Here is a 53,574-nt window from a genome sequence, read left to right as displayed (position 1 = left end):
TGCGCGGACGGTATCGGTTCCGTTGGCTGATGCAAGTCGCGAGACGAATTTTGTGAGCAACCTTCCGGTAACATCGCCGCAATGAATCGCTTCGCCAGCTTCGATGCCCGGGAGCGGCGAGTAGGCGGAAGCGCTCTCGTCACCGGAACTGAGGTTCACACCTCAGCGAGCGGAGCCAGCTGTGTTGTCACGACCGACAGTGAATCCCCACGACTGTTGAGGCAAAACAGTCATGTGCAGTCCATTGAACTGCGCACCTATGTCTTTCTCGATTCTCTCCAACCCCAGCTCGCTGCCTACATGGGCACGGTGAGTCAAGGTTTTTTGCCGATTCCAGGTGACGCTTGTCTATGGATGGAGGTCTCACCTGGGATGGCCGTCCATCGCGTCACCGATATTGCTCTCAAGGCCAGCAATGTTCGTCTTGGACAGATGGTTGTTGAGCGCGCCTTTGGCTCCATGGCTCTTTATCACCGAGACCAGAGCACGGTGATTCATTCCGGTGATGTGGTTTTAGAGGCGATTGGCAGTTCCGTCGATCGACGAACCCCCGCCGATGTCAGTTGGACAGAAGTGATTCGGGCCATCACTCCTGACCATGCCGTTCTCATCAATCGTCTGAACCGCAGAGGATCGATGATCGAGGCGGGGATGAGCATGTTCATTCTCGAGACGGAGCCTGCTGGCTACGTTCTGATCGCTGCCAATGAGGCTGAAAAGTCCTCAAACATCACCTTGGTGGATGTCAAAGCGGTTGGTGCGTTTGGACGCCTCACGCTCGCTGGCAGAGAAGGAGATGTTGAAGAGGCTGCCGCAGCGGCGATGCGCGCGATTGAATCGATCAATCGCAATTGTTCGTCGAGGTGATGTTTTTTGCTGGCTAACTCACTTTTTTGATGAAAGTGGATGCGTCAGCGAATTCCTAACTGCGCACGTAAGCGAGGTGCCATCTCCCTCGCGGCTTTTCCGCGGCTCCCAAGGCGGCTGAGTTGGGCGGCTGTCATCTCTCCATAGCTGCATCGCGTTTCGCGAATCCAGAAGAGCGACTCCAATCCGCCACCTGGATAGGCAACAGATTTGAGGATTTCACCCCAGCAAATACCCTCCGAGCTTTCAATCGACTCTCCATCTGGAGAGCACAGAACCATGGTGCTGCAAAAACGAGCACTGCGGTAGGGCTGGTCCGCCATCGATTGCAGCAGTTTTGCAATCTTCTCGTCGTCTGTAGGAGCGAGACGGGCTGTGTAGAGGCCAGGAGCCCCGTCAAGGGCATCTACCTCAAGCCCTGAGTCGTCAGCAAGAGACCAGGTCCCCGTCAGCTGGGCGGCTGCAGAGGCTTTAAGGAGCGCGTTTTCGAAATAGGACGTACCAGTCTCTTCAACCTCCAGCTCGGGTGGTTGAAGCACCACCTTCAGAGGAAGAGGCCCAAGCATTGCCTCAATTTCAGCAACTTTGCGTGGATTGCCACTGGCAATCGTCAGAGTGAGCACTGAAGGGGATCGAGAGAGTCCCATTGTGTGGGGTAAGGGTAAAAATATCGCTCAGATTCGAAAACGAAGCTCAGTTGCGGTTGAACATTCCACTCCGCTTACGCGGAAAACTTTGCTTCGTGGCGAAAGATATGGGGTTTGGCGGCCCTTGCCTAGCGCTTGTGTTGGTGTGCTCACCCGAACCAGCACAGGGCTTCAGATCAGTTCGGGCAAGGGTGATCAGCAGTGCTTATGAGGTTCAGTATGGACAATGATCTTGCAAAGGCCCCAAACAGCTTGACGAGTTGGCCTCCGGCAGACCAATGTCATCGGCGAACATTCCACCCCCCTTACTCGGTAGGCAATGGCTAACGAAACCATGGGTATCGCTCTCGGCATGATCGAGACACGCGGCCTGGTCCCAGCGATCGAAGCAGCTGATGCAATGACCAAGGCTGCTGAAGTGCGCCTGATTGGACGTGAATTCGTCGGCGGTGGCTACGTCACAGTTTTGGTGCGTGGCGAAACTGGTGCCGTCAACGCAGCTGTGCGTGCAGGTGCAGATGCTTGCGAACGTGTCGGCGACGGCCTCGTAGCGGCTCACATCATTGCTCGCCCTCATCGCGAAGTTGAGCCAGCGCTCGGCAACGGCAACTTCCTCGGACAAAAGGACTGAGATCAGCCGTTAACCCCCTGATGGGGTTGCGCCTCTCATTTCCCTTACCGACTTAACGGAATTAATCCATGAGCAAGAAGTACGACGCTGGGGTCAAGGAGTACAGAGACACTTACTGGACTCCCGATTACGTTCCCCTAGACACCGACCTGCTGGCCTGCTTCAAGTGCACCGGCCAAGAAGGTGTCCCCAAAGAAGAAGTGGCAGCTGCTGTTGCTGCTGAATCTTCAACTGGTACATGGTCCACTGTGTGGTCCGAGCTCCTCACCGACCTCGATTTCTACAAAGGACGTTGCTATCGCATCGAAGACGTTCCTGGTGACAAGGAGGCTTTCTATGCCTTCATCGCTTACCCCCTCGACCTGTTCGAAGAGGGTTCGATCACCAACGTTCTGACCTCATTGGTCGGTAACGTCTTCGGCTTCAAAGCTTTGCGCCACCTGCGTCTGGAAGACATTCGCTTCCCGATTGCATTCATCAAGTGCTGTGCAGGCCCACCAAACGGCATTGCCGTTGAGCGTGACCGTATGAACAAGTACGGCCGTCCACTGTTGGGTTGCACCATCAAGCCAAAACTTGGCTTGAGCGGCAAGAACTATGGCCGTGTTGTCTATGAGTGCCTGCGTGGCGGTCTGGACTTCACCAAGGACGACGAGAACATCAACTCCCAGCCGTTCCAGCGTTGGCAGAACCGCTTCGAATTCGTTGCGGAAGCCATCAAGCTGGCTGAGCAGGAGACCGGTGAGCGCAAGGGTCACTACCTCAACGTGACCGCGAACACTCCCGAAGAGATGTATGAGCGCGCTGAGTTCGCTAAGGAACTCAAGCAGCCGATCATCATGCACGACTTCATCACCGGTGGCTTCACCGCCAACACCGGTTTGTCGAAGTGGTGTCGTGCGAACGGCATGCTGCTGCACATTCACCGTGCCATGCACGCTGTGATTGACCGTCATCCCAAGCACGGCATTCACTTCCGCGTTTTAGCGAAGTGCCTGCGTCTCTCCGGTGGTGACCAACTCCACACCGGCACCGTGGTCGGAAAGCTGGAAGGTGATCGTCAGACCACCCTCGGCTATATCGACCAGCTCCGCGAATCCTTCGTTCCTGAAGATCGCAGCCGCGGCAACTTCTTCGATCAGGACTGGGGTTCCATGCCTGGTGTGTTCGCCGTTGCTTCCGGCGGTATCCACGTGTGGCACATGCCCGCACTGGTTGCCATCTTCGGTGACGACTCCGTTCTCCAGTTCGGTGGTGGTACCCACGGTCACCCCTGGGGCTCCGCAGCTGGTGCTGCTGCCAACCGTGTGGCCCTCGAGGCCTGCGTCAAGGCACGCAACGCTGGTCGCGAGATCGAGAAAGAAAGCCGCGACATCCTCATGGAAGCCGGCAAGCACAGCCCCGAGCTGGCCATCGCTCTCGAGACCTGGAAGGAGATCAAGTTTGAGTTCGACACCGTCGACAAGCTCGACGTTCAGTGATCGGTGCAAGGGGTGATTTTTTCACCCTTTACCCGAGCCTCTCGATGACTCCGGCCGGAAGCATTAGATCCGGCCAAAACATTTTTATAGCGTGATCCCCATGCCTTTTCAGAGCACCGTGGGTGACTACCAAACAGTCGCCACCCTGGAGACATTCGGCTTCCTTCCGCCGATGACCCAGGACGAGATCTATGACCAGATCGCTTACATCATTGCCCAAGGTTGGAGCCCGCTCGTTGAGCATGTCCATCCTTCCAATTCCATGGCCACTTACTGGTCTTATTGGAAGCTCCCGTTCTTCGGTGAGAAGGATCTCAACGTTGTTGTGAGTGAACTCGAGGCTTGCCATCGCGCATACCCCGACCATCACGTTCGCATCGTTGGTTACGACGCCTACACCCAGGGCCAAGGCTCCTGCTTCGTGGTTTTCGAAGGTCGCTGATCTTTCGGTCTCACGATTTCGAGCCCTGAATCATTCAGGGCTCAACTTTTTCTGTAGGGACTCGTTCCCTTCAACTCACGACGACACTCTCGGGCGGACATGGCAAGACTTTCTAGTCGCGAACTAGCACTCGAGCGCCGTAAGGCTCTCACCACTGCTGGCAAAAAGGCATCCGTTGCTGTATCAGCAGGTGCGAATCGCGTTCGGTCGGCCGGCGATGCTCGCAAGACGCGCACCAATGCAGATCCAATTGCGGCAGCAGCCCCTTCGAAGGCCGCAACCCCCGTCGCTGTTGAGCGACCAAGAAATCAATCACTGACATCTGCATCATCTGGTGCCCATCGTTCTCGGGTGAAACCTGTGAGCCAACCCAGTCGAGAGCTCGTGCTTGCTCGGAGAGAAGCCCTGTCACGTCGTGGGAAATCAGCAGATACAACCAAAGACAGAAATCGGGCTGAGGTCGCTCGTAAAACAGCGACCACGGCAGCCACATCAGCGCCAGCAGCCGCTAAAAAAGACTGTGGTTGTGGCGGCGCTAGCGCAGGCGAAACACCAACGCGTCTAAGCCGACAAGCGGCAACTGTTGATCTTTCAACCAACAATTCTTCTCGCCGGAGCAAAGCTCCAAAGCGACGTGCCATCGACAACCCAAGCCGTTCCCTGGTGTTGGCTCGTCGTGAAGCGATGTCTAAACACGGAAAAACTGCAGGAAAACAACCCACAAGTGCTGCCGCAGTGGCCCGTCAGGCCAATCCTGATCTCACCAGCCGAGAGCTGGCTCAACAGGTGCGTGAGCTTCGCGCGAAGTCCGGAGCCCGTAGCAAGCAAAGCGCTGGAGTAACGCGTCCAACTGGCCCAAATCGAAACGGAGCCAAGCAATCCGCCGCCGCTGATGCTCACTGGAAGGTGGGTGAGTCTGAGACGACGGGAGGTCAGACTGTGACAGGCACGCAGGCCAATCGCTCCGTCAAGACGACGGGTAATGAAGCCAGCACTTGTCGTTCCATTACTGGTACGGAATATCTCGGTGCGGAGGTCTTTCAGACCTTCTGTCAGAGCGCTCCAACGCCAACCACACCCGCCAAGGTTCGTGTGTCTGCCACCAGCCATGGCAATCGGGTCACAGGAAACGAAGTTGGGCGCTCGGAGAAAGTGACTGGGGATGAGCCTGGCACCTGCAAAAGCGTGACAGGCACGGAATATATTTCTGCGAATCAAAGCGCCGCCTATTGCGGTGGAAGCAACCCCTCTCCGCGCAAGGTTGGCCATAGCCTGACGCAGCAAGGTCGCCCAGTGAGTGGGGTGATGGTGGGACGATCCTCCAGCGTGACTGGCGATGAAGCTGGTGCGAATCGCTCTCTTACTGGTGATCAATATTTAGGGTCTGATCCCCTTCCTGAAGGGCGTCCAGCTGCCAAGGTTGGTCTGTCTGAAACCCTTTCAGGTACGGGTGTGACCGGCACGATGGTGGGCCGTTCTTCCAGTGTCACTGGAAATGAATTCGGATCTTGTCATCGGGTGACTGGTAATCAATACATCAGTTCCGAACAAGTCAATTCATTCTGTGGTGCGAAGCCGGATCCAGAAGCCGCCAAGGTTGGATTCAGCGTCACCAATCGGAATCAAGTTGTGAGCGGCACTCGCACCGGCCGTTCCGAAAAGGTCACGGGTGACGAGCCAGGAAGCTGCAAAGCAGTCACGGGAACTCCCTACGCAGGTCTCGAGCAAGCAGGCCAATACTGCGGTAACTCTGCTGTTCAAGCGATCCGCGAACGGACTCCCGTTCGTCCCGGTACGCCCTCCTCTCCGATGACAGGTCTTCAGCCAGGGATTGGAGGAGTGATGACAGGTGGCGAACGCGGCGCCTGCGAAGCGGTGACAGGAACTCCTTATATCGGTGCTGATCAGTTGTCAGCAGCGTGTGGTGCTGAGGCACCGCTCGGTACAGAGACCCATGGCCAATCACCAGAGGGATCGAGTTGGACGCGATTCAGTGTGGTGTCGCCTGCCCGAGCTGCGCAACAGCAGCGTGAGACCAGCAAAGGTGTCACCGGCACCGCTTATGAAGACAGCAGCCGTATTACAGGCCCTTTTGATTTGGCCGGTGGCAAAATCACCGGCACAGAGCAATTCCGATTTGATAATCGTGAATTTCAAGAGCGTCACAACCAACTTCAGCCCCAACGTCAATTTCAACCCACCACCCCTGAGGTTGAAGTCGCCACGCAAGAACCTGCTTCCCGGGTCACCGGAGAGGGCTCGTCCACCAAAGTGACGGGTGATGACTGGGATCGTGGTGAACATGTGACGGGCACGGAAGGTGTGTCTGCTCGTCGTCGTAATCCAAGCCGTTCTGGCGCGATGGGAGCCATGCCCCCCTTCGAACGAAAGCGCAACGAGCAGTCTGAGTGGCCTGAAAGTCGTGTAACGGGTTCCAGCGGCAGCACTTCAAAGGGTTCACTGATTACCGTCTCTGGCGGAGCACGGGGCTGATCAACGAATGGTCCGCTCTATGCCTTCCCGTGGCGGGCGACCTCTGTCCCCCTCCGCTCCGACGCGACGTCAGTTGCAACAAAGGAGAGCCGAGTCTTCGGCTTCCTCTGATTCCAATCAAGATCAGTCCAAGCAAGCTGATCCCAATCCCCCCTCGGCGCGTGCAGCTTCGCTTGAAAGAAGGCGAGCACTCACCACATCCGGTAAGGCCGCCGTCTTGGCTCAAGGCACGCTTGGTGCTGGTCGGGTCAGGACAAGCCAAGACAGCAGGCGTTCAGTCCCGCAACAACCCGCCTGGGTTCGTCGCGATCAAAAGTCTTCAAATGCACCACTGAGTCGTTCAAATCGCTCGACCCAATCGACCACAACGCTCCCAACGTCTAAGCGCTCAATATCCAATCGCCAAACATCTAATCGCCAAACATCTAATCGTCAAACATCTAATCGTCAAACATCTAATCGTCAAACATCTAATCGTCAAACATCCAAGCGCTCAGTCGCTCATCGCCTACATCCTTTAACGGATCGGGTTGCTAATGACCATTTACGTTCCTACGAACTAGAAGTCAAAGGGCGGTTTGAAAGGATTGTTCCTGTTCTTCAAAAGATTTCAGCGCTTCAACATCATGCTGATTTTATTGATCAGGCTCAGCTTTTAGCCTGTCGCGAGCTGGGATTTGACCTTCCCAAGCACATTCTTGAGCGTGCCTGGGTACGTCCTTTGGATATGAGAGCGCTCTATGCGTGGTGTGTTTTTGAATCGCACCGTGTTTTTAGTGATTGCTTTTTTCAGAAAGATCCCCTCGCTGCTTCTTCAGGGAGTGAAGCAGCCAAGACGTTTGAGTCCTTCCTTCTCGATTGTGGTTTTCATCTCCTTGATGTGACGCCTTGTGCGGATGGTCGTTTGGCTCATTCGATTGCTTACGCCTTACGTATTCCATTCAGTTCCGTGCGTCGACGTTCCCATGCCGGAGCGATGTTTGACGTCGAAAATACGGTCAATCGATGGGTCAAGACCGAGCATCGGCGTTATCGCGAGGCGATCCCTAATGCCGGCAGCCAGGACACCCGCTACCTCAAGGTCGTGACCTACCACTTCAGTTCCTTGGATCCCAGTCATCAAGGCTGTGCTGCCCATGGAAGTGATGACAAATTGGCGGCCTCTGCTGGATATCAGCGTCTTCTTGATTTTCGACAGGCTGTCGAAAATAGTTTTTGCTGCGGCGCTTCCGTTGACTTGTTGTTGATTGGACTTGATACCGATACCGATGCGATCAGGGTTCATCCCCCCTCAAGCGATAGTTCAACACAATTAGATCGATGGGTGTCAGCTCAAGATCTCTACGAGACAACGTCCACGATGTCTCCTGATCAGGCGTTGATTCAAATCGCTGAAGCCGTTGAATCTGGTGCACCCGGATCGATGGACTCGGGAATGGTGTCCTTGATTACGCGTTTAATTGCGAATAACATCTCTCAGATTGATTACGTTACCGAGCTTCATGCTGGTCCTTATCCCGATGCGGGTCATGCCGAACGTTTTATTGGTGTAGGCATCGGTTTTAAAGAAGTTCATTTGCGAAATCTCACTTACTTTGCGCATTTAGATACCGTCGAAGAGGGGGCACCCGATTTGGATGTCGGTGTAAAAATCTTCAAAGGTTTAAACGTTTCGCGAGATTTGCCGATCCCTGTTGTGATCCGTTTTGATTACTCCAGTTCCGTCCCTGGTGCGCGCGAACGAGCCATTTCGGATTGTCAGAGAGTTGATTCGGCTATTTCAAATCGATACTCAGACCTCGTTCGTGATGGTTTACTCCATACCTGTTTGACGATCCGAGATCGCAGTCAAACTGCTCCTGCAGAAGTTGTAGGGTCCACTCTCGATCCTGACGTTCAGGAGGCTCACTGATCATGCTTATCGTCAAGGTCATCAAGCCACTGGTTTCTACCAACCGCATCCCAGATTTCGAACACAAGCACCTTCAAGTTGTTTTAGACGGGAGCACGCAAAAGGTTGCCGTCGATGCTGTTGGTGCAAAGCCAGGTGATTGGGTGATTTGTGTTAGCAGTTCTGCTGCTAGGGAAGCTGCCGGTAGTAAGTCCTATCCCAGCGACCTCACCATTGTTGGGATCATTGATCATTGGGATCCGGATGCACCAAAGCCATCGTCTTCAGCGAAGGAGGCAAAGAGCTAATGGAAATCATGCAGGTGATGGGAACTCTGGTTTGTACCTTCCGCGTCGGAGGTCTGGATCACATGCACCTGCGAATCCTTAAAAACAACAAGGGTAAAAAACTCGTTGCAGTGGATCCTGTGGGAGCCCGCGAAGGCAACTGGGTCTTTACCGCCAGCGGTTCTGCCGCACGGCATGCCTGTCCCGACAACACTGTTCTTACGGATCTCACCATCGGTGGAATCATCGACTACTGGATGCCAGATGGATAACTAAGTCACCTCCTGCTCTCCGTCCCCTCTCAACCCAATCCAGCCAATGGCCACTCCTACACCCCGTCGTCGTTCCAGCTCAGATTCCGCAGCATCAACCCCAGCGAACAAAGCCGCTACCCCCTCCTCAGCAGCAGCAAAAGCAACCGTTGACGTGAAGCCTGTCGAGAGTGCCTCCGCTCCTGCAGCCAGCTCTCCCGCTCGCAGCTCCTCGCGAGCGACCCCTCCGAGTGGAGGCGGTGGAAAAGGCTCCAGCCTTCAGGCATCCAAGAGTTCTTCCCCGAAACGTGCCTTTGGGATTGCCCTTGGGATGATTGAAACCCGTGGCATGGTGCCTGCCATTGAGGCCGCTGATGCAATGACGAAGGCTGCTGAAGTGCAGCTCATTAGTCGTGAATATGTAGGAGGTGGATACGTCACGGTGATGGTGCGTGGTGAGACCGGTGCGGTGAACGCTGCCGTGCGCGCAGGAGCCGATGCTTGTGAGCGGGTTGGTGATGGGCTTGTGGCTGCTCACATCATTGCCCGCCCCCACGATGAAGTGGAGCCAGCTCTCTCCTGTACGAATGTGACTCGGCGGATGTGAGTCCGACGTCACCTCTCTCTAACTCCGTTTAGATTCCCCAGCCAACATTCCTCTCAACGGCGCAAACGCCCCGTTTCCTTTGATCTCAGCTGCAACGCTGCCTCTGCAAACCGCCTGGTTGATCCCTCTCTATGGGTTCGCCGGGATGTTGATCTCATTGCCTTGGGCTTTGGGGTTATTTAGGCGTGATTCCCATCGCCCTGCGGCTTACCTCAACATCCTGCTCACACTGCTCGCTTTCATCCATGGAAGCCTCGTGTTGCGCGATGTCATGGCAGGTGGACCCACCCTTCTGACGTTCCCATGGCTCAGCGTGGCTGATCTCAATCTTGAGATCAGCTTCAGCCTCTCTCTCACCAATGTGTCTGCCCTTGAGCTGATTACGGGTTTGAGTTTTTTCTCTCAGTTGTATTCCCTTGGCTACCTCGATAAGGAGTGGGCCTTAGCCAGATTCTTTGCCTTGCTTGGCTTCTTCGAAGGGGCGATGTCAGGGGTGGTCTTGAGCGATTCCTTGTTCCAGAGCTATTTCCTGCTGGAAATGCTCACGCTTTCTACCTACCTCTTGGTTGGTTTTTGGTACGCCCAACCTCTGGTTGTGACGGCTGCAAGGGATGCCTTCCTCACCAAGCGCGTTGGTGATGTGATGCTCTTGATGGGAATGGTCGCTTTAGCCACTTGGTCGGGTGTGACCAGCTTTGACGACCTCTATGCCTGGTCTGCTGCAGAAACCCTTAGCCCGTTGGCGGCGACGTTGCTTGGCCTGGGTCTGATTGCTGGCCCGACGGGCAAATGCGCCCAATTCCCAATGCATCTCTGGCTTGATGAAGCCATGGAAGGTCCTAACCCAGCCTCGATTCTTCGCAATTCAGTGGTGGTGACCTGTGGCGCCATTGTTTTGCTCAAGGTGATGCCTCTGCTTCAGAACGCGCCCGTCACGCTCGTTGTGCTGCAAGTGATTGGAACCATCAGTGCGATTGGAGGATCTCTTGTCTCGATCGCTCAAGTGGATATCAAACGCACGCTGTCGTATTCCACGACTGCTTACTTAGGGCTGGTCTTTATTGCTATTTCCTTGCAGGTGCCCGTGCTGGCCCTGCTGCTCCTATTCGCCCACGCCGTTTCCAAGGCGTTGCTTTCCATGAGTGTGGGTGGAGTGATCGCGTCCACAAATTGTCAGGACATCACTGAGCTGGGTGGCCTTGGCGGAAGGATGCCTGCCACCACGGGTTCCTACCTGGTGGGGAGTGCTGGGCTGGTGGGTCTTCTTCCCCTCGGAGGATTTCTTTGTTTAGCGCAGGCCGTTGAGCTGGTGGGAGCTCGCTCAGTGATTTTTGTACCGGTGTTTCTGCTCACCAATGCGCTAACAGCTCTCAATCTCACCAGGATTTACCGACAGGTGTTTCTTGGACGCTCCTTAACCAAGACCCGTCGAGCTGCGGAGGTGAATTGGCAGATGGCCTTCCCGATGGTGGCCCTTGCCGTGATCGTTGTCTTAACCCCGCTCCTATTGATTCGTCTGGAGTCTCTGGATGGTTTGCTTGCTTTCCCTCTTTGGGCAGGTGGAGTCGTCGTTGGCAGCGGACTGATCGGGCTGTTGGTAGGAGCTTTCATTCCCCTCAACAAAGCCTGGTCACGCTCCCTCAATCCAGTGCTGCGTTGGTTCCAGGACCTGCTTGAAAATGATTTTTATACAGAAAGGTTCTATCGGGTGACGATTGTGAATGTCGTGGCCTTGTTCTCAAAGCTTGCTTACAGCTTTGACCGCAATGTTGTGGATGGAGTTCTCCATGGTCTCGCTCGATTTTCACTTCAGAGTGCTGAAGGCCTGAAGTTGAGTATTAGCGGTCGAAGTCAAAGCTATCTATTAACCGTCATCGCGGCCATTGTCTTGCTTTTGTCATCCCTGAGCTGGTGGTTGAACTGAATTAATGATGATTCTCTCTCTGCTACTGATCATTCCTTTCTTAGGGGCCCTCTTGTTGTCCCTTTGGCCTGAGGGATCCACTTCAGCTCATTTAAGACGTCTCACCCTGGTGATTCTTTCGCTTCAATGCCTTGCAAGCTTCGCAGTCTTTTTCTGGTTTGATCCGAGCAACCCTGGCTTGCAGCTTCAGGAACGCTTCTCATGGCTTCCTAGCGTTGGCCTTGATTATTCCCTTGCGGTCGATGGAATCTCCCTTCCGCTTGTTTTGATGAATGCGGTTCTTTGCCTTGTGGCAGCATTGGCATCGCGAAAGATCGAGAACCGACCAAGAATTTATTTTGCACTTTTATTGATTATTAGTGGAGCTGTGAATGGGGCCTTTTTGGCTCAGAATCTTTTACTCTTTTTCATTTTTTATGAGCTTGAACTCATTCCATTGTGGTTGTTAATTGCGATTTGGGGTGGTGCTAATCGAGCCTATGCGTCCACGAAGTTTCTGATTGTTACCGCAGTTTCTGGGGTTTTGATTTTGGGAGCATTCCTTGGGATTGCTCTCGTCACTGGAAGCGTTGACTTTGGCATTCGTCCCATTTTGTCTGGAGAGATGGGGCTGACGTCGCAGCTTCTCTTGATGGGGGCCTTGTTGATTGGCTTTGGGATCAAGATCCCTCTCTTTCCATTTCACACCTGGCTTCCCGATGCTCACACCGAAGCCTCCACTCCCGTGTCGGTTCTTCTCGCTGGCGTTCTCCTCAAGCTTGGGACCTATGGGTTGTTGCGATTTTGCTTGGGTCTCTTCCCTGAAGCGTGGGAGGTTGCGGCCCCCTGGCTGGCCCTTTGGGCAGCCATTTCTGTGTTGTACGGCTCATTAGCTGCGATTGCGCAATCAGACATGAAGCGGATGGTGGCCTACAGCTCTGTTGGACATATGGGGTACGTCTTGCTCGCGGCTGCCGCGGCAACACCATTGGGTTTGATCGGTGCGCTCTTCCAAATGGTGAGCCACGGCTTGATTTCAGCGATTCTTTTCCTTGCCGTGGGTGTTGTTTATGAACGAACGGGTACAAGAGATCTGAACGTTCTTCGCGGACTTCTTAACCCCCAGCGAGGCTTACCCCTAACAGGAACGTTGATGATCGTGGGTGTGATGGCCAGTGCTGGAATCCCAGGGATGGCGGGCTTTATTTCTGAATTTCTCGTTTTCAGGGGAAGTCTTCAGCCATTCCCCATTGCCACCTTGCTCTGCATGGTGGGATCAGGTTTGACCGCTGTGTATTTCCTGTTGCTTGTGAACAGAGCCTTCTTTGGGCGCTTGGCCATTGCTGCAGGCAGCGTCTCCAATCCAACCATTCTTTCGATCGTGCCGCTCCATGAGCAGCTTCCGGCGATCGCGCTGTCTTTGCTGGTTCTGCTCCTTGGTCTAGCGCCTGATCTCTTGGTGGGGATGAGTCAGGCGGCCACAACCGGTCTCAGCGAATTAGCGCTCTTACCCATCACAGGAGGACTTTCATGACTGCTACCAAGATCACTGATGTCCCAACGCTTCCAACCCTCCCTGATCGTGAAGAGCTGGTTCGTCGTTTGCTCTCTGATCAACCGTTATTGGCCGATACACCCGACCATCTCCTACAGATTGTCAATGTTCTCGACAGCTACGGAATCGTTCTTGATGCCTACAGCAAGAACCTGGTGAATCAGGGTGAAACCCAGTTACTGAATCCATTCCCCGTGATGCGATTCTTTCACGAAGGTTTCAGCGTGGAGCGCTTATGGCAGCACCTTCGCGGTGATCGCATCAACTTTGAATATGCCGAATATTGCCAAAAAGCAATGTTTTGGCACGGAACAGGCGGAATGGATGCGTATTTCGATTCAGAGCCTTTTCTCGAGGCTTGTCAGAAGATCATTGCATTGCGTAGTCGCCGGGATCCATTGTTGGCATTGGTGCATCGGCTCTATCCAGGGTTTGCCCCTGAGGCAATCCGCTCGATGACCACCATTTACGCCCTTGGGCTTTTTTGGCGGGTGATGAGTGACCTGTTCCTCGACCTCTCTCGCCGCTATCGCAACGGTGAAATTGGTTGTGTGATCGATGCTGTTCATCACATCAGAGATGGATTAGTCGCTGCTGCTGGAAATCCGATGACTTACAAAGTCACGGTGGGGAATGAAGAGGTATGGGTTCTACCACCAGAGGCCGGACTGACATTTTTGGTTGATGTGGCTGTGCCCTACGTGGAGGCGGTCTTTTTTAGGGGCATGCCCTTCCTTGGGACTGTGTCCTACAACGCACAGGCTCGACAGATTTCAGCTGACATCGGAGATTTCAAGTACGGAGCCTTGTACGCAGATCCGATCCCGAGCATGGGAGCTGGGATTCCTCCAAGTTTGTGCATGCAAGATATGTACCGAAATCTTCCTGAGGAGCTCAGTGATTGGTATAAGTCCCATGGCAGGGGAATGCATGATGTTCATGTGCAGATCTGCATCAGTTTTCAAAAATCGATGTTTTGTGTCACCAATGGTGCAATCGCTGGCACGATGCCCCATCCCCTCGATACGACAGATGCCGATCAGCAACAGGCCAATCGGGCTTATGCCGAATCATGGGCTGAGCGCTTGATGGGGTGTCAGCGAGGGGCTCTTCTCTAATCCGTGCTGTAAAAACTAGCCTGTTTTGAACATCTTCTGAATCAAGGAGATTCTTTTTCAGTCTTTGCCTCTTCTTTTACTTTTGCTGAAAAATTTAGTCTCGCTGGAACATGTGCATCTGTTTTGCTGTTGGCAAGCCGATGATGCTCTGGGTTTTTGACTTCAAACTCTTTTGGTTGAGATGATTGATTTTCAATTTCTCTGTCAGTTGTAGGTTGAGTTTTAAGATTTATTTGTTTGGTTGTTGGCCCGTTCTCTACTAGGTTTGTAGGTGATGGAAGGATGGTTTTATGGACCAATGGCATGAGCGCAAGAGGCCAGTTTGCCTAGAACGCCGATTTGAGTTTGAAAGCTATGCTGCCACCCGTGATTTTCTTGATCGGCTTGGCGACTTCAGCGAGGCTAAGCAGAGATTTCCTGATATTAGTTTTGGTCGAACCTATGTGAATATCACTCTTCGCCCAGACGCTGAAGGCAATGACAGTCAGCTGAGTGATGATGATCGTTGCTTTGCTTCAGAAATTGATGCCCTCTTCAGTTGACCTGGCGGCAGCGTATGCCGATTCAGGTGTTGCGGAGGTCCTTCAGCAGCTTGACCAGGAGTTGATTGGTTTGCGGCCAGTGAAGACGCGCATTCGTGAAATAGCGGCGTTGCTTCTGGTGGATCGAGCTCGCCAGCAGTTGGATTTGCAAAGCACAGCCCCTGGTTTGCATATGTCTTTTACTGGCAGACCGGGGACGGGGAAGACCACGGTTGCCAAGCGAATATCGCAAATTCTTCATCGGCTTGGCTATTTGCGTAAGGGACATGTTGTCACCGTGACGCGTGATGATCTTGTGGGGCAATATGTCGGGCACACGGCGCCGAAGACTCGTGAGATGGTCAAGCGTGCCTTGGGTGGCGTTCTGTTTATTGATGAAGCCTATTATCTCTACAAATCTGATAATGAACGTGATTACGGAGCAGAAGCGATTGAAATCCTCTTGCAAGATATGGAGCGGCAACGATCAGATTTTGTTGTGATTTTTGCTGGTTATAAGGATCGAATGGCGGAGTTTTATCAATCAAATCCTGGCCTTTCCTCACGGGTCGTTCACCATATTGATTTCCCTGATTACAGCGAGGAGGAGCTCATGGCGATTGCCCTTCTTCTTCTTAATCAGCAGGATTATCACTTCAGTGAATCAGCGCATGATGCCTTTAGTCGTTACATCCAAAGGCGACGACAGTTGCCATTTTTTGCGAATGCTCGTTCGATTCGAAATGCTCTTGATCGCCTGAGGCTTCGTCAAGCCAATCGCTTGTTTTCTCGTCTGGAGCAACCTCTTAGTCGCGATGATCTGACCACCATCGAAGCTGAGGATGTCTTGGCGAGTCGTGTCTTTCAGGGTGAGATCGAGGGTCGAGATCCTTCTCAGCCTTTAACAACGATTCTGGATGCTCCTTGAGCGGTTGTTAGTGCTTGGGCTGATCCAGATCTCTCCGAATCAGTGCCAGCAAGTAGGACGGTGCTTTGTAACGCCCTGGCAGGCAACGATTGAGTGTTTCCAGGTGTCCCCAGCACACCGTTCGTTCAATGTCCTTGATACTTCGACCTTCTTTCAGAAGTCTGCGTAAGGCTTTGCAGTACAGGGGGTAGCCCGCTTCGAGTTCGCCAATGGTCAGCTTGGCTTGGGCCATAGGATCTCTCAGCTTCGTCTCAACCTAAGAAACCGCGGGGCCCCCCTCTTGAGGAGGACCCATCGCAGTGTCAGTTGAGCCAGGCAATGCAATCGATTTCTACCTTTGAGCCCTTTGGTAACGCAGCAACCTGGACGCAAGCCCTGGCAGGACTGACTCCATCACCAAACATTTCGGCATAAATGGCATTCACGGCTTGAAAGTCACCGAGATCCACCAGAAATACGGTGGTGCGCACGACTTTTGAGGGGTCGGTGCCGGCCTCCTGAAGCACCGCTTTCAAGTTGCGCAACACTTGGCGAGTCTCAGCCTCCACATCTCCATCCCCCACCATCGCTCCAGTGGCAGGATCTAGCGGAATTTGACCGGAGCAATACAGCCAACCACCGGCGATCACAGCCTGGTTGTAAGGCCCCACTGGCGCTGGTGCCTCTTGGGTGATCACAGCCTGGAGTGGGGTGGATGACATGGTTACGGCTCAGAATGAAACTTCATTTTCGCGTTCCGTGTTGATGGAGTCGTGCCCGGTTGAGCTTGATGGTCTTTGGCACCGCTACGGCGGCGCCAATGAAGCTTGGACTTTGAAAGACATCAATCTTCAACTGAAGGCGGGTGAGCTTGTGGGGTTGCTGGGGCCATCCGGTTGCGGAAAAACCACGCTGTTGCGTTTAATCGCTGGCTTTGAACATCCCAGTCAGGGCGTGGTTCGCCTGCATGGGAACGACGTCGCCTCATCCCGCGTGCGCCTTGCTCCGGAACGCCGTGGTGTGGGCATGGTCTTCCAGGACTACGCCCTCTTTCCCCACCTCAATGCTTGGGAGAACGCTTGCTTTGGACTGCGTCGCGGTCAGGACACCAGCCGGGCGTCATGGTTGCTTGAACTTTTGGGGCTGACGGCTCTCAGAGGTCGTTACCCGCACGAATTGTCTGGGGGGCAACGTCAGCGTTTGGCTCTCGCAAGGGCTCTCGCTCCAGCCCCCTCCGTTGTGTTGCTGGACGAACCCTTTTCCAATCTGGATGTTGAAGTGCGTTTGCGTTTGCGCAGCGAGCTGCCTGGTGTGCTCAGTGCCTGCGGGGCCAGTGGGTTGCTGGTGACCCATGACCCGGAAGAGGCCCTTGCGATCTGCGGGCGGGTTGCCATTCTTCGCGACGGTCAACTTCATCAATGCGCGACTCCCCGCGAATTGGTTGAGGTCCCGGCAACGCCCTTTGTCGGGCGGTTTGTGCTGCAACGCAATGTTCTGCCTGTTTGGCGGGATGGAGCGACGGCGTTGTTGCGTTGTTTGCTGGGTGATCTGGAGATTCCAGAGGGGCAGCGCTCCATGAAGCTTCCAGACGATGCCACGGTGTTAATTGATCCGGGGTTGATTGATTTGGAACCGGATGCTGCAGGAGATGCCTGTGTGATGGGGCGGGAGTTTTTGGGTCGCTCCTGGCTTTATCGCATTCAGATCGGAGATCAGCAGTTGCGTCTGATCAGGCCGCTCGGGGAAGACCATCAGAGGGGATTGCGCTGCAGGCTCTCGCTGCAACAGAACAGTGAAGTCTTGCTCCATCCCCAGTGCTTATCGCTTCAGGTCTTGCCTTGATTTGATCAGCCTCTCCAGTGGTCTTTGTGTTGACGCAGACGCCCCAGTTGTTCAGAGCTGGTAGCGCGTAAAAACAAGTTGGAGCGCCATTCTTCGGCAATGCTGCTGGGAAGGCTTAGGGAGCCTGATCGCCGTTTTGCTTGCACCTCCTGCAGTCGGTTTGTGATCAGGGCATCGTCAGGGACCTGCTGCGCGGCCCAGCGCAGATTGGCCTCGGTGTATTCGTGCGCGCAGCAGACCAGGGTTTCTGGTGGCAGTGCTCCCAGCTTTTGTAAGGCGCGGTGCATGTCAGCCGGTGTTCCCTCAAACAGTCGTCCACATCCAGCGCTGAACAGGGTGTCGCCGCAGAACAACACACCGGTTGGAGAGGTTGAGACCGCTCCCTGGGGCAACCAGTAAGCGATGTGAGCGCGTGTATGGGCACGGACATCCAGAACCCTGACGGGCCTGCCCAAGAGCTCGATTTCATCTCCATCGCGAACGGACAGCGTTTGCAATGGGATCCGCTCTTGGTCGTCCGCGGCGGCGACGACGTCAGCGCCTGCCCAGCGTTGAAGAAGTCCAGGAGTGCCGCCGATATGGTCGGAATGATGATGGGTTTGAAGCACGGCAACGAGCTGCAATCCACGCGTCTCCAGCCAGGCGACGATGGGGTCCGCGACGGCTGGATCGATGACGATGGCCTGATCGCCATGCACCCATACCCAGACGATGTTGTCGTTGAGGACGGCAACTGGGTGGATGCCATCAATCGTGGAGGCCATCGCCATCGTTAAAGTTCTACTCAACGCTTGATTCCATGATCACTGTTGCCCTAGCCAAGGGAGCGCTTCTGAAAGATTCAGTGGCCCGCTTTGCAGCGGCTGGGCTCGATTTTTCTGCAGTTCTCGACCCCGATAACAGGCAACTGATGGTTCCATCAGCGTGTGGGCGAGCCCGAGCGTTGCTTGTGCGGAACGGAGATGTTCCTGTGTATGTGGCGTATGGGCAGGCGCAGCTTGGGGTGGTTGGTTATGACGTTTTGCGGGAGCACCAGATGCCTGTGGCGCAGTTGGTGGACCTGGGCTTTGGAGGGTGCCGTATGGCAGTGGCTGTGAAGGCCAGCAGCGGATATCAACGGGCGACGGATCTGCCTCCCCATTGCCGAGTGGCAAGCAAATTCACCCGCTGTGCCCGCGACCACTTTGATGCCATCGATTTGCCTGTGGAACTCGTCCATCTCACCGGTTCGGTCGAGCTTGGCCCGATCACTGGGATCGCTGAAGCGATTGTGGATCTGGTGGCGACGGGCAGGACGCTTCGTGATAACGGTTTAGTGGCGATCGAAGATCTGTTCCACACCACAGCGCGTTTGGTGGGGCATCCCTTGTCCCTGCGCCTTGATCAAGGCGATCTGCGCCAGATCGTGGAAGCGATGCGGTCGGCAACACCCGCGTCCCAGGTGGCCAGTTGATGGCTGGTTCGGATTTTCAGAGGGTGAAGCGGCTCGGCCGTTATTTGGGCCAAGACCGACGACGACTCACGCTCACGTTGGTGCTTCTCATTCCGGTGGCTCTTGCCGGCGCGATTCAGCCGCTCTTGGTGGGCCAGGCGATTGCCGTGCTGCGTCGGGTCGGAGGCGCTGCCAACGAATCGGTGATTCCCCTCTTTCAGGGTCTCGACAGCACGGTTGCGATCCGGCTGATCATCCTGATGTTGCTGGGCTCCGTTCTGGTTCGCTTGGCTCTTCAGGGGGTCCAGACGTTCAATATCCAAGCCGTTGGCCAGCGACTCACCGCTCGAATCCGCAAGGATTTGTTTGCCCATGCGATGAGTTTGTCCCTGCGGTTTCACGACCGCATGCCTGTGGGCAAGCTGCTGACCCGCCTTACGAGCGATGTCGATGCCTTGGCCGAGGTGTTTGGAAGTGGTGCTGTCGGCGTGCTCGGCGATCTCGTCAGCCTCTTGGTGATTGCGGTTTCGATGCTGCTGATCGAGTGGCGTTTGGGATTGTTGTTGTTGGTGACCCAAGTGCCTGTCACCCTCGTGATTGTTTGGCTCCAAAGGCGCTATCGCAAGGCCAACTATCGAGTGAGGGAGGAGCTTTCTCAACTCAATGCTGATTTTCAGGAGAACCTGCAAGGTCTGGAGGTTGTGCAGATGTTTCGCCGGGAAGCTGTGAATGGAGATCGGTTTCAGAGAACCGGTTTGGCCTATCGAAGCGCTGTGAATGGCACGATTTTTTTTGACAGCAGCATCTCTGCCTTTTTGGAATGGGTGTCGTTAGGCGCGGTTGCCCTGGTGCTCGCTCTCGGTGGATGGATGGTGACAGCAGGGGCGATGGGACTGGGCACGCTGACGACCTTCATCCTGTATTCACAGCGCCTCTTTGACCCTTTGCGCCAAATGGCTGAGCGGTTTACCCAGATTCAGGGGGGACTCACCGCTGTGGAACGAATCGGCGAGCTCCTGGAGGAACCTCTTGAGATTGTTGACCATGGCGCCACACCTGGTTCCGCGCTTCTCCAGAACGCTTCACCTTCACAAGCCCGTGGTGAGGTGATCTTTGACGAGGTGGATTTTGCTTACAGAAAAGACGAACCGATTCTGCGCAATCTCAGTTTCCGGATCGCACCTGGTGAGCATGTTGCGCTGGTTGGACCCACAGGTTCTGGCAAGACCACGGTGATTCGGCTCCTGTGCAGGTTGTACGAGCCCCAGCGGGGACGAATTCTTCTCGATGGCCAAGACATCCGCAGTTTGCCTTTGCAAGAGCTGCGTCGTCAGCTGGGTGTGGTTCTTCAAGACACCTTTCTTTTCAGTGGAACGGTGGCTGACAACTTGCGTTTGGATCAGCCTCTCGATGATCAGAAACTGCAGGAGGTTTGCCGTGACCTCGGCCTCGACCCCCTGTTAGGTCGATTGCCCGAAGGCTTGAAAACCGAATTGAGAGAGAGGGGAGGCAATCTCAGCTCTGGGGAAAGACAGCTGCTGGCCGTGGCCAGGGTGGCGATTCGCAATCCAACGGTCCTGGTGATGGATGAAGCCACGGCGTTTATGGACCCTTCTACGGAAGCCACCCTGCAGCGCGACTTAGATCGTCTCCTCAACCGCCGCACCGCCGTGGTCATTGCCCACCGACTTGCCACGGTTGAAGCTGCTGATCGGATTTTGGTGCTTCGCCGAGGAAGCCTGATCGAGCAGGGCACCCATCTGCAGCTGCGTGCCAGTGGAGGGTTGTATGCCGAACTTGCTGATCTTCAGGAGCGAGGACTGGCCAGGCTTTGATCGCTGAGCCAGGTCTGGATGGTTTGAGCAAGAAGGTCTGGATGGCTCTGCATGGCCAGATGGCCGCACTGTTTGAGTTCTTTCAGGCAATGTTTGTCGCTGTATTCGGCAAGGTGTTGCACATAGCCGGGTTCCATCACACGGTCTTGTTCACCGCTAATCCATAGGTTTTCTGTCTCCAAATTGGCCACCAGGTTTGGAATCTGTTTGACCGCTCCGCGGGTGGTGCTGTTCACCAGAAGCCCCAGGGCAGCGCGCTGTTCCGCTTGAAATGGCCCCAACGTGCCGATGGGCCCTGGCAGGTCTGCGGGACGAAGTTTCAGAATTAATTGCCCTCCAAACCTGAGACGGCGAAACGGTCTCGGTTGGTAGATCCCGCCTCCGGCCGCCAACATCACCAGGCCCGACAGGGGCTCACCCCAATGTCGCCGCAGATAGGTATCCGCATGCAGAGCAATGCTTCCTCCCAGCGAGTGACCCATCAACACCACATGGCGACCCTTGGCTTGCGCATGAATGTGCTCCGCAAGCCATTGCCCGTAGGACGCCAAGGTCGGTCGAAGGTGGCGAGGGCGAGACTCCAGTCCAAATCCTGGTAAATCAGGACACCACAAAGGAATGGAGGTATCTAAGCGCGTCCAGCTTTTTTCAAACGGTGCCCAGACCTTTCGGCTCAGCATCCAACCGTGTACGGCGATCAGCAGCAGATCAGAGGTCATCGGTGCGTCAGGATTAAGCCATCGTCGCAGGACAGGGTGACTAGCACTTCCTCTCTCACCCAACAGATTTTGGTGCATTCCTACGGGAAAGAGGCTCGGATCTGTGAAACACCCAATACGAATCTCTGCCTGGTGTTTAGCCAGTCTCGTCCGATGGATTTGGTCGAGCTGGAGCAGCTCTTAGAGGCCGTGGGCTGGAGTCGCAGACCGGTTCGCCGCGTGCGTAAGGCCCTCGATAACAGCTTGCTCAGGGTGGGGCTGTGGCGCCATGACCCACGCATTCCACGCTTGGTGGGTTTCGCTCGCTGCACTGGAGATGGTGTGCTTGAAGCCACGATTTGGGATGTGGCGGTCCATCCCCTCTATCAGGGGGCCGGGCTTGGTCGTCAGTTGATGGATTACATCCTCGAAGCTCTGACAGAGATGGGAACGGAACGCGCCACGCTCTTCGCCGATCCGGGGGTGTTGCCTTTTTACGACCGTCTTGGCTGGGACTTAGAGCCCAATGGTCATCGTTGTGGCTTTTGGTACTCCAATTGAGTGGCTGAAAGGGGCTTCCCGTAGTACTCCGCTGCCAAGCGTGCTGGGGATTCCCCGCGCCGCCAGCGCTGCCGCAATCTGGCGTTCTCAAGGCCGCGGCGCAGAACCCCCCCCCGCTGCCAGCGACGGCCATCGGTGGTGATCGCCAGCCCAAGGGCACGCAAGCGTGTGAGTTGGCTGAGTCTCTGCACGAGGTCGAGATCCTCCATGAGCGGCAGGGGTTGATAGCCACCACTGCGTGCATAGAGAGACCTGTGCAACAGGAGCCCCTGATCTCCATAGGGTCTTTGGCCGCAGCGGCTACGAAGCGCGATCACCCCTCCCAGCAGGCGTCGGGCCGGTGTGCTGGGGTGAATACGCAAGTCAAAAAACCATGCGAATCGTTGGGCATCGGGATGCTCAATGCGACGCAGCACGCGGCTTCCCCAGTGACTGGGTAGGCGGCTGTCGGCATGCAGAAAGAGGAGCCAGTCACTTTCGGTTTGCTGGAGGGCGTGCTCGGCCCCTGCCGCCAGTTGCCGGCCCCGCCCTGCTGGATGTTCCGTGATGAACTGACCGCCAGCGAGAGCGCTGATGCGCTGGCAGTGGTCGGTGCTGCCACCATCCACCACCGTGATCGAGATCGAGAGAGGCCAACGTTGCAGGTCCGCGAGGAGAAGCGGAAGACGCTCCGCCTCGTTGAGGCAAGGAATCACCACGCTGAGCGTGGGGGTGTCAGCGTTCATCGCTGCCATAAACCGAGATCAGCAAGACAATCAATGTCGTTTTTCAGGCTGAGCTGATGGGGGGTGATCCCCAGCCTGCGCGCGCGCGCGCAGGTGATGTCGAACACCTTGTTGCTTCCCCATGGCACGGCAGCAAAGAGTGCATCGAGCTGTGGCCGCGTTAATCCAGGGCCCAGCCCCAGCAACCAATACCCACCGTCGGCGGAGGGGCCAATCACCAACGGTTGGCTGTGCAGTGTTTGGACCGCCTGGATCAGATCGTTTTGGCAAAGATCGGCAAGATCGGTTCCGATCACGATCACAGGCTTGTTGCGCTGCCCGAAGCGCGCACGATAAATCTGGCGGAGCATGCGAGCCCCTAGCGATCCATGCCCCTGATCGACAAGGGTGCATGGCGGTAGGCAAGGCAGCGAACGTTGGGCTGATCGGAGGCTGACGCCGCTCATCGCCACCTGTAGATCCACATCCCCACGCTCGGTTAGGGCTTCAGCTACGGCAAAGGTATGGGCGGTGAGACGTTGCTGAATGATGGCCGCCTGCTCCGTTCCGATGTCGACGGCCAGGCGGCGTTTGCAGCGACCGCTGGCTGGCCAGCGTGCCATCACAACGAGTGTTGGGATGGGGGATCGACTCATCTTTGTCTTGGCAGCTCCTCTGGGATGACCTCCAGGGTTTGCTTTTCTCCATCTCGTTCCACAATCAGCGGCATGGCCTGACCCACCTGTCCTCGGTCAACGGCAAGCTGCACTTCCGAGGGGTCGTTGACGGCGGAGCCATTCACATCTCGGATGAGATCACAAGGCTTAATTCCAGCCTTGGCTGCAGGGCTGCCCTCCACCACTTCAATCACAAGCACGCCGTTGAGTTCTGGGACTTTGCAAAGGTTGCTAGTGGCGTTGATTTCCTTGGCTAACTGGGGGGTCAGGCTCTGCAGTCGTACACCGATAAAGGGGTGAGAGGCCTGACCGGTGCTGATGATCTGTTGGGCAATGCGTTTGGCCAGGTTGATTGGAATGGCAAAACTCAGTCCCGCGCCTGGAGCTTGGCGAATGGCTGTGTTGATGCCGATCACTTGCCCGGCAGCATTAATGAGGGGCCCCCCGCTGTTCCCTGGATTCACAGCAGCGTCGGTTTGGATGTAAGGGACACGCTGACCTTCCCCTACGGCGTTGGTCCGATCCACAGCACTGATGATCCCCGCTGTGACCGTGTTGTTGAGCCCGAGGGGATTGCCGATCGCGATCGCCCATTCACCAGGTTTGAGGTCGTTCGAGTTGCCAAGAGGGGCGACGGGCAGCTTTTCAGCCACAACCCGCACCACGGCCACATCGGTTAAGGGGTCGCCGCCAAGAACGCGTCCATTGAAGCTGCGACCGTCAGGCAAGGTGACCGCCACTTTGTCGGCGCCCTCCACCACGTGCGCATTCGTGAAGATCAGACCATCAGAGCGTGTGATGAATCCTGAACCTTGACCGGCCTGTTTTTGGGTGGTTGGGCCAGCTCCAAACAGGCTGCCCAAGGGATTCGAGACGCGTTTCACCGTGTCGATGCGTACGACCGATGGACCCACCCTTTCGACGGCTTGGACAATGACGTTACGGCCTGGTTGTAGAGGGGCCGAACGAGGCCCATCACTGACTTCGGGCACGGTTGCGGGTGCCTTCGCTTCAGGCTCTAAGCCAAGGCGTTGACGCCAGGACGAACTACACCCTCCCATGGCCAAGCTGACCAATCCGATCCCGATCCAGGGCAGGGATCGTGCCAGGGTGCGGGAGACGGCAGCTGCCATGAACAGAAACGTGTTGAAACTGGTCTCATTAAAGACGGGCCACTCGGCATGAGGCGCGTAGATTCGGCATTCGCAGAAGGTGGGATGTGGTTCTGACGGGCAGTGAGCTGTGGAACAAGGTGCAGCACGCCCTTCAGAGCAATCTCAGTAAGCCCACCTTTGAAACGTGGATTCGTCCTGCACGCTGCAGTTCCTTTCAGGATCGAACGCTCACCCTGCAGGCTCCCAATAGTTTCGCCAGCAATTGGCTGCGCAAGAACTACGCCAGCACGATCGCTGAAGTAGCGCAGGAGATCATCGGTCATCCGATCGAGGTGATCGTGCTCGCTCAAGACGATGAAGACGCGGGCTCTGGGGGCACTCCTGTGTCGGAGGCGTCGCCGTCTAGCCAGCCGCCGGCCTCAACGGCTGCAGCAGCGGCTGCGCCGCCGAGCAGCCGCCCTCCTCGACGGCTCCCCGGCTTGAACATGCGCTATGTGTTCAATCGATTTGTGGTGGGACCGAACAGCCGGATGGCCCATGCCGCTGCTTTGGCCGTCGCTGAGGCCCCAGGCCGTGAATTCAATCCGCTGTTCATCTGTGGTGGTGTGGGCCTAGGGAAGACCCATCTCATGCAGGCAATTGGGCACTACCGCCTGGAGATTGATCCGGAAGCACGGGTGTTTTATGTGTCGACCGAAACGTTCACCAATGATTTGATCACGGCGATTCGTAAGGACGGCATGCAGGCTTTCCGAGACCGTTATCGGGCTGCGGATCTCATCTTGGTGGATGACATTCAATTCATTGAGGGGAAGGAATACACCCAAGAAGAGTTCTTTCACACCTTCAATGCTTTGCATGATGCAGGGAGACAGATTGTGATTGCCAGCGATAGGCCACCCAGCCAGATCCCCCGGCTGCAGGAGAGATTGATCTCTCGGTTCTCGATGGGATTGATCGCTGATATCCAGGCCCCTGATCTGGAAACGCGAATGGCGATTCTTCAGAAAAAAGCAGAGCAAGAGCGCGTCGCTCTCCCTAGAGATTTAATCCAATACATTTCTGGACGCTTCACCTCCAACATTCGCGAGCTTGAGGGAGCGCTCACTCGGGCTGTTGCGTTTTCATCGATCACAGGCATCCCGATGACCGTGGAATCGGTGGCTCCGATGCTCGATCCCAGCGGGCAGGGCGTTGATGTCACACCGCAGCAAGTGATCGAAAAGGTGTCGGAGGTGTTCGACGTCACGGCGGATGACATGCGCAGCAGCAGCCGGCGTCGGGCGGTGAGTCAGGCGCGTCAGGTGGGGATGTTCCTGATGCGGCAAGGGACAGATTTGAGCTTGCCGAGAATTGGCGACACCTTCGGAGGCAAGGATCACACCACTGTGATTTATGCCATTGAACAAGTAGAAAAAAAGCTGGCGACCGACCCTCAACTCGCGAGTCAGGTTCAACGGGTGAAGGATCTATTGCAAATTGACTCTCGCCGCAGGCGTTAGGGATCACCACCCTTCCAGCCCGCTAAGTGGGATGCAGCCGATGAGCGAGCAAGTCGGCGCGCTGCAGGCAGGGCGGGATCCAAATGTTGAGAGCTAAAGGGAGGCATGGGCCGTGTTCGCAACCAAAGCCCCCAACGGAATTCGTGATATGGAATTAAGGGCTGAGGCTTGATCACTCCCTCCTGCTTGAGTTTCCAAACCAGGCTGCGGTAAGGATCATCCTGGAGGCCAAGCAAGCTGACGGGCAGGTCGTGCGCCGGCCAAGGGCCATTGCCACGTCCGTCGTGAAGATAAAGCCACCCCTTTTGATGCAGGGCCTGAAGCGCTTCCTCCCTGGTTTTATGGGGCAGCTCGTCGATCACGTAGCCGAACGTCTTGATGCTGGGAACCATTTCGAGCAAGGCTCGGAGGCGGTGATGACGATCCACCATCCAGAGATGTCCAAGCTGATTGCGCACCAGAGGGACTGGCTTGCGATTGAGATAGCGACGACGCTCCTCGGAACTTTCCTCACGGAAATCGCGTTGCCGATTCCATACCTCAGCCATCCCCACACACATCTGTGTGGGTTGAAGGTCAGCAACGGCCACCTCAAAGAGTTTGAACCCTTTGCTGTGGTCAGGTATCGGGGCGTATTCAGGAAGATGCAGAGGGCAGATCTCAACGCTGCATGCATCCCACTATGCCGAGGTTGAGATCTGAATTGAGTTGCTCATCACCTGTGAGCTGACTGGGCTTCGATTGTTGTGGTGTTCCTGCGCCGAAGCCTGCGGGCAAGATGTGAGAAAACAGTGCGCTCCATGGAACCAATCTTTGATCTTGTGGTTCTCGGTGCTGGGTCTGGAGGTCTGGCGGCTGCCAAACGGGCGGCCCGTTATGGAGCCAAGGTGGCGATTGTGGAGGGAGATCGCGTTGGCGGCACCTGTGTCATACGTGGCTGTGTGCCGAAAAAGCTGTTGGTGTACGGCTCTCTTCTCTCCGAACAACTCGATGGGGCATCCAGTTATGGCGTGAGTGTGGAGGGGGCAACGTTTGATACGTCTGTGCTTCTGAGCAATGTTCGTCACGAAGTGGATCGCCTGAATGCGCTTCACATCGAGTTTTTGGCCAAAGCGGGGGTGGAGCTGATCAAAGGCTGGGGGCGATTTCTCGATCCCCATCGCATTGGCGTTTCGAGGCTGTGCGAGGGCGAGATCGATCAGGTGCTGAAGGCCAAGCGCGTGATGATTTCCGTGGGTGGGCGCCCTGTTCGGCCGGAGGTCCCAGGGGCGGAGCTCGCTTGGGTGAGCGATGACATGTTTCTGCAGGAGCGTTTCCCGGACAAGGTGGTGGTGGTTGGCGCCGGATTTATTGCTTGTGAATTTGCGGGCATCCTGCGAGGCCTCGGCGTTGGGGTGACCCAGCTGGTGCGGGGTGAACAGCTTTTACGAGGTTTCGACAGCGAGCTTTCAGGCGTTGTGCAGGAGGGCATGCAGGAGAAGGGCATCGATCTTCGCTTTGGGGAAGGCCTCGCTGCGATTGAGGGCCGACCGAACGATTTGACTGTTGTCACCAAAAGTGGGGATCGGCTGCCCTGTGGCGGGGTTCTGTTGGCGACTGGGCGTCAACCATTCCTTTCAGGCCTAGGGCTCGAGGCTGCTGGCGTGGTGGTGGAGGGCCGTCGGATCCCGGTCAATGCAGATCAAGCCACCAATCTCTCCCACATTTTTGCCGTGGGAGATGTGACGGATCGCATTTGCTTGACCCCCGTTGCTGTGGATGAGGGTCGTGCCTTTGCAGACAGCGTGTTTGGAAGCACGGCTCGACAGGTGAATTACGACTTAGTGGCGAGTGCTGTCTTTAGCCAGCCGGAGCTGGCCACGGTGGGCCTATCGGAAGAGGAGGCGATCGCCAAGCTCGGTGCGGATCGGATTGTGGTTCATCGCGCCCGTTTTCGCTCCATGGCTCAGGCTTTGCCAAAACACGGTCCCCGTTGTTTGTTGAAGCTGGTCTTGGAGGCGAGCAGCGGGAAGGTGCTCGGATGTCACATGGTTGGAGAGCATGCAGCTGAAATCATCCAGATGGCTGCAATCGCTGTCGGGATGGGGGCGACCAAGGCTGATTTCGACCGCACGATGGCCTTGCACCCGACGGTTTCAGAGGAGTTTGTGACGATGACCTGATCCCTCAATCCCTTGGGTTGGGTCAGCTCATGCGATCGCTGAGAGTGTCAGCTAAGCGCAGGGCTAAGGCGATCGTCGTCAGACCCGGCCCAACACTGGGACAGCTTGGGAACACGCTCGTGTCGGCGATGTAGAGATTGTCGAGTTCATGGCATTTCCCTGTGGCATCGACCACAGAGGCCGCTGGATTGCTGCCCATGCAACAGGTGCCGCATGCGTAGCCCACCACGCTTAAGGGTGCTTCGCCGCGGGGGTGGGTTGGGGCTGGATTGACGACGCGCGTGAGTGGGTCGGCTTCGATCGCTTTGAGAGTGTCAATCCAGCGATAGACCAGTCGGTCATGCGCCTCGCGGTTGTTGTGGATGTAGTTGATGCGGATCTGATCGTTATTGAGCCACACCTTGTTGTGGGTGTCGGGCAAGACCTCAGACATGGCCCACCAAGCCACCGAGCGGGACGCCAGTCGCTCCAGTCCAAAGTCGGGAATCATCTTGGTGACAAGGGACAACACCGGCGGTGACTCTGCAAACAGGGCGTCTTGTAGGACGCCTCCCGCGGCTTGAATGTGGCCGAGGGGGAAGGAGACGTTTTTGTCCCCCCAGTAGTAGTCATTGATTCCGAGCGACCGCGCATAGCGTCCGTCGTTGCGTTCGCTCGCGAGCTGCAGGATGGAGGTGAGTTGCAGATTCATCAAGTTGCGACCAACTTGATCGGACCCGTTGCTGAGGCCGCGGGGATGATGGCTGGATTGCGATCGCAGCAGGATGGCCGGAGTGTTGATGGCACCTGCGGCAAGCACGATGAGATCCGCTTTGAAAAGCCATGTTTCTCCAGCTACTTCCGCTTCCACTCCCTTGACGGAGCTGCCGCTCGGATTCACGTGCAAACGCTTGACCGTGGCTTGCGTTCGGATCTCTAGGTGAGAAGGATCGGCATTATCGAGGCCATACAGCTGGGAATCTCCACTCGGATCTTCCTGGCTATTGGACCAGCTCAGCGGTAGGTCATAGGGCTGACATCCCTGGCGTTTGAGCGCTTCTCGCAGGGGCTCAAGAAAGGGAACCAGGGGTTTTGGCTCATGGTCAAAAGGGGAAGAGCGGCTTGGTTCGGTTGGGTCAACGCCAGAGCGACCGTGGACCCGGTACAGCTTTTCAGCGGCTGAGTAATAAGGGGAGAGCTGGTCGTAATCGATTGGCCAGGACGGTGAAATCCCCTCTTGCAACGGGACTTCCCCAAAATCCTGTTCGCGCATGCGTTCCAGCACGGCGCCCCAGATTTTGGTGTTGCCGCCGAGGGAATAGGTGGTTTGTGGTGCGAACGGATCCCCGTCAGGGCCAAACCAGCGTTCACTCTTGGGGTGGTAACGATCTTTCCGGAACAGATCCACATCGGCCACGTTTTGATCTTCGAGCGCCATGGCCTCGCCCCGCTCGAGCATGAGCACGGAATGCCCCTGCCTGCTTAGGGCACCGGCAAGCGTTCCACCACCGGCACCACTGCCGATAATGATGACGTCGTAATGGCGGTCGTCGATGATCATGATGGGGAAAATGAAGGCAGATCTAAAAACTCAGACGGATTAGGTGGTGCGTTGCCAGACGTAAATTAGGAGGAAAAGAATGATCCAAATAACATCCACAAAATGCCAAAACAAGCTCACTGAAGTGACACCCATATCGCCTTTCTCGTAATTGTTTGGCCTAAAGGACCGAAGCAGCATGATTCCCATTAAGAGAATGCCTGTAATCACATGCAGGCCATGGAATCCCGTTAGCAGAAAAAACGTACCGCCAAAAACACCACTGCTAAGTCCGAACTGAAGTTCGGACCACTCCACATATTGCCCATAAACGAAGTAGGTTCCCATCGCCATCGTGAGAAGCCATAGAGCTCGAAAGCCCCAAAGGTTTTTCTGGTGTAAATACCGTTCAGCAAAATAGGCTACAAAGCTTGAACTCACCAGCACAATTGTGTTGATCAAAGGCATGCGTGTTTCCAGCCCTTCAACGCCTTCAGGAAGCCACTCTGGTGCGGTGATTTTGAGCAGTGCAAATCCAGTGAAAAAGGCTAGGAAAATAATGCTTTCTGAACACAGGAAAATGATAAAACCTGTGAGGTTGTGCCCATCATGTTTGATGTGGCCGGGTTGATGATTAAGGGGTAAGTCGGGATTGGTTGTGGTCATAGGTTTAGGCCTCCATGGAGCGACGGATATAGAAGTCTTGGTCTTCGACTAAGGGCTTGCCTAAGCCATAGCCGTAGGGCTCACTAATCACAGTCGGAATGTCGTCTTCGAAGTTTTCGGCCGGAGGCGGGGATGGCAGCAGCCATTCCAGACCAATCGCTCGCCAAGGGTTGGGAGGAGCCTTGGGTCCGCGAGCCCAGGAACTCACCATGTTCAGGATGAAGGGGATTGAGGCGACGCCAAGCATGAAGGCGCCGATGCTTGCAATCACGTTCCAGATGGCGAATTCTGGGTCGTAGGAGGCCACGCGACGGGGCATGCCTAGCAAGCCGGCCCAGTGAAGTGGAAGCCAGTTGAGCGTGGCTCCGATGAAGGTGAGAACGAAATGGACTTTCCCAAGGCCTTCGTAATACATCTTTCCTGTGAATTTTGGGAACCAGTGGTAAATACCGGCGAAAACACCAAAAACAATGGTGTTGAAGATGACATAGTGGAAGTGGGCTACAACGAAGTAGGTGTTGCCTACATGAATATCAATGGGCACGGTGGCTAGCATCACCCCAGTAATTCCCGCGAAAATGAAATTAATGAGACCGCCGATGCAGAACAGCATTGGTGTGCTCAAGCGTAAATTTCCTGCCCAGAGTGTTCCCAACCAGGCGAATACCTTCACTCCAGTTGGGATGGCAATAAGCATCGTGGTGAACATGAAGATGTGACGCATCCAGTTCGGTGTGCCCGTGTAAAACATGTGGTGAGCCCACACAATCAGGCTCAGAAAGGTGATTCCGAAAGAGGCAATTGCTACAAAGCGATAGCCAAATAAAGGTTTGCGTGCATAAACGGGAAAGAGCTCAGAGAAAATTCCAAACACTGGCAACACCAGCACGTAAACGGCCGGGTGGGAATAGAACCAGAAAAAGTGCTGAAACAACACTGGATCACCGCCACCTTCCGGCCTGAAAAAGCTGGTACCGAAGCTGAGGTCAAACAGCAGCATTACGGCACCGCCTGTGAGAGCCGGCAGTCCTATCAACTGGATGGTCTGGGCGGCCCATGCCGTCCAAACAAAAATCGGCATTCGGAAGAAGCCCATCCCTGGGGCTCTCATCCGGATGATGGTCGTCACGAAATTGATGGCGCCCATGATCGAGGAGATGCCGGACAGGGCCACCGCAAGAATCCAGAGAAACTCTCCATTGATGAAATGGCCGAGTGGATTTTGCAAACTCATCGGTGGGTACGACCACCATCCCGATGAAGCGGGTCCGCCTGGGGCGAAAAAGCTTCCCATCAAGACGATGGAGAACACTGGCACCAGCCAGAAAGCAGCGGCATTCAGCTTCGGAAATGCCATGTCTGGTGCCCCGATCATCGTGGGGATCAACAGATTGTTGAAACCGTTGAGAATGGGAAAAAGAAACAGGAACAACATCACTGTTCCGTGCATGGTGTAGAGGCCGTTGTAGACGGTTGGGTCAACAAGATCGGCTGGAGGAGTGATCAGTTCGCCCCGCACGATCATGGCCAATAGGCCACCCACTAAAAGGAAGAAAAGGGCCGTGGCGATGTATTGAATTCCAATCACCTTTGCGTCGGTGTTGAAACTGAAGAAGCGCTTCCAGTTGTCCGGGGCCCCAGGAACTGGATGTGGTGCCTTGAGAATGCGAAGGTCGTAGGTGTTCGTCGTCATGGCATGTCTCAGGCGTCGTGTGGAATGGAGGGATCACCGGGGTCGTTCACCATCGGTGCTGGAGCGGGCGGCACCGTGGCCCAGCCCTTGTCACCACGGGCGATGCGGCGGTTATAGAGGTCGCGACTTGGATCAAGACCCTGTTGGAGCGGTTGTTGTGCCGTTGTCTTTAACCATTCGGCGAAATCCTGTTGGGTTTCGACAATCACGTCCGTTTGATTCTGTGAGAAGTAGGCACCGCTGAACATGGCGTCTCGGAGTCGGAATCGCCCTTCTTTTGTTGGAGTAAGGCTGTAAGAAATAATGCTTCCGGGAATGATGTCTTGTTTGAGCCGGAAGGCCGGGACGAAGAAACTGTGGAGCACGTCTTCCGAAATCATTCGGAAATTCACACGCTGATCAATCGGGAGATGCAGCTCAGAGCTGCGCACTCCGTCGGGGTAAACGAATTCCCAACTCCACTGACGGGCAATGACATCGATCGGTCCCACCTCAGCAATCGGATCTGCCTCCATCAGCAGAGTTGGATCGGTTCCGATGGCGTATTTGTGCTTCGGCCCGAGGGTTTGAAGCTTCATATTGACGTTCATCGAATAAGTGGCGATCAGGAAGACCGTCACCAGGGGAATGATCGTCCAGGTGATTTCTAATTTGGTGTTGCCTTCGATCGGTGCCCCATCACTTTCGTCGTACTTTCCAGCCCGGTTGAATAACAACACCCAGCCCATAAAGCCGGTGCATCCAAAAAAGATGAATGAGCCGATCCCCGTCTCCAGTGCGAACAGATTGTCGACGTAAGGTGCGGCACTGGATGCTTGGGGTGGGAACCAACTCAGAGACCAGGTCGCCATCAATTTCGAGATGACCAGATTGATAGCGACGGCGACAGTGATGATCACAATGGCGCCAATATTTGGCCCCTTCTTGGGAGTTGCGCTCGTCATGGCAAGACCTCATTGAGATCGGCCCCGGCAGCAAGGAGCTGATCGGCTGTGATGTGAACACCAAATTCACTGGCAAGCCAGGCTCCAAGACTTCCATGGACGCCCATGACGAGGAGCACGACAGCACCGCATCCCAGATAGAGCCAGCTCACCTGACGACCAAAGTCTTTTCGCCACAAAAATCGTTGAAACCCACGCCAGATGGTCATCACCACAATGATCAGAAGCAGGGCGACGCCTCCGATCGCATGCCACAGCATGGTGTCGATCGCGTTTTGGCCAATGATGCTGCGAACTCCTTGCAGTGGAACGGCAAGCAGCATTTCGTAAAAGCCAGCCGCAACGGTGAAAAAGGTGATCACGCTGCAAGCGAGAAGGTTGTACCAGCCAACATCGTGAAACCCACTTCGTGTTGCTGGTAGTGCTAAGAAACGAAAAACTCGTTTCTCAAGTGGGTAAAAGGCTCCGGCAAAATCAAAGGCGATTCCGATAGCAAACAAGCCAATGGTGAAGTGCACCAAATTGGGATGAATCGGGATCGCGTAGGGGAGATCATTCGCCCCAAGTTTGTCGGCGATTTCGTTCACCGGCGAGAGAATGGTGCTGATGACCGTCATGACAGAGCTCCACTACGGACGGCTTCGACCACCGGGACCGTATGGAGGCCATAAATCCAAACGAGTTTGTCGCCTAGGTAAACCTGGCAAAACACCAGGATTGCTAATACTGAATCAATGATCAGAAATCCTCGTGGCAGCACTGTGGGGTCTTTTTGTCTTGCGACATATCGCCACCCCGTCAGGAGGCTGAGAATCGCAGCAAGCGACCAGCCAAGGGTGCTGTGGTAATTCAAAATGTCTCTTGAAGCTCCATAAGGAGTGGCTAGGCCGGCTTCGATCTGTCCAAAGATGATGGCGACGAAGATGGCCACGGTCGCTACCAGCAAGTTCCAGAAGCTCACCTCAAACAGGTTGCGACGCCCTGTGAACACTCCAAGCAGGTCGAAGACCACCGTGATCATCGCCATCGCGATCACGAAGTGCACCACGATTGGATGAATGACATCTAGCCAGGGGAGATTCTTGTCGTTGAGCGTGGGGAGCAGCCCAATCATCGAAATGCTGACTGACGCCTTTCAAGCATGTACATCTTTTGCTCCGCAGTCATCCCTCCATAACGGAATACAAGAAGAAGTCTTTGTTCAGCTTGAAACACCTTTGCGTTTGAGCTGTCTCCAGTAACGAGCGGCCTGCACCACAATCAGAATCACAACGGCTGGTAGCACAACACAAAGCATGATCAGCCGAAATTCGTCCGACCAAGACGAAAGCCCTGTGCGAGGGAGAACGTTATCGGTGATGTAAAGAACGTATAAGGCAACGAGTAATCCACCTTCAATCCTGGAAACTCTCCCTTTTGTCCAGAAGATTGGCAGGCACGCCAGGCTGGTCAGGATCATCACAGGCATGTCGTCATGGATTAAATCCGGAGAGACATTGAGACCCCTTGCTCCTGCGGCCAAGGCACCTCCAGCCAGCACCAGAAGAAGATTCAGAAGACAGCTGCCAACCACATTGCCAATGGCGAGATCGGTTCTCCCGCGCAATGCGGCGACCAAAGAGGTAATTAATTCAGGCATCGAGGTGCCAGCCGAAACAATGGTGAGTCCGATCACGGCCTCACTCACACCGAGGCTTAAGGCAACCGCGCTGGCTCCTTTCACCAACAGATGGGCACCGAAGCCAAGAACAACAATGCCGACCAACAGCCGAACCATGGCTTTGATCCAGCCCTGTTGGGCGGTTTCCAAGTCAACCTCTGGTTCAGCGGGCTCCATTTCCTCTGGTTCCTCCCGTGCTGTGCGGATTTCCCAGACGGTGTTAATCACCAGACCCAGCAAGAGTGCAACGCCTGATTGCCAGGTCACACGTCCCGCCGATGCCATCCCCCAAGCCGCCGCCGAAACGGCAAGGAGGAGCGGGACATCCCTTCTCACCAAACGGCTTTCCACTTTCAGCGGCAGAACGAGGGCGCTGCAGCCGAGCACGACCAACACATTGAAAATGTTGCTCCCCACCACGTTGCTGACGGCCAGCGCATCAGCCCCTTGCACCACGGAACTGATGCTGACAAAAAATTCTGGTGCGCTCGTCCCAAGCGAAACCACCGTCAGGCCAATGACCAGCTGAGGGACGCCGAGGATGACGGCAAGAATGACCGCACCTTGGACGAATAACTCGCCCCCGCCGAACAGAAGTCCGATTCCCACCAAGAGCTCGAGGGTAGAGATCAGAAAGTCAGGCATCGACTCCGTGCTTCTTCAGATTCAGAACCATCTTCCTTGCTCGCCTTGACGGCTGCAAAGAGGAAGAGACTTAGCATTATCCAACTTCAAAGACGGGACTCTGGTGCTCCTTAATTACATCAGCACTCGCAACATCCGTGGTGATGCCTTTGGTGGGCTCACGGCTGCTGTGGTGGCACTTCCAATGGCGCTGGCTTTCGGCGTGGCTTCTGGAGCTGGTGCGGCTGCAGGTCTTTGGGGTGCAGTGATTATTGGCCTGGTGGCGGCTCTGTTTGGTGGGACATCCACGCTGATCTCTGAGCCCACTGGTCCGATGACGGTGGTCTTCACAGCGGTGATCCTCAATTTCACCAGCCAAATCCCCGACCGATCGACAGCGCTGGCGCTGGCTTTCATGGTGGTGATGCTCGCAGGTCTCTTCCAGATCCTGTTCGGACTTTGTCGATTAGGCCGATACATCACGATGATGCCTTACACCGTGATTTCAGGCTTTATGTCTGGAATTGGGGTGATTCTTGTCATCCTTCAGCTGGCCCCATTTTTGGGTCAGACCAGTCCAACGGGCGGTGTGATTGGCACCTTATCCAGTCTGCCTCAGTTGATTTCCGGTGCACAACCGCTGGAGTTTTTACTTGCGCTCATCACGCTGCTGATTCTTTGGTTTACCCCTGAAAGTTGGAAGCGTTTTTGTCCTCCCCAGCTTCTCGCCCTCGTTGTTGGAACAGCGTTATCTCTCAGCATCTTTTCGGATGCTGGTTTAAGCCGAATTCCTGAGTTTTCCGCTGAGTTTCCTCGTTTTCAGCCACCTACATTCTCTGGAATTACTCCAGATTTGCTGCGGCTGATGGTGGTGAATGGGGCCGTGTTGGGAATGCTTGGTTGTATTGATGCCCTCCTCACTTCTGTTGTGGCAGATAGCCTTACGCGCACAGAACACGACTCCAATAAGGAACTCATCGGCCAGGGTCTAGGTAATTTAGTGTCTGGTTTATTTGGTGGCCTCCCGGGCGCTGGCGCCACGATGGGAACGGTTGTCAACATCCAGGCAGGCGGACGTTCTGCCCTGTCGGGAATTGTGAGAGCGATCATTTTGATGCTTGTCATTTTGGTGGCAGCACCTTGGGCTTCGCTGATTCCCTTGGCTGTGCTGGCCGGGATTGCCCTGAAGGTTGGTTTTGACATTATCGATTGGAGTTTTTTGATGCGCGCTCATCATCTTTCGATGAAAGCAGCATGCATTACGTATGGAGTGATTGGTCTCACTGTTCTCGTCGATTTGATTTGGGCCGTGTTCATTGGAGTTTTTGTTGCCAATGTTCTAACGATTGAACGGATGACGGCCCTTCAGTCCAAGGGGGTGAAGACAATTAGTACAACCGATGATGATGTGACGCTGCCGCTTGATGAACAAGCGCTGCTCGATCGTGCATCTGGACGACTTTTGCTCTTTCAGCTAACCGGGCCGATGATTTTTGGTGTCGCTAAAACCATCAATCGTGAGCACAATGCGATTGAGGCTTGTGAGGCTGTGTTGTTTGATCTCAGTGAAGTGTCTCACCTCGGTGTAACGGCCTCCCTGGCCCTTGAAAATGCGATCAAAGAAGCCATTGAAGTAGGCCGTTTGGTGTATATCGTTGTCCACCCTGGGGCGACACGCAAGCGCTTGGAGAAACTCAAGCTTCTTGACCTTCTTCCCGAAGATCACGTCAGCGCCAGTCGTTATGAGGTGTTGTTGCGTGCCGTCAATCAATTGCCTCAGCTTCAGGAGCTTTCTTCCTAGATGACCTGCTCAGATCGTCTGGTCTTGCGTCGTCCGGATGACTGGCATGTCCATCTCCGCGATGGGCCCATGTTGGAAGCGGTGCTGTTTGCCACGGCCAGAGTGTTCGCAAGGGCTGTTGTCATGCCTAACCTGCGCCCACCGATTACGACCGTGGAAGCTGCGCAGCGGTATCGCCAGAGGATTGAGAACGCGCTGACAGACGGCCTGGTTTTTACACCGTTGATGACTGCGTATCTGACGGATGACCTTGATCCCGAAGAGCTGGAACGAGGTTTTGCGGAGGGGGTGTTTGCTGCTGCAAAGCTTTACCCCGCCAATGCCACCACCAATTCAGCGGCTGGGGTGAGCGATCTGGCTTTGATTACGCCCCTGCTGGAAAGGATGGAGGCGATCGACATGCCCTTGCTCATTCATGGAGAGGTCACCGATCCAGATGTGGATGTGTTTGACCGGGAGGCGGTTTTTATTGAACGACATCTCATCCCTTTGCGTCAGCGTCACCCTGGATTGCGGATTGTTTTAGAGCACATCACCACAGAGCAGGCCGTGGATTATGTCGCAAGCGGCGACCAGCGTTTGGCTGCCACGATTACGCCGCATCACCTCCATCTCAATCGCAATGCGATGTTCGTGGGTGGCTTGAAAAGTGATTTTTACTGTCTTCCTGTCGTCAAAAGAGAATGTCATCGTCGTGCCTTGGTTAAGGCGGCAACGAGTGGCCTTCCATGCTTTTTCCTTGGCACCGATTCCGCACCCCATCCCCGAGCGGGGAAGGAGTCAGCCTGTGGTTGTGCCGGAATCTTCAACGCCATGCACGCCATGGAGAGCTATGCCGCTGTGTTTGACCAGGAGGGTGCACTGGATCGCTTAGAGGCCTTTGCGAGTGAATTTGGCCCGCGCTTTTACGGATTGCCCCTCAACACAGACACCATTGCGTTGGTGCGTCAGCCGCAGACCGTGCCGAACCAGCTCACGCTCCCTCAAGGTCTTTTAGGAGAACTTGACTCTGGAGAAGCCCCTGTGTTCTTTCATGCTGGCGAGTCTCTGGCTTGGTCTGTTGACCTGGCTGGTGGGGACTAAGGGATCAGGATCACATTCGCTTCCCAAAAGCTGCTGGATCCACGCTTGACTCCCTCAATAGTGGCCTCACTAGTTGCCATTGCGGACATTGGAATGTGGGCTCCAACAAGTGCGCGTCTGGACGGATGGGGGCGGGGGGACTTGAACCCCCACAGGATTTTCATCCCAAACGATTTTAAGTCGCGTGCGTCTACCGATTCCGCCACGCCCCCGCTTGCCATGCAGGCCCGCCTCGACATCTTAGATTGACCCCAACCAGGTCGTCTTCTGTGTCCATCGAGAATCTCCTGTCTTCGGTCTCCTTAGACACGCTGCTTGTGATCGGTGGCTATCTGGCCTTGGGTGGCCTTTACCTCGTGGTGATGCCACTGGCACTCTTCTTTTGGATGAATCGGCGCTGGCACGTGATGGGCAAGATTGAGCGCCTGTTCGTCTTCGGGCTGGTTTTCTTTTTCTTTCCGGGAATGATTCTGTTCGCACCATTCCTCAATTTCCGCCTCAGCGGTCAAGGAGAGGTTTAAGTCTTTGACGCGTGCTGGTGTTCTCAAGCTGGGTCTGGGGCTCTTACTCGCGGGAGGCGCTGGATTCTGGCTGTTTAAGGCTGCAGGGTTTGAGGGGTTTTCAGCAGGAATCGCTGCTGAGGCCGTTTTGGTGGTGATTGTTGTGGGCTGGACAGGCTCCTACCTCTTCAGGGTTGTGACTGGTCAGATGACGTATATGCAGCAGCGACGCCGCTACCGAAAGGAGTACGACCAACTCACAACCGATCAGCTTCAGGCACGTTTTGATGCCTTGAGTCCGGATGAGCAGCAAGCCCTGCTGGCCTCTCTCAATTTGGATGAGTCTGAATCGGAACAGACCTCAGAACCGTAGGCTCCGTTAATCAGACCCTCTGCTTTTTGTGACGGATCAACTTTCAAGGATTGAAGCGGTTTTCTCCCGAACGGCTCAGGAACAACGCATGGCATTGATGCCATTCTTGATGGCAGGAGATCCAGACTTGAGCACAACGGCTGAAGTGCTTTTGAGCCTTCAAGCCAATGGTGCTGACATTGTTGAGCTCGGCATCCCCTATACGGATCCATTGGCTGATGGGCCTGTCATTCAGGCTGCTGCCTATCGGGCTTTAGAGCAAAAAACCACGCCAGCGAAAGTGATCGAGATGCTGGCTGGCTTGAAAGGTCAGCTCAGCATGCCTGTGATTCTGTTTACCTACACCAACCCGCTCCTCAATCGGGGACCAGAGCGTTTTTTTGCGGAAGCTGCTGCTGCTGGCGCTGCAGGATTAGTGGTGCCCGATCTTCCCTTAGAGGAAGCCGAGAGATTGTCGCCTTTGGCGGCAACGTTTGGATTGGATTTGGTGTTATTGGTCGCACCAACAACACCACAAAATCGTATGCAGAGGATTGCTGAATCCAGCCGTGGATTCACTTACTTGGTGAGTGTGACCGGTGTGACTGGAGAGCGCGTCAAGCTCCAAGATCGTGTGGCCTCTTTGGTGAGCGATTTAAAGGCCTGCAACAGTGGTCCAGTGGCTGTCGGGTTTGGGATTTCGGGTCCTGAACAAGTTTTGCAAGTAAAACAATGGGGAGCTGATGGTGCAATTGTTGGCAGTGCTCTTGTTAAACGAATCGCCGCTGCAGCGCCCGGGAAAGTTGCATTAGAGGCTGGAGAGTTTTGCAGGCAACTCAGGGATGCTGCTGGATGATGATTTTACTAGTTGATGAAATTCTTTATTGCAACTAAATCGAATCGCAATTCACTCCTCACAATCGCAAACAGCGATTCCATAAAAATTTAATTCAAATTCAATTCAAATCCAATGTAAATTCATTGAATACAAGTGATTTGTGCGCCTCGAAGATGCCATCCTATTGTCAACAATAACTTGTAGGTGGATGGACTAATGGCACGCTTCGTTCTATGGGGAACCTATTGCGAGGGCGCACTTCAAAAGCGTGAGCCTTTTCGAGACGAGCATCTTGCTGGACTGCGAGTGCTTAAAGAGCAGGGAACCTTAATCACGCTGGGTCCCACAGAGGGCAGTACGCACGTATTTGCGATTTTTGAATCAGACAGCAAGGACAGCGTTTGTGCCCTGCTCGAACAAGACGTGTATTGGCGCGAAGGAATTTGGACTCAGCTAGATGTTTATCCCTGGATCCAGGCATTTTGAGCTTGTTGCCAAACCCATTCGGCCACAATCACATCCCCGCCATCCCCAAGGGCATCGGCGTACCCACTCATTTGTCCGATTCCTTCTCGGGCGACTTGCGCGATGGCCTCACTGCTATCAATTCCACGCTTGGTTAAAGCTTTGATTTTGAGTGTGCGCCCGCGACGAATAATGTTTTCGCCATTGGGGTGGCAACTAGCACAATTATTTTGAAATAACGAGGCTCCGGACTCCATGGCAAGTGCAGTCGATGGCCACAAGAGCAGCACGGCCAGCAGGATGGATGAGAGGAGTCGAATCATGCTCACAGATGGCCATACAGCCATAGTTTGCTGCCTTGTTTGCTGCCGTGCTGATGCCTGTCTCGATTGTTGGCAGGATTAGAAGAATCACGGACGTTCCAGTTGGCCGAAAAGGATCTTCAGCGATTCCTGCAGAAGGTGAATCATCTGAATGGCTTGGTTCAGTCCCTGCACGAGCATCCTGAGCGCCGTCAGCAGCTCGCCGCTTGTGATGATCACAACTCAGTCGTTGAGCTTGCCCGTTCCTGGGGTTTTGAGATCGCTCGGCGATGGGGCGATGGAGAGGAGGCGGCCATGGATCGGCCCGCGAACAACTTGTTGCTTAGCCAAGAGTTACAGCCTGGAGAGGAGCAAGAGCGGATGCTTTGCCAAGGTCCTGGTTGGCGATTGATGCGGATCGAGTCTTGTGCGGCTTCTAGCCCCGAAGACTTCTGGTACGACCAGGCTGAAAACGAGTGGCTGACCCTGATGCGTGGCAGTGCCAGGTTGCAATTCAAGGATCCAGATGAATGTCTTGACCTCAGCGTGGGTGATCAGCTCTTGATTCCAGCCCATCGTCGTCACCGCCTGGAGCGGACAGATCCGAGTCCTGGGACTCTATGGCTCGCTCTGTATTGGCCTGTGGGTTCCAGTCCTCCATTCTTGCCGCTGGATAGAGAGGGCTTGAGCGTTTGACCAGCCAGTAGGAGCCGGCCAGGGCAATCGAAGCGATCCCCAGCCCAATGAGGAGTTGTGGTTTATTTTCTGATCCTGCAGGTAAAACAATGACTTTTCTGGCAACAGCCGTGAGAGCTGTTACCAGAACCAGTTCAATCTGAATGACATGTTTCCTCAGGTAGCTCGTGACGTTCTGAAGGACTTCCAGGGCAATCAGGACGGTGAGCAGATCCCCAAGAATTTTGATCAGCCCATCACCCAACCAATAGGAATTTCGATCGGTGTAAATCAGCGCAAGACTGACCCGAATGGTGAGTTGGATCAGGGCCGCCACAATCACCACGGATGTGATAACCGTGAGCAGCTTGGCTACTTGTTGCTCTGCGGAGTCGACGAGCAGCAGGAAGGATCGACGCTTACGACGGGCCTGAGGCACGGCTGGTTAGTTGGTGAATGGGTTGTAGTAAGGCTTGGCAGGGGTGGTTCCTGCGGGGTTTTCGATCTTGGTGTTGCAGGTAATCGATCCATCGTCTCCCGTCACGCAATCGGTAGGCACCACGGTGCTGCCTTGCCCTGAGCGGCTGTTGGGTCCGAGCAGCCATGTCTCTGATTGAGCCTGCGCGATTTGGGGAGCCACAACAAAGAGACCAGCACCAGCCATGAGTCCGACGCTGAAGACGAGGGAAGCGGATAAACGCAAGGCAGGAAGGCATCTGGTACCACTTTGCCTGCGATCTCGTTCAGTTGCCGCGATCGTCTCGGATTTCGCGCAGAAGAAGATCGAGTTGGCCAAATGGATCTGTCTCCGTCGTTAAGTCTCCTGCGGAAGCGCTGGCATGGGCCGGGGCATTGTTGATCCAATCGGCTTCGATGCTGCAGAGCTTTGCCGCGAGACGGGGAAGTCCTCCGAGGCGGTGCTCCCGCTCAAGCACTTCCATCAGAGCGGGCATGCGCGTTGACGTTGCCCGGAGGCTCCGGCGAAGGTCGGCTTGAGTTCGACCCTGCTGTTTCAGCCAATCCTTCAGGACGATGGACAGTTCTTCCTCGACCTCGGCAGACCAGGAATTCATGAGCGACCGAGGGGAAACCATCGGTCCAGTCTGCGTTGTGCCCGTAGACGGATGACGGGTGTGATGTGTTTGCTGCAGAGACCGATCACGGCGGTCAAGGCAACGAGGTCATCGCTAAATCCCGCGACAGGTAGGAAGTCGGGGATGAGATCGGTTGGTATGAGCAGGTAGGTCAGGGCTGCCAGCATGGTGATCCTGGCTTGAGCCGGCGTGGACGCATCCAGCACCATCTCCAGCGCTTCAAGGGCTGGGGCCGCAATCGTTCTTCCTGCGCGCCTGAGTAGACGTTGAAAAACTCCTTCATCGATGACGGAGCTGTCAATCACATCCGCTTCAAAAATGGGTTCCGTGAAAGAGGAGGCATCAGTCATGAACGATTCAGCGTTGGTTGGGCATGACAAGTCCACTATCACCGAATTCGCCGGATTTTCAGTGGGCGGGTTCCACCAAGCCATGTTGAATGCTGGTTTTACGCAGTTTGCGTAAAGCTCTTTGCACCACCTGGCGGCAGTACTCCCTGCTGCAGTTCATCTGTCGGGCAACTTCGGCAAGGGTGCGCCACTCGTGGCTTCCATCAAGCCCAAACCGCAGCATGACGATGGTTCTCTCCTTGGGAGTCAGGTTCGAATTGTCGAGCAGCTTCCAAGCGGAGTCCGTCCGCTCGGCGATTTCGGCCCGCTCCATGGGTGGGATTTCGTCACTTGGTAAGACATCCACCAATTCAGATGGATCCGATTTCGACTTCACCACTCCCTGAAGGCTCACGGTGACGCTGCGAAGTTCACAGCCCAGTAAGTCTTCAACTTCGCTGATCGGTAATTTCATGCTCTCGGCCAATTGCTCCGCCGATGGGGCAAGACCATTGCTCTGCATCAAACGCGCTTTGGCAGCGCGTAATTTCGTTAGTTTTTCATTGACATTCACAGGGATGCGAATGGTTCTGCTTTGGGTCGACAGAGCGCGGTTCAAACCTTGACGAATCCACCAGTAGGCGTAGGTAGAAAAACGATGACCTCGGGTGGGGTCATATTTTTCCACCGCTCTGGTGAGCCCGAGCGTGCCCTCTTGGATGAGGTCAAGAAGGTCCAGTCCCTTGCCTTGATAACGCTTCGCAAGATTGACAACCAACCTTAAATTGGCCGTAATCATTTGATTTTTCGCCTTTTCTCCTCGCTTGATCGTGCGCTTCTCCTCGTCGCTGTAAACGCATGCATCGCCTTCGCCACCTGCCATTGTGCAGCGCTCAGTCAGAGCTGCCATGGCTTGAACCTTGCGGCCCAGGGTTAATTCCTGCTCAGGTGTCAGCAGTTGATGCCGACCGATTTCGCCGAGAAAAGCACTCAGAGAACTCACCATCTGTGACTCCTGGTTTTCTTGAACTTAGGGCGGAAGTCTTTCTAATCAGCTTGCGTAATAAAGACTGCGGAATTTATGTTTACACCCTAATTAATGTTTTTTTCGTTATTCATTATTGCTCCATGATTTCTTTTTGTTGCGCGTCAGTCAGAGGCCGGCAGAGGGGCCTGACCCTGGCGAGTGTGGCAAGCCAGCAGCTACGGTCAGCCCCACTGAATCCCTCGTTATGCCGCTGGCCACTTTGCTGACTCCAGAGATTGCTAAAAGCGCTGGTGTGGCCTACGTGCACTACCTGAGCTTCATGCTCTGTTTCGCTGCTCTGGTCGTGGAGCGGCGTCTCTTGCGTCCGGATCCGGATCGTCGGGCAGCCACGGCCATGGTGATTACCGACATCATCTATGGGATCGCCGCATTGGCACTGCTGATCAGTGGCATTTTTCGTGTTCTGTATTTCGGGCAAGGCAGCGAGTTCTATACGACGAACCCCCTGTTTTGGTGGAAGGTCGGTTTGTACCTATCTGTGGGTGCCTTGTCCTTGTACCCAACGGTGACCTACATCCTTTGGGCGATTCCCTTGCGTAAAGGCGAACTGCCCAAGGTGTCAGAGGCGCTGGCTACCCGCCTGGGTTGGATTGTCAACATTGAGCTGGCTGGATTCGCCCTGGTGCCCTTGTTGGCAACGCTGATGGCTCGTGGAGTTGGACTTCCGGCGACCTGATTTGACGCATGCAAGTTGACCCCTGTCCTCCAGTTCAGGCTCAGCAGATCAGGACCGATCCTTTGCGACGTAGTGATCTGACGAATGCCCCAGGGTATGGATCCAGATTGGCGATTAGCGATTCTGGATTCCCCGTTCTGCCGCGCTGGTGCGTCTGGGTTCAGCCAGCCAAAGGGGCTGAGCCCAATCGCTGGGAGCGGCGATGGTTCGGTTCGATCGATCGCGCTCTCGATGAGTGGTCTGCGGTTTTGCCGATCATCCGGGTTGAAGACTCTGAGCGGGCTCATATCCGGATCGAACGACGCAGGCCGCCCCGGCGACGTCTTGCTGATGGATGGCGAGCCAGCAATGGCAGAAGTGTGCTTCAGGTGTTGGAGGTGCAACGGCAGGGGGTATGGCGTCTTGAGCCGAACGTCACTGTGATGGTTTCCCCTGAGTTGAGAGCCGAGTCTCAACAGGCCACCGCGCTTCATGAGTTGGGCCACGCCTTCGGACTTTGGGCCCATAGCCAGGTTCCCAGTGATGCGATGGCTCCCGTACAAGGAGCCTCCCCGGTGTTGAAGTTGTCGCCGCGGGATCAGCTCACCCTGGAGTGGATGCGACAGCAGCCGAGTGACTTTGGGGTGCCCATGCCAGCGCCGCCCTAAGAACGCCTGGGTGCTCCACGGCGATTGGCCAGAACGGTCTGGACGTCTCGCCAACTGACGTTGTGGTGGGCCAAAGCAACCTGGAGGTGAAAAATTAAATCAGCGGCTTCCCCTGCAATTTCGCTGGCGTTGTTGTCTTTGCATGCCATCACAAATTCTGCGCTTTCTTCACCGATTTTTTTGAGGATCCGATTGTCACCCCCTTCCAGCAATCGATTGGTGTAACTGCCTTCTTCTGGGCAATTGCGGCGATCTTCAATCACTCGCATCAATTCGGTGCAGGCATCGGCTGGAGGGGCTGCGGCCTCGTCTCCTCCTTGGCTAGGCACGGGACCATCGTCGTAAAAACAGCTGCGTGCTCCTGTGTGACAGGCCACATCGCCGGCTTGTTCGATGGTGAGAAGGAGCACGTCGGCGTCGCAGTCGTAGCGAAAGCCCTTGAGACGTTGGATGTGACCACTGGTTGCTCCTTTGTGCCACATCTCTTGTCGAGAACGACTCCAGTAGTGCACTTCACCGGTGCTCAACGTGAGCTCCAGGGCTGCACGATTCATCCAGGCCTGCATGAGGATGGCCCCATCGAGCCAGTCTTGAGCGATCGCAGGAATTAGCCCCTTGTCGTTGAAGCGGAGTTCGTCAATGAAGGCGACATCAGCAGCTGGCATCGGGACTCGGTGCATGTAGATGTAGACATGGTCAATTCTCCCGCAGTGTGCCCCCTCTTCCGCGCTGATGTTTCTGCCTCCCGCCGGCTTCACCTGCAGCAAGCATTTCGAGGGGTATCCTTGTTGTCATAGGCAATGGCAACACTCTGGCCATTGTCATTTTGTTCATGGCTACAGCCGAAGCTTCACGTTTTGGTTTGCTGCCAAGCAGCTTGATGCGTGTGGCTTTGTGGTGGATTTCTCAAGCTTGCGTCCCTTAGAGAAACAGTTGAGCGATCAGTTTGATCACACTTTTTTGGTCAACCAAGATGATCCCTTGCTTGAACAGTGGCAATCTCTTCATCAGCAGGGAGCCCTAGATCTTCGGGTGATGCAAAATGTAGGGATGGAACATACCGCACAATTGTTGTGGGACTGGGCCAATGAACACTTGAAAAAACGTGATCAGGGCCGAACCTGCTGTTGGAAAGTAGAAGCCAGAGAAAATATCAGCAATGAAGCCACTTATTATTCAGTCCCTCACTGGTTTGAACCTACGAATTCGGGGGGGCATCCTTCTGCTTCGAGCTGATGTTTGGCACCGTCTTCATTGTATTGATAGTGCTGTAAGCGGTAGATCCTGCTCGGAGTGGATGCTTGAGTGACTGATTGATCTTGATGCGTACAGGAAACCGTTGTGGCACTTTTACCCAGTTGCCGGTGGCATTTTGAGGGGGGAGAAGCGAATAATAAGCACCGCTTCCTGAGCTGATGTTGATGACTGTGCCTTCGAATTTCTTGCCTGGATACATGTCAAGTTTGATGGAAGCCTTCATCCCTGGGCGGATTCGATGAATCTGTGATTCTTTGTAGTTAGCGTCAACCCACCACTGGCTATTGTCAACGATTTGAAAAAGTGCTTGCCCTGGCTTAACGTATTGACCAGACCTAATCGTAAATTTATTGCTAATAAAGCCGTCAAAAGGAGCGTAGTATTTTGAGTAATTGAGGTTTATTTTCGCGGTTTCTAAGTCGCTTGAGTTTGCATTGATTAAGGACTGCTGCTCGAGCATTTTTTGTGAAATTCTCCGTATTTCTGCTGTGGCTCTAGTGACATCTGCATCTGACTCAATGATGGAAGCCTGAAGTGCTTGTTCTTTTTCTAGGGAAACAACATCTTTTTTCAAGAGGAAGGCATAACGTTTTTGGTTTAAGCCAATCAGCCATCGAGATGCTTTTTTGCTTTTAAGGTCATCTTTTGCTTTTTGAAGCTCTTGACGCATGCTGTTTAAATTCTTTTTGCTAGCTTCAAGCTTGCTTGCTTTTTGATCTACAATCACCTGAAAAGAATCAGGAACGATCTCGTAAATTAATTCTCCTTTTTTTACAAATTGATTAGGCTGGATATGAATATTTTTGATGTAACCAGCAACGTAGGGTGCCACCGTGACGGTATAAGCATGAACGTAGGCGTCAGGAGTGTTTGGGAAATAGTGCCCGTACACAAAAAAGCCTGTTAATCCCAGCGTTGTGATTCCGCCGAGAATTCCGCCAGTCAGAATGAGCTTGCGATTTTTGTTGTCCATCGCGTCTTGCTCTGTCATGACTTGATTGCGAGGAAGTCCAATGGTGATTACTTTATGCTGTTACAAAGATTGTACCGTGATTTTATTTTTTGTCTTGCTGTTCTCGATGTAAAAAGGGAAGCACTCCGAAGCAAATCAGAAGACAGCCTGTGAGTGTTGCCTGGTTGATGTAAGAAACAACGGCTGCCTGTTGACCAAGAGAGTGGTTGATTATATCGAGTGATGCCTGATTCCAGTTTTGAGTGTGGATTCCTTCGATCATTTGATTTTTTAGGGGCCCTTGAAAATTTTCTAGTCCAATGCTTGTTTGGCTAATATGGTTACGAAATCGTTCCCAACTTCCTTGCGTAGAAAGAGTATCAATGCTGCCACTTAATGCCCCTCCAAAGACTTTTGCCAAGTTGCCACCAAATAAAGCAATTGAGCTGGCTGTGGTTGCAAGCTCGGCTGGAACTGTGGCAAATGCCATCAAGAATTCATGAAAGAAAAAGCCGAAAGATATTCCAAGAAAGATTAATTGAATTGTGATGGTTTGATTAGATTGAGCGGACGATGTCTGTGCCATCCATATGGATGTGAGGCCAAACCCAGTGACGCCCAGGCTTGACATGACACGCCTTGCCTTAACTGTTCTTGCAAGGTAATGAGTATTGATTCCGGGAGCGAATAGATAAACCGTGATGGTTGATGCTGCGGAAAATAGAAAAAATGGACCTGAATATGTCATGATTGTATTCTGAGTTACATCAATCATGAACCCAGGTAAGATCGCAAAGATTAGGTAGACTGAAAACATAATGACTGAAATATTGATGCTGCTTATGACAAAATTAATATCAGAGAAGACTTTTGGATTCAGTAGAGGTGGAGAGCTGCTGAAGCGAATGAAAAATAAAACAAGAGCTACAATAGATACGGCTAATAATGTGATGTACGTGTTGCTTTCAAGCCATTCGTGTTGATTTCCATAAATCAAGGAAATGCTGAATGTCCCAAATCCGATGCTACACAGGATGAATGTTGACCAGTCTAGATGCATGTTTTCATCGCCTTGATCTTGAGGGAGATATCGAACAATAAGGATCCAAGATGCAAATTGAATCAGCGCTAGGCTTGCATAAACGAGACGCCAGCTTAAATGCCATGAAATGGCTCCTCCATAGGCAACGCCAAGTGTTCCAGCAAAGACAAATGTCACGACAAAAAGCCCTTTCCCGACGTCGCGATGTGTTTTTCCAATGCCGCCATTGAGATATCCTCCAGCTAAGCCTCCGCAAACTGCTGCTGAAATTCCTTGAATCATTCGACAGCCAATAAAGACCAAGCTATCGACGGCTAAAGCAGAGCCGATCAGTCCAATGATAAAAACAGCTGGTGCATAGGTTGCCATCGTTTTTCTGCCAAACTTCTTTGTTAGATTTCCTACAAATATCAGTGTTAATGACATCGGAATTAAGTATGCATTCATATACCAATGGCTGTGATAAGGCGTCCCTCCCAAATATCCGCTTGCATAGTTATGGGCAGGAACGCTAATCGCTCCAGCAATGCCATAGCAAAACAGCATTGCCATGAAAGCGCCTGTTAGAACACCTCTATTCGTCAAGAAAAAGGATGGATGAAATTCTTTCAAATGAATGCTTTCTTTTCCTAGTTTTGGCGATCTTCTTTGAATGCTTTCTCGTCTCGGTGCAGAAAAGGAAGCAGACCGAATGCTAGGAGAAGCCAGCCCGTTAAAGTGGCCGTATTGATATATGTAATGACCTCTGCTTGTTGTGAAATTGCATGGTTGATAATTTCTAATGATGCCTGTGACCAAGATCCCCCTTCAATTCCCTGTTGTAAATGATTTTGTAAAGGCAATTGAAAGTCGGCAATTGCTTCCTGACTGGCGCCAACTTCCATACGAAAACGTTCCCAGCTCCCCTGGCTTGAGGCTGTGCTGATAGCCCCGCTCAAACCACCGGATAGAGATTTGGCGATATTGGTTCCGAAGAAGTTTACGGCACTTGCGGTGGTGGTTAATTCCGCTGGCATGGTCGCAAAACACATTAAAAGCTCGTTGAGGATCAGTCCAAAACTAATTCCAAGCAAAATTAATTGTATGGTTAGATTATTATTGCTCTGCATTGCATTGGTTTGAGCCATCCATAGGGCTGTTAGTCCAAATCCAAACACTCCAATGCTTGAAGAGATTTTTCTTTGTGTTATATTGCTTCCGATAGCATAGGGGTTAATCCCCGGTGCAAATAAGAATGTTGTTGCAACACAAGCAAGGCTGAAACAGCTAAATGGGCCTGCGTACGTTCCTACCGTATTCCCAACTACTTTAATCATAAATGTAGGAACGATGTTGAAGACAAGAAATACGGCAAATAAAATCAGAGTTAAGTTGGCCGTACTGATGCAGAAGTTGATGTCTTGAAAGACCTTCGGGTTGAGTAAAGGGGGTGCACTTGATAGCCGAACAAAAAAAAGGATGATGCTGATGAGGGAGAGACTAAGTTGAATGCAGTAAAAAGGACTTTGAAACCACTCATGTTGATTGCCCCAGGCTAGGGACAAACTAAATAAGCCAAACCCGCTACAGATCAGAGTGAAGGTCAGCCAGTCAATCGTGACTGAAGGGTCGCTTGGTGTTTTTGGTAAATACCGATAGATCAGCAACCAGGCAACGCCAAGACAGATACCGAAGAACGCATATACAATTCGCCAGCTCAAATACCAAGTTGTATAGGCTGAAATGGCGATCCCTGCTGTAGCACCAAAGGCAAAAACAAGTATAAATAACCCTTTCCCTAATTGGCTGTGTTTGCTTCCAATTCCTCCATTCAGCCATCCGCCCCCAACCGCTGCGCAAACCGCCGAACTTAATCCTTGAATGATTCGAAGGAGGATGAAGAGGAGACTTTCTTGCGTTAGGGCGGCACCAATCAGGCTGAGACTAAAAATGGCTGGGCCAATGATGGCTAAGGTTCTCCCCCCATAGCGTTGCCGAAGGTTGCCCACTAACGTAAGCATGAGGGCGCAGGGTATGAGATAGGCATTCATGTACCAAATGCTTTGGTACGGAGTCCCTCCTAAAAATCCCCTGGCGTATTCATGGGCTGGAACACCGATGGCACCAATCACGATGAAGGTGAACAGCACCACCATGAAAGCCACGGTGAGGACTCCACGGTTGGTGAAGAGGAACTTTCGGCTTCCCAATTCTGAGAATCGTCTGTGCCAATTTAAGCGTGCTTTTAAAGCAGGCTTAGTTGTTCTTCTTTCACTTTGATTTGAACACTGCTTCCTTCCTCATAGGCACCTGCGAGAATCGCTTTTGCAATCGGTGTTTCAAGTTCGCGCTGAATGGCGCGTTTGAGGGGCCTCGCACCATAAACCGGGTCATAGCCGGCATTGGCCAACCAGTCGGTCGCCTCTTCGCTGATGTTGAGACCCAGCTTGCGCTCGCTGAGGCGTTGTCGTAACCGCTCCACTTGTAGCGCAACAATGAGGCGCAATTCGTCACGACGAAGACTGTGGAAAATGATCGTGTCGTCGATTCGGTTTAGGAACTCTGGGCGGAAGTGGCTGCGGAGCGCATCATTGACCCGGCTTTCCATTTCTTGGTGTTGGTTGTCATCACCTCCTAAATCGAGGATGGATTGACTGCCGATGTTGCTGGTGAGAATCAACACAGCATTGGTGAAATCAACAGTGCGGCCTTGCCCGTCCGTGACGCGCCCATCATCCAGGATTTGGAGCATCACATTGAAGACGTCTGGATGCGCTTTTTCCACTTCATCAAACAAGATCACCGCGTATGGCCTGCGCCGTATCGCTTCTGTGAGCTGTCCTCCAGCCTCATATCCCACATATCCCGGAGGTGCACCGATTAATCGGCTCACCGTATGTTTCTCCATGTATTCCGACATGTCGATGCGAACCAAGGCGTCTTCGCTATCAAACAATTGGGCTGCCAAGGCTTTTGACAACTCTGTTTTGCCCACACCGGTGGGTCCCAAAAATAAAAAACTAGCGATGGGTTGATTTGGATCGCTGAGCCCGGCTCTGGATCGCTGGATGGCGTCGGCTACTGCCGTGACGGCCTGGTCTTGCCCCACAACGCGTTCATGCAGTTGGTCCTCAAGTTTGAGCAGTTTTTCCATCTCAGACTGCACAAGCTTGGCGACGGGAATGCCTGTCCACTTCGCAATCACCTCGGCGATGTCGTCTTCGCTGACCTCTTCTCTAAGCAGTGATTTTTCTGCCGTCTCATCGGTTGCTGCCAGCGCCTGTTCCTGGCTTAGCAGTTGTTTTTGAAGTCCAGCCAGCGTTCCGTATTCCAGTTCTGCTGCTTTATTGAGGTCATAACTGCGTTTGGCCTGCTCCACTTGCAGCTGCACGCGTTCGATGTCTTCTTTCAGAGCAGAGAGCTCATCAATGGCACCTTTTTCTTGCTGCCATTGAGCATTGAGGGTGCTTTGCTGTTCGGATAATTCAGCAAGTTCTCGTTCTAATCGTTGAAGGCGTTCTTGACTGGCCGCATCCGACTCCCGTCCGAGCGAGAGCTTCTCCATTTCCAACTGCAGGATTTTGCGATCGATCTCGTCGATTTCTTCTGGCTTGGAGGTGATCTCCATCTTGAGCCTGGCGGCTGATTCATCCACAAGGTCGATCGCTTTGTCTGGAAGGAAGCGATCAGCGATGTAGCGACTACTCAAAACGGCTGCTGCGACCAGGGCGCTGTCGGCAATGCGGACGCCGTGGTGCACCTCATAACGCTCTTTCAGTCCTCTCAAAATTGAAATGGTGTCTTCCACTGTGGGTTGATCGACCATGACTTGCTGAAAGCGGCGCTCGAGAGCGGGGTCTTTCTCAATGTGTTGCCTGTGCTCGTCCAGGGTGGTGGCTCCAATGCAGCGCAGTTCACCACGGGCCAGCATGGGCTTTAACAGGTTGCTGGCGTCCATCGCACCACCGGTGGCACCTGCACCCACCACGGTGTGGATTTCGTCGATGAACAACACAATTTGTCCTTCGGAGTTGGTGACCTCCTTGAGCACGGCTTTGAGTCGTTCCTCAAATTCACCGCGATATTTGGCCCCAGCGATCAGTGCTCCCATATCGAGGGCGATCAACTGACGATTTTGCAAGGCTTGAGGCACGTCCCCATTGACGATGCGTTGGGCAAGCCCTTCCACAATCGCTGTCTTGCCGACCCCTGGTTCACCGATCAGGACAGGGTTGTTTTTGGTGCGTCGGCTGAGGATTTGAATCGTTCTGCGGATTTCTTCATCACGACCAATCACCGGATCGAGCTTGCCGTCTCGGGCAGCGCTCGTGAGATCTCGACCATATTTTTCAAGAGATTCGTAGGTTCCCTCAGGGTTTTGGTCGGTCACTTTTTGACTGCCACGCACGGCATTAATGGCGGTTTTTAAACGAGAGCTATCGGTGCCAGCTTGGCTAAAAAGCTGACGGCCACAGCGACCATCGTCGGCGAGGGCCAGCAGCAGATGCTCGATGGAAATAAAGCTATCGCCAAAACTTTGCTTCAGCGTTTCAGCGCGATCGAGCAGGGCATTGAGACCTTTGCCTAGAAAGACTGAGTCGGGGGCATTGGTGAGGGATGGTTGCTGACTGAGATAGGTGTCTACGGCCGTTTGTAGAGCGGGTGGAGACACCCCAGCCTTATCGAGGATCCGGCCTGCCAAACCTTCTTGGTCCAGCAAAGCCCTCAACAAGTGCTCACTTTCAAGGTGTTGATGCCGACGGTTTTGGGCCAGCTGCTGGGCTGACATGATCGCGGACCAAGCTTTTTCGGTGAACTGTTCAGCAGTGGGTTGCATGGCGATTTCTACGTTTTATTGCTTGGAACCGTATGTGGATCTTTTGCATTTGTAGAGCGGAGAACCGATCCGGCTCGGTCGGTCTTTGCGCCACCATGCGGTATCCCGACCTGCACTTGTAGGGTCAGCCGATCCTCAACGTTGAATGGGAGATAGGGATGGCAACTGATTCAGCTTTGGTCAAGGCTTTGGTGGAGCGTGTCCATGCCGTGTATGGACACGAACTGAGTGATGTGGAGCGCAAGTGCTGGACCGTGGTGCATGAACATCACCATGGCGCTATGCCTACGGAATACGACATCCGGGAGATCGATGAAGATTTGTACTTGGCAGTATTAGAGGCAGTTCGCCAGTAATTGCAAGGGTCTTGAGGAGATTTCTCAATGCATGTAGACGCACATAGACGTAAGGAAATCGGGCTTTTATGCACGCTCTGTCCATAACCAGAAATTGCCGACTTGC

General features: G+C 54.1%; 59 protein-coding genes, 1 tRNA gene and 1 pseudogene. 31 read left to right on the top strand and 30 right to left on the bottom strand.

Features of this window, described 5'->3' with window-relative positions; translation table 11 throughout:
• The first annotated feature begins 81 nt into the window (after positions 1–81).
• Complete coding sequence (locus SYN8016DRAFT_RS05595) at positions 82–867, top strand: BMC domain-containing protein (RefSeq protein WP_006853350.1); 786 nt, start codon at positions 82–84, stop codon at positions 865–867.
• Positions 868–911: 44 nt separating this feature from the next.
• Here the strand turns inward: SYN8016DRAFT_RS05595 and SYN8016DRAFT_RS05590 are convergent, their stop codons facing one another.
• Positions 912–1,514: a non-canonical purine NTP pyrophosphatase gene (locus SYN8016DRAFT_RS05590; RefSeq protein WP_006853349.1), complete on the bottom strand. Its 603-nt coding sequence runs from the start codon at positions 1,512–1,514 to the stop codon at positions 912–914.
• 319 nt (positions 1,515–1,833) lie between these two features.
• On the opposite strand from SYN8016DRAFT_RS05590, the gene SYN8016DRAFT_RS05585 reads away from it, so the two are divergent.
• The 11 genes from SYN8016DRAFT_RS05585 to SYN8016DRAFT_RS05535 all read left to right on the top strand — a co-directional run bounded on the left by SYN8016DRAFT_RS05585 (position 1,834) and on the right by SYN8016DRAFT_RS05535 (position 14,173).
• Positions 1,834–2,145, top strand: a complete 312-nt coding sequence (locus SYN8016DRAFT_RS05585) for a BMC domain-containing protein (protein WP_006169870.1) — start codon at positions 1,834–1,836, stop codon at positions 2,143–2,145.
• Between the two features lie 68 nt (positions 2,146–2,213).
• Positions 2,214–3,626 carry a form I ribulose bisphosphate carboxylase large subunit gene (locus SYN8016DRAFT_RS05580; RefSeq protein WP_006853348.1) on the top strand — a complete coding sequence of 471 codons (1,413 nt, stop codon included), beginning with the start codon at positions 2,214–2,216 and terminating at the stop codon, positions 3,624–3,626.
• 100 nt (positions 3,627–3,726) lie between these two features.
• On the top strand, positions 3,727–4,068 hold the full coding sequence (locus SYN8016DRAFT_RS05575; protein ID WP_006853347.1) for a ribulose bisphosphate carboxylase small subunit: 342 nt from the start codon (positions 3,727–3,729) through the stop codon (positions 4,066–4,068).
• Positions 4,069–4,167: 99 nt separating this feature from the next.
• Positions 4,168–6,561, top strand: a complete 2,394-nt coding sequence (locus SYN8016DRAFT_RS05570) for a CsoS2 family carboxysome shell protein (RefSeq protein ID WP_006853346.1) — start codon at positions 4,168–4,170, stop codon at positions 6,559–6,561.
• Between the two features lie 7 nt (positions 6,562–6,568).
• Positions 6,569–8,473, top strand: coding sequence for a carboxysome shell carbonic anhydrase (locus SYN8016DRAFT_RS05565; RefSeq protein ID WP_050802701.1), 1,905 nt, complete (start codon positions 6,569–6,571; stop codon positions 8,471–8,473).
• A gap of 2 nt (positions 8,474–8,475) precedes the next feature.
• Positions 8,476–8,760 (top strand): carboxysome peptide A, encoded by a 285-nt coding sequence (locus tag SYN8016DRAFT_RS05560; protein ID WP_006853344.1) that lies wholly within the window; start codon positions 8,476–8,478, stop codon positions 8,758–8,760.
• Positions 8,760–9,011 carry a carboxysome peptide B gene (locus SYN8016DRAFT_RS05555; RefSeq protein ID WP_006853343.1) on the top strand — a complete coding sequence of 84 codons (252 nt, stop codon included), beginning with the start codon at positions 8,760–8,762 and terminating at the stop codon, positions 9,009–9,011. The genes SYN8016DRAFT_RS05560 and SYN8016DRAFT_RS05555 overlap by 1 nt, the downstream gene beginning before the upstream one ends.
• A gap of 46 nt (positions 9,012–9,057) precedes the next feature.
• Positions 9,058–9,597, top strand: a complete 540-nt coding sequence (locus SYN8016DRAFT_RS15990; RefSeq protein WP_006853342.1) for a BMC domain-containing protein — start codon at positions 9,058–9,060, stop codon at positions 9,595–9,597.
• 79 nt (positions 9,598–9,676) lie between these two features.
• Positions 9,677–11,521: an NAD(P)H-quinone oxidoreductase subunit F gene (locus SYN8016DRAFT_RS05545; protein WP_038013438.1), complete on the top strand. Its 1,845-nt coding sequence runs from the start codon at positions 9,677–9,679 to the stop codon at positions 11,519–11,521.
• A gap of 7 nt (positions 11,522–11,528) precedes the next feature.
• Positions 11,529–13,034, top strand: a complete 1,506-nt coding sequence (locus tag SYN8016DRAFT_RS05540) for an NADH-quinone oxidoreductase subunit M (RefSeq protein ID WP_006853340.1) — start codon at positions 11,529–11,531, stop codon at positions 13,032–13,034.
• Positions 13,031–14,173, top strand: coding sequence for a CO2 hydration protein (locus SYN8016DRAFT_RS05535; RefSeq protein WP_006853339.1), 1,143 nt, complete (start codon positions 13,031–13,033; stop codon positions 14,171–14,173). The genes SYN8016DRAFT_RS05540 and SYN8016DRAFT_RS05535 overlap by 4 nt, the downstream gene beginning before the upstream one ends.
• Before the next feature lie 41 nt (positions 14,174–14,214).
• Here SYN8016DRAFT_RS05535 and SYN8016DRAFT_RS15005 read toward each other — a convergent pair whose 3' ends face one another.
• Entirely contained in the window at positions 14,215–14,478 is a 264-nt protein-coding gene (locus SYN8016DRAFT_RS15005; RefSeq protein WP_141561379.1) for a hypothetical protein, read from the bottom strand.
• Here SYN8016DRAFT_RS15005 and SYN8016DRAFT_RS05530 point away from each other — a divergent pair.
• Positions 14,464–14,715 carry a 4a-hydroxytetrahydrobiopterin dehydratase gene (locus SYN8016DRAFT_RS05530; RefSeq protein ID WP_006853338.1) on the top strand — a complete coding sequence of 84 codons (252 nt, stop codon included), beginning with the start codon at positions 14,464–14,466 and terminating at the stop codon, positions 14,713–14,715. The genes SYN8016DRAFT_RS15005 and SYN8016DRAFT_RS05530 overlap by 15 nt on opposite strands.
• Complete coding sequence (cbbX, locus tag SYN8016DRAFT_RS05525; RefSeq protein WP_038013435.1) at positions 14,699–15,622, top strand: CbbX protein; 924 nt, start codon at positions 14,699–14,701, stop codon at positions 15,620–15,622. The genes SYN8016DRAFT_RS05530 and cbbX overlap by 17 nt, the downstream gene beginning before the upstream one ends.
• 7 nt (positions 15,623–15,629) lie before the next feature.
• Here the strand turns inward: cbbX and SYN8016DRAFT_RS05520 are convergent, their stop codons facing one another.
• Both SYN8016DRAFT_RS05520 and SYN8016DRAFT_RS05515 read right to left on the bottom strand, forming a co-directional pair.
• On the bottom strand, positions 15,630–15,854 hold the full coding sequence (locus SYN8016DRAFT_RS05520; RefSeq protein WP_006853336.1) for a DUF3136 domain-containing protein: 225 nt from the start codon (positions 15,852–15,854) through the stop codon (positions 15,630–15,632).
• A 70-nt stretch (positions 15,855–15,924) separates the two neighbouring features.
• The gene (locus SYN8016DRAFT_RS05515; RefSeq protein WP_006853335.1) at positions 15,925–16,323 is read right to left on the bottom strand and encodes a RidA family protein; all 399 of its coding nucleotides are present in this window, start codon (positions 16,321–16,323) and stop codon (positions 15,925–15,927) included.
• Here SYN8016DRAFT_RS05515 and SYN8016DRAFT_RS05510 point away from each other — a divergent pair.
• The gene (locus tag SYN8016DRAFT_RS05510; RefSeq protein WP_038013432.1) at positions 16,322–17,443 is read left to right on the top strand and encodes an ABC transporter ATP-binding protein; all 1,122 of its coding nucleotides are present in this window, start codon (positions 16,322–16,324) and stop codon (positions 17,441–17,443) included. The genes SYN8016DRAFT_RS05515 and SYN8016DRAFT_RS05510 overlap by 2 nt on opposite strands.
• Positions 17,444–17,448: 5 nt before the next feature.
• On the opposite strand, the gene gloB is transcribed toward SYN8016DRAFT_RS05510, so the two are convergent.
• Positions 17,449–18,213, bottom strand: a complete 765-nt coding sequence (gene gloB / locus SYN8016DRAFT_RS05505; protein WP_006853333.1) for a hydroxyacylglutathione hydrolase — start codon at positions 18,211–18,213, stop codon at positions 17,449–17,451.
• Between the two features lie 29 nt (positions 18,214–18,242).
• On the opposite strand from gloB, the gene hisG reads away from it, so the two are divergent.
• Positions 18,243–18,896 (top strand): ATP phosphoribosyltransferase, encoded by a 654-nt coding sequence (gene hisG, locus SYN8016DRAFT_RS05500; RefSeq protein WP_006853332.1) that lies wholly within the window; start codon positions 18,243–18,245, stop codon positions 18,894–18,896.
• Positions 18,896–20,710 (top strand): ABC transporter ATP-binding protein, encoded by a 1,815-nt coding sequence (locus SYN8016DRAFT_RS05495; protein ID WP_006853331.1) that lies wholly within the window; start codon positions 18,896–18,898, stop codon positions 20,708–20,710. Before hisG ends, SYN8016DRAFT_RS05495 begins: the two co-directional genes overlap by 1 nt.
• On the opposite strand, the gene SYN8016DRAFT_RS05490 is transcribed toward SYN8016DRAFT_RS05495, so the two are convergent.
• Positions 20,683–21,429, bottom strand: a complete 747-nt coding sequence (locus SYN8016DRAFT_RS05490) for an alpha/beta fold hydrolase (RefSeq protein WP_006853330.1) — start codon at positions 21,427–21,429, stop codon at positions 20,683–20,685. The genes SYN8016DRAFT_RS05495 and SYN8016DRAFT_RS05490 overlap by 28 nt on opposite strands.
• 36 nt (positions 21,430–21,465) lie before the next feature.
• On the opposite strand from SYN8016DRAFT_RS05490, the gene SYN8016DRAFT_RS05485 reads away from it, so the two are divergent.
• Complete coding sequence (locus SYN8016DRAFT_RS05485; RefSeq protein ID WP_006853329.1) at positions 21,466–21,969, top strand: GNAT family N-acetyltransferase; 504 nt, start codon at positions 21,466–21,468, stop codon at positions 21,967–21,969.
• On the opposite strand, the gene SYN8016DRAFT_RS05480 is transcribed toward SYN8016DRAFT_RS05485, so the two are convergent.
• Genes SYN8016DRAFT_RS05480 through SYN8016DRAFT_RS05470 form a run of 3 tightly spaced genes read right to left on the bottom strand, consistent with a single transcriptional unit; the run spans position 21,939 to position 24,483 of the window.
• On the bottom strand, positions 21,939–22,694 hold the full coding sequence (locus tag SYN8016DRAFT_RS05480) for a TIGR04283 family arsenosugar biosynthesis glycosyltransferase (RefSeq protein ID WP_006853328.1): 756 nt from the start codon (positions 22,692–22,694) through the stop codon (positions 21,939–21,941). The genes SYN8016DRAFT_RS05485 and SYN8016DRAFT_RS05480 overlap by 31 nt on opposite strands.
• Positions 22,691–23,329 carry a TIGR04282 family arsenosugar biosynthesis glycosyltransferase gene (locus SYN8016DRAFT_RS05475; RefSeq protein WP_006853327.1) on the bottom strand — a complete coding sequence of 213 codons (639 nt, stop codon included), beginning with the start codon at positions 23,327–23,329 and terminating at the stop codon, positions 22,691–22,693. Before SYN8016DRAFT_RS05475 ends, SYN8016DRAFT_RS05480 begins: the two co-directional genes overlap by 4 nt.
• Positions 23,326–24,483 (bottom strand): trypsin-like peptidase domain-containing protein, encoded by a 1,158-nt coding sequence (locus SYN8016DRAFT_RS05470; protein ID WP_006853326.1) that lies wholly within the window; start codon positions 24,481–24,483, stop codon positions 23,326–23,328. The genes SYN8016DRAFT_RS05475 and SYN8016DRAFT_RS05470 overlap by 4 nt, the downstream gene beginning before the upstream one ends.
• An 86-nt stretch (positions 24,484–24,569) precedes the next feature.
• Between SYN8016DRAFT_RS05470 and dnaA the strand changes: the two genes are divergently transcribed.
• A complete protein-coding gene (gene dnaA / locus SYN8016DRAFT_RS05465) occupies positions 24,570–25,967 on the top strand; it encodes a chromosomal replication initiator protein DnaA (RefSeq protein WP_006853325.1) in 1,398 nt (465 codons plus the stop codon).
• Here the strand turns inward: dnaA and SYN8016DRAFT_RS05460 are convergent.
• Positions 25,964–26,557: a ParB-like protein gene (locus tag SYN8016DRAFT_RS05460; protein ID WP_253909784.1), complete on the bottom strand. Its 594-nt coding sequence runs from the start codon at positions 26,555–26,557 to the stop codon at positions 25,964–25,966. The genes dnaA and SYN8016DRAFT_RS05460 overlap by 4 nt on opposite strands.
• 210 nt (positions 26,558–26,767) lie before the next feature.
• Here SYN8016DRAFT_RS05460 and gorA point away from each other — a divergent pair, with 210 nt between their 5' ends.
• Positions 26,768–28,129: a glutathione-disulfide reductase gene (gene gorA, locus SYN8016DRAFT_RS05455; RefSeq protein WP_006853323.1), complete on the top strand. Its 1,362-nt coding sequence runs from the start codon at positions 26,768–26,770 to the stop codon at positions 28,127–28,129.
• Between the two features lie 22 nt (positions 28,130–28,151).
• On the opposite strand, the gene SYN8016DRAFT_RS05450 is transcribed toward gorA, so the two are convergent.
• From SYN8016DRAFT_RS05450 to SYN8016DRAFT_RS05420, 7 genes are all read right to left on the bottom strand, one after another.
• The gene (locus SYN8016DRAFT_RS05450; protein WP_006853322.1) at positions 28,152–29,669 is read right to left on the bottom strand and encodes a GMC oxidoreductase; all 1,518 of its coding nucleotides are present in this window, start codon (positions 29,667–29,669) and stop codon (positions 28,152–28,154) included.
• A 39-nt stretch (positions 29,670–29,708) separates the two neighbouring features.
• Positions 29,709–30,314: a heme-copper oxidase subunit III gene (locus SYN8016DRAFT_RS05445; RefSeq protein WP_006853321.1), complete on the bottom strand. Its 606-nt coding sequence runs from the start codon at positions 30,312–30,314 to the stop codon at positions 29,709–29,711.
• 4 nt (positions 30,315–30,318) lie between these two features.
• Entirely contained in the window at positions 30,319–32,007 is a 1,689-nt protein-coding gene (locus SYN8016DRAFT_RS05440) for a cbb3-type cytochrome c oxidase subunit I (RefSeq protein ID WP_006853320.1), read from the bottom strand.
• Between the two features lie 8 nt (positions 32,008–32,015).
• Positions 32,016–32,951, bottom strand: coding sequence for a cytochrome c oxidase subunit II (locus tag SYN8016DRAFT_RS05435; RefSeq protein WP_006853319.1), 936 nt, complete (start codon positions 32,949–32,951; stop codon positions 32,016–32,018).
• Positions 32,948–33,568 carry a DUF2231 domain-containing protein gene (locus tag SYN8016DRAFT_RS05430; RefSeq protein ID WP_006853318.1) on the bottom strand — a complete coding sequence of 207 codons (621 nt, stop codon included), beginning with the start codon at positions 33,566–33,568 and terminating at the stop codon, positions 32,948–32,950. Before SYN8016DRAFT_RS05430 ends, SYN8016DRAFT_RS05435 begins: the two co-directional genes overlap by 4 nt.
• Positions 33,565–34,065 carry a DUF2231 domain-containing protein gene (locus SYN8016DRAFT_RS05425; protein ID WP_006853317.1) on the bottom strand — a complete coding sequence of 167 codons (501 nt, stop codon included), beginning with the start codon at positions 34,063–34,065 and terminating at the stop codon, positions 33,565–33,567. Before SYN8016DRAFT_RS05425 ends, SYN8016DRAFT_RS05430 begins: the two co-directional genes overlap by 4 nt.
• An 87-nt stretch (positions 34,066–34,152) precedes the next feature.
• Positions 34,153–35,256, bottom strand: a complete 1,104-nt coding sequence (locus SYN8016DRAFT_RS05420; protein WP_006853316.1) for a calcium/sodium antiporter — start codon at positions 35,254–35,256, stop codon at positions 34,153–34,155.
• A gap of 103 nt (positions 35,257–35,359) precedes the next feature.
• Here SYN8016DRAFT_RS05420 and SYN8016DRAFT_RS05415 point away from each other — a divergent pair, with 103 nt between their 5' ends.
• Positions 35,360–37,036 carry a SulP family inorganic anion transporter gene (locus SYN8016DRAFT_RS05415; RefSeq protein WP_006853315.1) on the top strand — a complete coding sequence of 559 codons (1,677 nt, stop codon included), beginning with the start codon at positions 35,360–35,362 and terminating at the stop codon, positions 37,034–37,036.
• Positions 37,037–38,119 (top strand): dihydroorotase, encoded by a 1,083-nt coding sequence (gene pyrC / locus SYN8016DRAFT_RS05410; protein ID WP_006853314.1) that lies wholly within the window; start codon positions 37,037–37,039, stop codon positions 38,117–38,119.
• 126 nt (positions 38,120–38,245) lie between these two features.
• Here pyrC and SYN8016DRAFT_RS05405 read toward each other — a convergent pair.
• Positions 38,246–38,331 (bottom strand) — tRNA-Leu (locus tag SYN8016DRAFT_RS05405).
• Positions 38,332–38,388: 57 nt separating this feature from the next.
• Here SYN8016DRAFT_RS05405 and SYN8016DRAFT_RS05400 point away from each other — a divergent pair.
• From SYN8016DRAFT_RS05400 to SYN8016DRAFT_RS05385, 4 genes are all read left to right on the top strand, one after another.
• Positions 38,389–38,640, top strand: a complete 252-nt coding sequence (locus tag SYN8016DRAFT_RS05400; protein WP_006853313.1) for an NAD(P)H-quinone oxidoreductase subunit L — start codon at positions 38,389–38,391, stop codon at positions 38,638–38,640.
• 4 nt (positions 38,641–38,644) lie between these two features.
• A complete protein-coding gene (locus SYN8016DRAFT_RS05395; RefSeq protein WP_006853312.1) occupies positions 38,645–38,992 on the top strand; it encodes a DUF3007 family protein in 348 nt (115 codons plus the stop codon).
• 28 nt (positions 38,993–39,020) lie between these two features.
• A complete protein-coding gene (trpA, locus tag SYN8016DRAFT_RS05390; protein ID WP_038013421.1) occupies positions 39,021–39,827 on the top strand; it encodes a tryptophan synthase subunit alpha in 807 nt (268 codons plus the stop codon).
• Positions 39,828–40,025: 198 nt separating this feature from the next.
• Complete coding sequence (locus SYN8016DRAFT_RS05385) at positions 40,026–40,295, top strand: YciI family protein (RefSeq protein ID WP_006853310.1); 270 nt, start codon at positions 40,026–40,028, stop codon at positions 40,293–40,295.
• Here the strand turns inward: SYN8016DRAFT_RS05385 and SYN8016DRAFT_RS05380 are convergent.
• Entirely contained in the window at positions 40,271–40,597 is a 327-nt protein-coding gene (locus SYN8016DRAFT_RS05380) for a c-type cytochrome (RefSeq protein WP_006853309.1), read from the bottom strand. The two genes, SYN8016DRAFT_RS05385 and SYN8016DRAFT_RS05380, sit on opposite strands and share 25 nt — an antisense overlap.
• An 87-nt stretch (positions 40,598–40,684) precedes the next feature.
• The gene (locus SYN8016DRAFT_RS15945; RefSeq protein WP_256359571.1) at positions 40,685–40,816 is read right to left on the bottom strand and encodes a hypothetical protein; all 132 of its coding nucleotides are present in this window, start codon (positions 40,814–40,816) and stop codon (positions 40,685–40,687) included.
• On the opposite strand from SYN8016DRAFT_RS15945, the pseudogene SYN8016DRAFT_RS14445 reads away from it, so the two are divergent.
• A pseudogene (locus tag SYN8016DRAFT_RS14445) lies at positions 40,754–41,155 on the top strand (Nif11 domain/cupin domain-containing protein); the annotation flags it as partial. The gene SYN8016DRAFT_RS15945 and the pseudogene SYN8016DRAFT_RS14445 overlap by 63 nt on opposite strands.
• Here the strand turns inward: SYN8016DRAFT_RS14445 and SYN8016DRAFT_RS05370 are convergent.
• Genes SYN8016DRAFT_RS05370 through SYN8016DRAFT_RS05350 form a run of 5 tightly spaced genes read right to left on the bottom strand, consistent with a single transcriptional unit; the run spans position 41,118 to position 43,680 of the window.
• On the bottom strand, positions 41,118–41,690 hold the full coding sequence (locus tag SYN8016DRAFT_RS05370) for a phosphate-starvation-inducible PsiE family protein (protein ID WP_006853307.1): 573 nt from the start codon (positions 41,688–41,690) through the stop codon (positions 41,118–41,120). The pseudogene SYN8016DRAFT_RS14445 and the gene SYN8016DRAFT_RS05370 sit on opposite strands and share 38 nt — an antisense overlap.
• A 6-nt stretch (positions 41,691–41,696) precedes the next feature.
• A complete protein-coding gene (locus SYN8016DRAFT_RS05365) occupies positions 41,697–41,954 on the bottom strand; it encodes a hypothetical protein (protein WP_006853306.1) in 258 nt (85 codons plus the stop codon).
• A 40-nt stretch (positions 41,955–41,994) separates the two neighbouring features.
• Positions 41,995–42,324 (bottom strand): hypothetical protein, encoded by a 330-nt coding sequence (locus SYN8016DRAFT_RS05360; protein ID WP_006853305.1) that lies wholly within the window; start codon positions 42,322–42,324, stop codon positions 41,995–41,997.
• Positions 42,321–42,695: a YkvA family protein gene (locus SYN8016DRAFT_RS05355; protein WP_006853304.1), complete on the bottom strand. Its 375-nt coding sequence runs from the start codon at positions 42,693–42,695 to the stop codon at positions 42,321–42,323. The genes SYN8016DRAFT_RS05360 and SYN8016DRAFT_RS05355 overlap by 4 nt, the downstream gene beginning before the upstream one ends.
• A 58-nt stretch (positions 42,696–42,753) precedes the next feature.
• Complete coding sequence (locus tag SYN8016DRAFT_RS05350) at positions 42,754–43,680, bottom strand: RNA polymerase sigma factor RpoD/SigA (protein ID WP_006853303.1); 927 nt, start codon at positions 43,678–43,680, stop codon at positions 42,754–42,756.
• Positions 43,681–43,906: 226 nt separating this feature from the next.
• Here SYN8016DRAFT_RS05350 and SYN8016DRAFT_RS05345 point away from each other — a divergent pair, with 226 nt between their 5' ends.
• Positions 43,907–44,398, top strand: coding sequence for a DUF2214 family protein (locus SYN8016DRAFT_RS05345; protein WP_006853302.1), 492 nt, complete (start codon positions 43,907–43,909; stop codon positions 44,396–44,398).
• 8 nt (positions 44,399–44,406) lie between these two features.
• Positions 44,407–45,045, top strand: coding sequence for a matrixin family metalloprotease (locus SYN8016DRAFT_RS05340; protein WP_006853301.1), 639 nt, complete (start codon positions 44,407–44,409; stop codon positions 45,043–45,045).
• Here SYN8016DRAFT_RS05340 and hisIE read toward each other — a convergent pair.
• A complete protein-coding gene (hisIE, locus tag SYN8016DRAFT_RS05335; RefSeq protein WP_006853300.1) occupies positions 45,042–45,710 on the bottom strand; it encodes a bifunctional phosphoribosyl-AMP cyclohydrolase/phosphoribosyl-ATP diphosphatase HisIE in 669 nt (222 codons plus the stop codon). The two genes, SYN8016DRAFT_RS05340 and hisIE, sit on opposite strands and share 4 nt — an antisense overlap.
• A gap of 67 nt (positions 45,711–45,777) precedes the next feature.
• On the opposite strand from hisIE, the gene SYN8016DRAFT_RS05330 reads away from it, so the two are divergent.
• A complete protein-coding gene (locus SYN8016DRAFT_RS05330) occupies positions 45,778–46,281 on the top strand; it encodes a 6-carboxytetrahydropterin synthase (RefSeq protein WP_006853299.1) in 504 nt (167 codons plus the stop codon).
• On the opposite strand, the gene SYN8016DRAFT_RS05325 is transcribed toward SYN8016DRAFT_RS05330, so the two are convergent.
• From SYN8016DRAFT_RS05325 to clpB, 4 genes are all read right to left on the bottom strand, one after another.
• Complete coding sequence (locus SYN8016DRAFT_RS05325) at positions 46,244–47,293, bottom strand: HlyD family secretion protein (RefSeq protein WP_006853298.1); 1,050 nt, start codon at positions 47,291–47,293, stop codon at positions 46,244–46,246. The genes SYN8016DRAFT_RS05330 and SYN8016DRAFT_RS05325 overlap by 38 nt on opposite strands.
• Before the next feature lie 64 nt (positions 47,294–47,357).
• Positions 47,358–48,848, bottom strand: a complete 1,491-nt coding sequence (locus SYN8016DRAFT_RS05320; protein WP_006853297.1) for an MFS transporter — start codon at positions 48,846–48,848, stop codon at positions 47,358–47,360.
• Positions 48,849–48,925: 77 nt separating this feature from the next.
• Complete coding sequence (locus SYN8016DRAFT_RS05315; RefSeq protein WP_006853296.1) at positions 48,926–50,431, bottom strand: MFS transporter; 1,506 nt, start codon at positions 50,429–50,431, stop codon at positions 48,926–48,928.
• Positions 50,432–50,520: 89 nt separating this feature from the next.
• Positions 50,521–53,112: an ATP-dependent chaperone ClpB gene (gene clpB / locus SYN8016DRAFT_RS05310; protein ID WP_006853295.1), complete on the bottom strand. Its 2,592-nt coding sequence runs from the start codon at positions 53,110–53,112 to the stop codon at positions 50,521–50,523.
• A gap of 158 nt (positions 53,113–53,270) precedes the next feature.
• Between clpB and SYN8016DRAFT_RS05305 the strand changes: the two genes are divergently transcribed.
• Positions 53,271–53,468, top strand: a complete 198-nt coding sequence (locus tag SYN8016DRAFT_RS05305; RefSeq protein ID WP_006853294.1) for a hypothetical protein — start codon at positions 53,271–53,273, stop codon at positions 53,466–53,468.
• Positions 53,469–53,574: the final 106 nt, after the last annotated feature.

It is taken from the genome of Synechococcus sp. WH 8016 (genome assembly GCF_000230675.1).
Taxonomy (GTDB): Bacteria; Cyanobacteriota; Cyanobacteriia; order PCC-6307; family Cyanobiaceae; genus Synechococcus_C.
The sequence above is the reverse complement of the archived record's forward strand: the minus strand, read 5'-3'. Positions and strand labels throughout refer to the sequence as shown.

Excerpts from the sequence above, each read along its gene's own strand:
- SYN8016DRAFT_RS05475 (WP_006853327.1), bottom strand. The coding sequence starts at position 23,329 with ATGAGTCGATCCCCCATCCCAACACTCGTTGTGATGGCACGCTGGCCA.
- SYN8016DRAFT_RS05315 (WP_006853296.1), bottom strand. The coding sequence starts at position 50,431 with ATGGTGGTGCTGTTCACCTTCATCGTGATTGGTGCCATCGGTGTTCCA.
- SYN8016DRAFT_RS05330 (WP_006853299.1), top strand. The coding sequence starts at position 45,778 with ATGTTTCTGCCTCCCGCCGGCTTCACCTGCAGCAAGCATTTCGAGGGG.
- SYN8016DRAFT_RS05305 (WP_006853294.1), top strand. The coding sequence starts at position 53,271 with ATGGCAACTGATTCAGCTTTGGTCAAGGCTTTGGTGGAGCGTGTCCAT.
- hisG (WP_006853332.1), top strand. The coding sequence starts at position 18,243 with ATGATCACTGTTGCCCTAGCCAAGGGAGCGCTTCTGAAAGATTCAGTG.
- SYN8016DRAFT_RS05380 (WP_006853309.1), bottom strand. The coding sequence starts at position 40,597 with ATGATTCGACTCCTCTCATCCATCCTGCTGGCCGTGCTGCTCTTGTGG.
- SYN8016DRAFT_RS05470 (WP_006853326.1), bottom strand. The coding sequence starts at position 24,483 with ATGGCAGCTGCCGTCTCCCGCACCCTGGCACGATCCCTGCCCTGGATC.
- SYN8016DRAFT_RS05570 (WP_006853346.1), top strand. The coding sequence starts at position 4,168 with ATGGCAAGACTTTCTAGTCGCGAACTAGCACTCGAGCGCCGTAAGGCT.
- SYN8016DRAFT_RS05590 (WP_006853349.1), bottom strand. The coding sequence starts at position 1,514 with ATGGGACTCTCTCGATCCCCTTCAGTGCTCACTCTGACGATTGCCAGT.
- SYN8016DRAFT_RS05555 (WP_006853343.1), top strand. The coding sequence starts at position 8,760 with ATGGAAATCATGCAGGTGATGGGAACTCTGGTTTGTACCTTCCGCGTC.
- SYN8016DRAFT_RS05575 (WP_006853347.1), top strand. The coding sequence starts at position 3,727 with ATGCCTTTTCAGAGCACCGTGGGTGACTACCAAACAGTCGCCACCCTG.
- gloB (WP_006853333.1), bottom strand. The coding sequence starts at position 18,213 with ATGGCGATGGCCTCCACGATTGATGGCATCCACCCAGTTGCCGTCCTC.
- SYN8016DRAFT_RS05560 (WP_006853344.1), top strand. The coding sequence starts at position 8,476 with ATGCTTATCGTCAAGGTCATCAAGCCACTGGTTTCTACCAACCGCATC.
- gorA (WP_006853323.1), top strand. The coding sequence starts at position 26,768 with ATGGAACCAATCTTTGATCTTGTGGTTCTCGGTGCTGGGTCTGGAGGT.
- SYN8016DRAFT_RS05435 (WP_006853319.1), bottom strand. The coding sequence starts at position 32,951 with ATGACGAGCGCAACTCCCAAGAAGGGGCCAAATATTGGCGCCATTGTG.
- SYN8016DRAFT_RS05510 (WP_038013432.1), top strand. The coding sequence starts at position 16,322 with ATGGTTACGGCTCAGAATGAAACTTCATTTTCGCGTTCCGTGTTGATG.
- SYN8016DRAFT_RS05325 (WP_006853298.1), bottom strand. The coding sequence starts at position 47,293 with ATGACAGAGCAAGACGCGATGGACAACAAAAATCGCAAGCTCATTCTG.
- SYN8016DRAFT_RS05355 (WP_006853304.1), bottom strand. The coding sequence starts at position 42,695 with ATGACTGATGCCTCCTCTTTCACGGAACCCATTTTTGAAGCGGATGTG.
- SYN8016DRAFT_RS05360 (WP_006853305.1), bottom strand. The coding sequence starts at position 42,324 with ATGAATTCCTGGTCTGCCGAGGTCGAGGAAGAACTGTCCATCGTCCTG.
- hisIE (WP_006853300.1), bottom strand. The coding sequence starts at position 45,710 with ATGCCAGCTGCTGATGTCGCCTTCATTGACGAACTCCGCTTCAACGAC.
- SYN8016DRAFT_RS05340 (WP_006853301.1), top strand. The coding sequence starts at position 44,407 with ATGCAAGTTGACCCCTGTCCTCCAGTTCAGGCTCAGCAGATCAGGACC.
- pyrC (WP_006853314.1), top strand. The coding sequence starts at position 37,037 with ATGACCTGCTCAGATCGTCTGGTCTTGCGTCGTCCGGATGACTGGCAT.
- SYN8016DRAFT_RS15990 (WP_006853342.1), top strand. The coding sequence starts at position 9,058 with ATGGCCACTCCTACACCCCGTCGTCGTTCCAGCTCAGATTCCGCAGCA.
- clpB (WP_006853295.1), bottom strand. The coding sequence starts at position 53,112 with ATGCAACCCACTGCTGAACAGTTCACCGAAAAAGCTTGGTCCGCGATC.
- SYN8016DRAFT_RS05420 (WP_006853316.1), bottom strand. The coding sequence starts at position 35,256 with ATGCCTGACTTTCTGATCTCTACCCTCGAGCTCTTGGTGGGAATCGGA.
- SYN8016DRAFT_RS15005 (WP_141561379.1), bottom strand. The coding sequence starts at position 14,478 with ATGCCATTGGTCCATAAAACCATCCTTCCATCACCTACAAACCTAGTA.
- cbbX (WP_038013435.1), top strand. The coding sequence starts at position 14,699 with ATGCCCTCTTCAGTTGACCTGGCGGCAGCGTATGCCGATTCAGGTGTT.
- SYN8016DRAFT_RS05565 (WP_050802701.1), top strand. The coding sequence starts at position 6,569 with ATGGTCCGCTCTATGCCTTCCCGTGGCGGGCGACCTCTGTCCCCCTCC.
- SYN8016DRAFT_RS05320 (WP_006853297.1), bottom strand. The coding sequence starts at position 48,848 with ATGGCAATGCTGTTTTGCTATGGCATTGCTGGAGCGATTAGCGTTCCT.
- SYN8016DRAFT_RS05585 (WP_006169870.1), top strand. The coding sequence starts at position 1,834 with ATGGCTAACGAAACCATGGGTATCGCTCTCGGCATGATCGAGACACGC.
- SYN8016DRAFT_RS05425 (WP_006853317.1), bottom strand. The coding sequence starts at position 34,065 with ATGATTGGGCTGCTCCCCACGCTCAACGACAAGAATCTCCCCTGGCTA.
- SYN8016DRAFT_RS05540 (WP_006853340.1), top strand. The coding sequence starts at position 11,529 with ATGATTCTCTCTCTGCTACTGATCATTCCTTTCTTAGGGGCCCTCTTG.
- SYN8016DRAFT_RS05445 (WP_006853321.1), bottom strand. The coding sequence starts at position 30,314 with ATGACCACAACCAATCCCGACTTACCCCTTAATCATCAACCCGGCCAC.
- SYN8016DRAFT_RS05440 (WP_006853320.1), bottom strand. The coding sequence starts at position 32,007 with ATGACGACGAACACCTACGACCTTCGCATTCTCAAGGCACCACATCCA.
- SYN8016DRAFT_RS05490 (WP_006853330.1), bottom strand. The coding sequence starts at position 21,429 with ATGACCTCTGATCTGCTGCTGATCGCCGTACACGGTTGGATGCTGAGC.
- SYN8016DRAFT_RS05495 (WP_006853331.1), top strand. The coding sequence starts at position 18,896 with ATGGCTGGTTCGGATTTTCAGAGGGTGAAGCGGCTCGGCCGTTATTTG.
- SYN8016DRAFT_RS05515 (WP_006853335.1), bottom strand. The coding sequence starts at position 16,323 with ATGTCATCCACCCCACTCCAGGCTGTGATCACCCAAGAGGCACCAGCG.
- SYN8016DRAFT_RS05580 (WP_006853348.1), top strand. The coding sequence starts at position 2,214 with ATGAGCAAGAAGTACGACGCTGGGGTCAAGGAGTACAGAGACACTTAC.
- SYN8016DRAFT_RS05520 (WP_006853336.1), bottom strand. The coding sequence starts at position 15,854 with ATGGCCCAAGCCAAGCTGACCATTGGCGAACTCGAAGCGGGCTACCCC.
- SYN8016DRAFT_RS05430 (WP_006853318.1), bottom strand. The coding sequence starts at position 33,568 with ATGACGGTCATCAGCACCATTCTCTCGCCGGTGAACGAAATCGCCGAC.
- SYN8016DRAFT_RS05350 (WP_006853303.1), bottom strand. The coding sequence starts at position 43,680 with ATGGTGAGTTCTCTGAGTGCTTTTCTCGGCGAAATCGGTCGGCATCAA.
- SYN8016DRAFT_RS05595 (WP_006853350.1), top strand. The coding sequence starts at position 82 with ATGAATCGCTTCGCCAGCTTCGATGCCCGGGAGCGGCGAGTAGGCGGA.
- SYN8016DRAFT_RS05530 (WP_006853338.1), top strand. The coding sequence starts at position 14,464 with ATGGACCAATGGCATGAGCGCAAGAGGCCAGTTTGCCTAGAACGCCGA.
- SYN8016DRAFT_RS05480 (WP_006853328.1), bottom strand. The coding sequence starts at position 22,694 with ATGAACGCTGACACCCCCACGCTCAGCGTGGTGATTCCTTGCCTCAAC.
- SYN8016DRAFT_RS05450 (WP_006853322.1), bottom strand. The coding sequence starts at position 29,669 with ATGATCATCGACGACCGCCATTACGACGTCATCATTATCGGCAGTGGT.
- SYN8016DRAFT_RS05345 (WP_006853302.1), top strand. The coding sequence starts at position 43,907 with ATGCCGCTGGCCACTTTGCTGACTCCAGAGATTGCTAAAAGCGCTGGT.
- SYN8016DRAFT_RS05535 (WP_006853339.1), top strand. The coding sequence starts at position 13,031 with ATGACTGCTACCAAGATCACTGATGTCCCAACGCTTCCAACCCTCCCT.
- SYN8016DRAFT_RS05385 (WP_006853310.1), top strand. The coding sequence starts at position 40,026 with ATGGCACGCTTCGTTCTATGGGGAACCTATTGCGAGGGCGCACTTCAA.